The sequence below is a fragment of the Ruegeria sp. AH7 genome (genome assembly GCF_056541325.1).
The window spans coordinates 562,012-619,682 of the sequence record NZ_JBQFYF010000002.1 but is presented as its reverse complement, the minus strand read 5'-3'; the positions used below and the strand labels follow the sequence as shown (position 1 = coordinate 619,682).

Below are 57,671 nucleotides of genomic sequence, written 5' to 3'. Positions count from 1 at the left end.
GTGGTCTGGCCGTGGCCGTGTCGAATGTGGACGAGGTTGTCGCCACCATCCGGTCCTCGGCAGACGCCGCCGAGGCGCGCGAGAAACTGATGACCCGCCGTTGGCCCGCATCCGAGATCGAAGGCTATCTGCGCCTGATCGACGATCCGCTGTCCAAGATGAACGACGATGGCACCTATAACCTAACCGAAGTTCAGGCCCGCGCGATCCTCGAGTTGCGCCTGCAGCGCCTGACCCAGCTTGGCGTCAAAGAAGTCACGGACGAGCTGGAAGAACTAGCTGCCAAGATCAAGGAATACCTGGATATTCTGTCCTCGCGCGAACGGATCATGTCGATCATCGGCGACGAGCTGCGCAGCGTTCGCGAACAGTTCGCCGTGCCGCGCCGCACCGAGATTGTCGACTGGTCCGGCGACATGGAAGACGAAGACCTGATCGAGCGCGAAGACATGGTGGTGACCGTCACTTCCGGCGGCTACATCAAGCGCACACCACTGGCCGATTTCCGCGCGCAGAAGCGTGGTGGCAAGGGTCTGTCGGGGATGCAGACCAAGGAAGAGGATGTAGTCACCAACCTCTTCGTGGCCAACACCCATACACAGCTGTTGTTCTTCACCACCGACGGGATGGTCTACAAGCTCAAGACCTGGCGCTTGCCGCAATCCAGCCGGACCGGCAAAGGCAAGGCGATCGTCAACATTCTGCCGATCCCAACCGGGGTGTCCATTGCGGCGATCATGCCGGTGGATGTCCCGGATGAGGAATGGGAAAACCTTCAGATCGTCTTCGCCACCAGCGCCGGTGACGTGCGCCGCAACGCGCTGAGCGATTTCACCAATGTCAAACGCAACGGCAAGATCGCCATGGATCTGCCCGAAGATGTCGAACTGGTGAATGCGCGCATCTGCTCCGAAGATGATGACGTCATGCTGGTCACCAATTCGGGCCGTGCGATCCGGTTCCAAACCACCGATGTGCGCGTCTTCAAGGGCCGTAAATCGACCGGTGTGCGCGGCATTAGGCTATCCAATGGCGACCGGGTTGTTTCGATGTCGGTGATCCGTCACTTCGAGGCCACGTCGGACGAACGCGCCGCGTATCTCAAGATGCGACGCCTGATGGCCGGTGTGACTGATGAGACCGAAAGCGATGAAGACGAAGGCAACGCCGACAGCGTTCTGCCCCAGGAACGTTATGCCGAGATGTCGGCCGCTGAAAACCTGATCCTGACCATTACTACTGGCGGCGCGGGCAAGCTGAGCTCCAGCCACGACTACCCGGTACGTGGACGTGGCGGTATGGGTGTCGCCGCGATGGACAAGGCGATGCGAGGCGGTGAACTTGTCGCCTCCTTCCCAGTTGAGATCGACGATCAGATCATGCTGGCCACTTCGAAGGGCCAATCAATCCGGGTGCCGGTTGATGGAATATCGTTCCGCTCCCGCAGCGCAGGTGGTGTGCGGGTGTTCAACACCGGCAAGGGTGAAGAAGTTGTTTCCGTTGCCTGGATCGCCGATCAGGGGGATGAAGAGGCCGAAGAATAGCCCTCACATTCCACAACAAAACTGAAACAAAACGTCCGCAATGCGGGCGTTTTATCGTTTCGGATCACGTTATTGGTATCGAAACGGCCCGTTAACTTGCCCGAAACCCTGCTGCTGCTTAACTTTTTAACATGTGGTCCTTCGCACATATCCGCCCCGCCTATAGCCGAGCCGAGCGCTTGAGTGACGGGGTGGTTCATGTTCTGGGCATATGCGCCGCAGCCATCGGCGTGCCGCTGTTGATCACCATGACCGTGCTTTATCGGTATGATCCGGCGGCGGTTGTTGGCGTTTCGATCTATGGCGTAACGCTTGTCCTGATGCTCAGCTTGTCCGCCTTGTACAACATGATTGAAAGCGATGATTGGACAGAGCTTCTGCGCCGCCTTGATCATTCGGGGATTTATGTAAAAATTGCAGGCACCTATACGCCGTTCCTATTACTATCTGGCACACAGGCAACCGGGCTTTTGCTGGGCTTGTGGTCTTCTGCCACATTGGGGTCGGCTCTCAAGATGCTCGACCCAAACCGATTTCGCTGGTTCGGCCTGGCACTGTATCTGATGATGGGATGGGCCGCTGTTTGGGCCGGACAATCCATGTTGGCAGAGCTTGCGCCCACCGTTTTGATACTAATGATCGCCGGAGGGTTAGTGTATACCGCAGGCGTGGCGTTCTACCTGTCCGACTGGATGGCCTATCACAACACGATCTGGCATGTGTTTGTTCTGGTGGGCAGCGTTTTGTTCTTTGCCGCCGTTGCCGCGCGGATTGCGTTGATGCCTACCGTCTAGCGCCTGCGGTGTGCCATAAGCAGATCCTCGACCGCCCAAAAACGATCCTGCCCCCACAGGCTTTGCCCATCGACGCAAAAGCTGGGAACGCCCCACAGGCCAACCTCTTGCAGGCGGTGCTGATTTGCCTCCACCCGACCGCGCCATTCCTGCGTGTTTAGCAAGGGCCGCGCGACGCTCCATTCCAGACCTGCGCTGGTCACGATCCACTCCATGCCTCTATCGGTCGCGGCATCCACGCCTTGCGACCAGACGGACCGCATGAAGGCCGCGCAATATGGTGCCAATTTGCCTTGATCTTCGGCATAGTCGAACAGCGCATAGCCGCGTTCGACCCCAGCCCCCAACGGATCACAAATTCGGCCAAACGGGATACCCAGGCGCCGTGCCTCGCGCGTGCAATCCCTTAGAATGTAACGCGATTTGGCCTTGGGAACCGGCAATCCACGCATAAGCATTGGCAGCACCGGCTTAAGTATCAGCCGGGCGTTGTGCCGCTTGCCAAGATTAACGACTCGATCGAAGGCCAGATAGGAATAGGGACTGCGGAACGAGAAAAAGAAATCCAGCTCTTGTGCTTCACCTGTAAGGGGCTGATCCGTTGGATCAGAAATCGGAACGATCAGGGGGTCCCCGCCCAAACCTGCCTGCTGTAGCCGTTGTTCCAGATAATGCAGACGGTCGATCCCCCAATACCATTCGCCGCAATAGAAGAATGTGCCGCCCAGATAATGCCCCTTTGACGCCAAGGCTCGATCCCCCGCAGCCATCGCGTGGGTCGGGTCCACGCCCGGTTCGTCCGGAAGCGCGTGACCGGTCCAGAGGGCAGCTGAAACATCGCTCAATCGATCAGCCCAATCCTGGGTGTCAATCACGGCTGCGAACAGACGATTGGCCTTCTGTATCCTTTCGATGGAGGGCTTCACAGGCGCGTTCAACCCATGTTTCAACGCCAATCGGGTCGCGTCAACCATAGCGTTTTTCTGATAGGCATCGGGTTCGGGCACAGCCTCGGATGGTGGGCCCGAGATGAGGTGCGGACACAACATAACCCCATACTTTGCCTGAAATGCGGGCAAGATTTGCGCGGTCAGCGCACCATAAGGATCAGCGGTATCATGGAAGTAGTGCACCACATGACCCGCGCCACGCAGGCGGCGGCGAAGATCATGCACCCGCCTGCGGGCATTCAGCAATTGATCACTTGTGATGGCCGCTGCCAGATAGGATTTCAGATTTGTTTTCAGGGGCAAGCGGCTCTCCGTCGGGTATGGTGCCGCCTACTCTACCGATCCAGACTTCAAACGCCACGTTGCCGCACGACAACGTGACGACAACCTGTCAAAGACCGTAGAGCGCCCCGAATTTCTGCTCCAGATAGTCCAACAACGGACCCGGACCCGGTTCAATCCCGCTGGCCTGCCGAATGATCTCGCGCGGCGCATAGAGACCGCCGTGGCGCTGAACCGTTTCGCGCAGCCATCCGGTTGCCTGCGATGTGTCACCTTCGGCCAGCTGGGCCTCCAGTTCCGGCACCGCCATCTGCAGGGCTTGATAGAGGCACCCAGCATAGACATTGCCCAACGAATAGGTCGGGAAATAACCAAACAAACCCACTGACCAATGCACATCCTGCAAACACCCGTTCGAAGGCTTGTCGACCGCATAGCCGAAATCAGCCTTGAACCGGTCATTCCATGCAGCCTCAAGATCGCTGACCTGCAGATCACCCGCCATCAGCGCGCGTTCCAGGTCAAAGCGCAGCATGATGTGCAGGTTGTACTGCACCTCATCCGCCTCGGTGCGGATATAGCCGTTATGGACGCGGTTGACGGTGGCATAGAACGCGTCTGCATCGGCAATGCCAAAATCACCAAACGCATCTTTCATCTGCTCGAATAGCCAACCGGTGAAGGCCCTCGACCGGCCCAGCTGGTTTTCGTAGATTCGGCTTTGACTTTCGTGCACGCCCATCGACACGCCCTGACCCAACGGTGTCAGCAGATAGTCGCGATCAATCCCTTGTTCATAGGCGGCATGGCCGACCTCATGAATGGTCGAATAGAAGCAGTTGAACGGGTCGGTTTCGCTGGTGCGGGTGGTGATCCGCACATCCAGCCCGCTGCCCGAGCTGAACGGATGCACGGCCTTGTCCACGCGGCCATTGTTCAGGTCATACCCGAAGGCGACGGCCAGCTTTTCAGACAGTTGCATCTGGGCGCGCGCGTCGAAGTGGCCGGTCAGCTCGGCGGGCTGTCGGCGCTCGAGAACAGCCGCTCGCAGCGCCACCAGGCGTGGGCGCATTTCATCAAAGATCGCAGCGATCTGAGCGCCGGTTGTGTAGGGCTCATAATCCTCGACCATGGCGTCATATACATCACCGCCCTGCGCCAGCGCCTCGCCTTCTTGTCGCTTCAGCGCGACGACCTCTTCCAGCACCGGAAGAAAGGCCGAGACATCTTCGTCTGCCCGTGCGTGCGCCCATTTCCCCTGTGCCCCTGACGTCACGCGGGCAATTGCGGTGGCCAGATCGGCCGGTACTTTGACTGCACGCTCATAAGCCCGACGGATCTCGCGCAGCTGGGCCTTGCCTGCCTCATCCTGAGGGGCGGCCTGATCCAGCCAATCCGCCACGCGCGGGTCAGACCGGCGCGCATGCAGAACAGCCTCGATCGCGGCCATCTCCTCGGCCCGTTGCGCGGCAGCCCCACGCGGCATCATCGTTTCCTGATCCCAGCCCAATCGCCCTGCGATCTGAGCTAAGGCCGAAGTTTCACGCTGAAAGGCCATCAGGTCATTGAATGCGGTCATGGTATCAAACTCCGCGCACTGAAGTTGCAATTGGGTAGGCCGCCAGGAAGCGCGCGCGCAGGATCAGGGTCCAGACGACAACGGCCATAAACTGGTGGAAAATGGCGATCTGCCACGGGGCTGCATATACGACCGTGACGATCCCGACCACCACCTGCAGAGACAGGGCCGCAAAGGCTGCGTTGAAGGCGAAACGGGTCTGCGGATGGGCGCTGGTCTGCCCCCGACGCCAGACGATGATGGCGAAGATGAACAGCAGATATCCCGCGCAACGATGGATGAACTGCACCAGACCGGGGCTTTCGAAGAAGTTGCGCCACATCGGTTCCAGCATGGTCGCATCTGGCGGCAAGAGCTGTCCACCGATCAGAGGCCAGTCGGTGTAGGACCGCCCGGCGTCAATCCCGGCGACCAGCGCACCAATGAGTATTTGTAAAAAGGTGAAATGCAGGAGGCCGGTCGAGAGCGAGAACAGTTTCGCCTCTTTCGCGCGGCGCGCCTGCATCAGGTCGCGCTCGTCCCGGCCCAGCTCAAAGATATACCACGCGAGGAACCCAAGGATCACGAAGGCCAAGCCGAGATGTGTCGCCAGACGATAGCTGGCAACGGCTGTCATCCCCTCGCCCTGTGTCACGCCCGAGGCGACCATCCACCAGCCGACCGCACCCTGAACGCCACCCAAGGCACCGGGGATCAGCAGTTTGCCGGTCCAACCCGTGGGGATTTTGCGCGCGATCAGGAAGCCAAAGAAACCAAGCGCCCAAACCAAGCCGATCACGCGGCCCAATTGGCGGTGGCCCCATTCCCACCAGTAGATGAATTTGAAATCATCCAGCTCCATCCACTGGTTCTGAATGCGCCACTGGTCGATTTCCTTGTACTTGTCGAATTCGGATTGCCAGTCCGCCTCGGTCATCGGCGGAATGGCCCCGGTGATCGGACGCCATTCGGTGATCGAAAGCCCGCTATCGGTCAGCCGGGTCAGGCCACCTACGGCGATCATCACAACGACCAGAGCGAACAGGACCATCAGCCACGCCCGGATCGCCTTGCGTGCCCCGCCACGGCCCTTGTCGATCATACCGGGTTGAACGGCTTGTTGTTTTTCGGTGTCTGAGACGTCTTCGAAGATGCTGCGCTTGGCGCTCATGCTGTCCTCATATGTCCTGGATTTCGTCGCAAGCTAGGGCCAGTGAGGGGCAAGGTCCAGCCTTACCCTTTGTCTTTCCAACGGACCATCTGACGCATGACACCGTGCAACATCTGCACATCCGCCCGCGTCATTCGCATCCGCGACCACAGGTTGCGCAGATTGGTTTTCATGCCCTCGGCTTTTTCCGGCGGGTAGAAGAAACCCGCCTCTTCCAACCGATCTTCATAGTGTTCAACCAGCTTCTCGACCTCAATCCCGGTCGCCCAGTCGCCCTTGCCCAGATCGGTGGCCTCATGCACCACATCACCGGTCTGGCGCATCCATTCATAAGCAGTTAGCAAGACGCATTGGCCCAGGTTCAGCGAGGCATATTCCGGATTCACAGGAACCGAGATGATCGCGTTGGCTTTGGCGATGTCTTCATTTTCCAGCCCAGCGCGCTCGGGCCCAAACAAAACGGCGACCTTTTCGCCTGCCGCCACCTTCTCCGCCGCGATCTGCATGGCGCGTTCCGGGCTGTAGACCGGCTTGGTTAGCCCGCGTTGCCGCGCCGTCGTCGCAAAGACAAATGTGGTGTCGGACAGTGACCCCACCAGATCGTCAAACAATTGCGCCTCATCCAGCAGTCGCCCCGCCCCACTCGACATTGCCACCGCCTTCGGGTTCGGCCACCCGTCGCGCGGCGCCACGATCCGCATCCGGTCCAACCCGAAATTCCACATCGCCCGCGCGGCGGCACCGATGTTTTCCCCCATCTGCGGGCGCACAAGCACGAAAGAAGGCTGAGAGGTATCGCTGGGCATGGCTGTCTCCGAAAAACTCCGCTTGCTCTAGTCGCCGCATAGACGAAGGGCAAGCCGCCCCATGCTTCTTCTGTTTCCAAATACCCGCTCGGCAGGCAAAAAAGTTTGCTTCCCTACGGCAATCCGCTAAACCGCGCGAGGAACTGAATACCGAAGGACGCGCACATGGACACTCCAGAGCAGCCGCAGATTTACCTGATCACGCCCCCGACCATCACGCTCAGTACCTTTCCGGACCAACTGGCGCGGGTGCTCGACGGGTTCGAGATCGCGTGCATTCGCCTCGCTCTGGCCGGGAATGATGAAGATACCATTGCCCGTGCCGCTGATGCCTGCCGCGAGGTGGCCCATGCGCGCGATGTGGCGATTGTGATTTCCAACCATGTTCTGATGGTGCAGCGGCTGGGGCTGGATGGCGTGCATCTGGATGACGCGGCGCGATCCGTGCGCGCCGCGCGTAAGGAACTGGGCGCAGATACCATTGTTGGCAGTTTCTGCGGGGCCTCGAGCCATGACGGCATGACCGCAGGTGAGGCAGGCGTCGACTATGTCGCCTTCGGCCCAGTGGGTGCGTCGTCTCTGGGTGACGGTACCTTGGCGGAAAAAGACTTGTTCCAATGGTGGTCCGAAATGATCGAAGTTCCGGTGGTGGCCGAGGGTGGCCTGACCCCCGACCTTATCCGCACCCTGTCTCCCTGCACAGATTTCTTTGGCATCGGCAACGAAATCTGGTCTGCCGAGGATCCGTTGGCGGCGCTGAACACTCTACTTGAGAGCATAGCTAGCTAAACAACCAAGGCTCGATCATCCAATAGACGCCCAGACCAGCAATCAGGATCGAGCCCAAAACCGAGATGCGACTGCGCAGGCGATGGGATCCGCCCGCAATCACGGTGACAACACCCAACGCGGTCGCAGCAGCCGCTAACAGGACCGCCAGATAGCCAATCGCATATCCCAAAAGCGCCGGTGGCAGGTGATCCGGCGGCGCACCGATCGCACTCAACGACTGGCTTAGAGCGTTGCCCAACAACAAGCCAATGGCAAACACCGCCAACAGGCGAAACACATGAATACCGCGCAGGATCAGATTCCAAAGCGCCAGCACCACAACCGCTGCCGTCGACGACATCGTCGTAACAACGGACGACAGCACCAATGCTCCGTATGCTGACAACGCCAGCCCAAAAACCGCGCCGAGGGACAAAAAGACCAATTGCAGGACCAGTGATCTTGGGGACAGCGACAGAAAGACCAAAGCCAGGGCCAACGCAAATACACGCATACCGTCCGTTACGATCTGCTCTGCACCTTTGACCAGAAACACCTGTATCGTTTGTTGTCCGCTCAGCGCCGCGCCGCCTTGCAGCGGGATCAGCGGGCTGGTCTCTCCGGCCATCAGGTAGCCGGTATAGGGTGCCTCGACACGCTGCTGTTTGATCACAACGGGGCCGTGACCGGAAGGCCATGTCAGCCGCAGCGCCGATGCCCCCTCGGGCAAGGGTGCCGTCAGCAAAAGCTTTGAGAGACGGGGCTTGTCCGGATCCCCAACCACCGGGATGCGCACGCCTTCATAGGAAAGACCAACCGGTCCTTCGATCTCAACCTGCAAAGAGGCCGCCCAGCCATCAACAAAGCCCCGCACCTCGACCTCCAACTCGGATGAGACCAGCCGGCGGAGTTCTCGATAGCGCGCATTGCCCGCAACATCCGGTTGCGTGTAGGGGTCGAGCCCGGCCAGAAACATTTCGGCATTCAGGCTGATCTCAATCAGAAGGCTCTCTGCTTTGGTCCAGAACTCGACAATGCTCGGCGGATGCGTTTGCGCCCTAGTTGGCGCAGCTAACAAGGTCAAAACGACCGGCAATATCAGGATAAGGCGGACCAACCCGCTCATGCGTGACACTCTGCGAATAAAATCAAATCAGAAACCATATGCGGCAAGTTTCCCGCCGAATGCTTCGGATCGCAAGCCCGAACAGTTGAGCGCGCGGCTTTATCTGCGAGCACCCTCTTGCACGCCCCCCGGTGCTGCGGCATGACAACAGCATGACTCAGAACAGCGAAATCCTGTGTATCGGTTCTGTCCTGTGGGACGTGATCGGACGATCCGCCAGCGCCATGCGACAGGGATCGGACGTGCCAGGCCGGATCACCCGATTGCCCGGTGGCGTTGCGATGAACATCGCCATGACGCTGGTGCGCTTTGGCATGACGCCGACCCTGCTGACCGCGATTGGACGCGACCCCGAAGGTGACGAACTGGCAAACGCCTGCGCACGGCTCGGTATGGTGACCGAGCATATCTACCGCTCGCAAGACCTGCCCACTGATCGCTATATGGCGGTCGAAGGGGCGAATGGCTTAATTGCCGCCATCGCCGATGCGCATTCGCTTGAGGCAGCCGGGGCCAAAATCCTGCGCCCGTTGATGCAGGGTCCTCTGGGATACGAAAACGCGCCCTTTGAAGGCCCGATTGCGCTGGATGGGAACCTGACACTGAACCTGCTGGAAGAAATCGCGCAGAGCCCGGCCTTTGCCAAGGCAGACCTGCGCGTTGCGCCGGCTTCGCCCGGCAAGGCCGAACGCCTGCTGCCCTTCCTGAAACACGCCCGTGCGACGCTATACGTGAATTTGGAAGAAGCTGGCCTGCTCTGTCAGCGCGAGTTCACCGATTCAGAATCCGCCGCCAAAGGCCTGCTGGATCGCGGTGCCTTGCGGGTCCTGGTCACCGATGGCGGCAACTCCGCGACGGTGGGATCAGCAACAGGCGTTCTGACCCAGACGCCCCCATCTGTACTGGTGACCCGCGTTACCGGCGCGGGCGACACTTTCATGGCGGCGCATATCGCCTCAGAATCAAACGGGGCCGATGAGCAGTCGGCCCTGACCCGTGCTCTGAACGCCGCCGCAACCTATGTTTCCGGAGAAACTCCCCTGTGATCAACATCCAATATTCCACCGAGGTCCGCGCCGCCAAGGACGCAGGTCAGCCCATCGTGGCGCTGGAAAGCACCATCATCACCCATGGTATGCCCTACCCCCAGAACATTGAGGTCGCGGCCCAGGTTGAACAAGATATTCGTGATGCGGGCGCCGTTCCGGCCACGATGGCGGTGATCGAGGGCGCGCTACACGTAGGTCTTGAACCCGATCAATTGCAGTCGTTGGGCCAAGCTCAGGGCGTCGCCAAGCTGTCACGCGCGGACATGGCGGCCTGCATTGCAACCGGTGGTACCGGTGCCACCACCGTCGCCGCGACGATGATCGCCGCGCATTATGCAGGGATCGAGGTTTTTGCGACCGGCGGTATTGGCGGTGTACACCAAGGGGCCGAAACCTCGTTCGATATCTCTGCTGATCTACACGAGCTTGGCCAAACCCCGGTCACTGTTGTGGCTGCTGGAGCCAAAGCCATCCTCGACCTGGCCAAAACACTTGAAGTGCTAGAAACTCTGGGTGTGCCCGTCATCGCGCATGGCCAAGACGAGTTCCCGGCTTTCTGGTCGGCCAAATCCCCTTATGCTGCGCCCCTGCGGATGGACAGCGCCGAGGCCATCGCCAAGGCCCACGCCACCCGCCGCGCGCTGGGTCTGCCCGGCGGTCAGTTGGTCGCCAATCCGATCCCCGCCGCCGATCAAATCCCAGCCGAGGAACTGGCGCCGATCATCGCCGAGGCGCAGGCCGACGCGGATGCGCACCGCATCACCGGAAAAGCCGTCACGCCCTATCTGCTGCAACGGATATTTGAAAAGACCCAAGGCCGGTCGCTGACCGCAAATATCGCATTGGTCCGCAACAACGCACGACTGGCCGCGAATATCGCTAAAGCACTGGCAAACAGCACGTAATTCTGCCCTATTGCACCGGCCCGCCGGACTGCTTAACTAGTCCGGCAAGCCACTCGGATCCGCAATGAATACACCGTTTGACGAAAAACCCCATCGCCGCCCTGGTCTGTTCGCGCGCCTGCGTGCGTCATTCCTAACGGGAATCGTTGTGATTGCGCCGGTCTGGCTGACCGTATGGCTGATCTGGTCCGTCGTTGGCTGGATCGACAGTGCGGTGTTGCCTTTGGTGCCGCATCAATTCCAGCCCGAGCAATATGTGGGCATCAACCTGCGCGGCGTTGGCGTCATTATCTTCCTGATCTTCACCATTCTGGTCGGCTGGGTCGCCAAAGGTATCCTTGGCCGATCCTTTATCTCGTTCACTGAAAGCCTGGTGAACCGAATGCCCATCGTGCGGTCGATCTATTCCGGGATCAAACAAATCTCGGAAACCGTATTCGCCCAGACCGAGCGATCCTTTGAAAAAGCCTGTCTTGTTCAATACCCGCGCCGCGGCATCTGGGCGATCGGGTTCGTGTCGACTACAGCCAAAGGCGAAGTCAATGTCAGGGCCGAAACCGGTGGCGACCTGCTGAGCGTCTTCATACCGACCACACCCAACCCGACCTCAGGCTTCTTGCTGTTCTTCCCAGAAGAAGACGTCATCTTGCTGGATATGAGCATCGAAGATGCGGCCAAACTGGTGATTTCGGCTGGGCTGGTCTATCCGAACGAAAAAGATCCGACCCAGCCGCCCGAGTGATCAGCCGAACATCGCAGGCAGATCGACGGTACTGTTCTGCCCAAGATCACCCTTATGCCGCGACAGGAACCCATCCGCTGCATCCCTCCCCGCCTGTTTCAGCTTATGCAGGATCACCGGGTTGGGCACGGTTTTTGTGGCAACAGACAGGCTGTTCATCAGCTCGTTATCCGCGATCATGTGCACCAATACACGGCTCATCTCACCCGCTTTCAGTTTACCTTCTTTCAGCAGGCGCTGCACAAAACTGATCGCCCGCAACTCGCGAAACAGCGAAGAATTAAAACTAATCTCGTTGATCCGGTTCTGAATCTGCTGCGGCGTGATGGGCAATTCGTCCCTTTCCAGTGGGTTGATGTTCACAATCACCACATCATCCGGCAGGTCATCACGGAACAAAGGATACAAGGCCGGGTTACCCGTATACCCGCCATCCCAATAGGCTTCGGTCCGGTCGGTATCTGGGTCATAAATCTCAACCGCCTTAAATAAGGTCGGCAAACAGGCCGAGGCCAGAATAGCATCCGTCGATATCTCGTCCCCCGTGAACACACGGATCTTGCCGCTGCGCACGCAGGTTGCACAGACAAATAGGCCTGGCCCCTGATCGGCGCAGACTTCTTCAAAGTTGAACCGGTCAACAACGGGCTCAAGCGGGTTGGTATAGAACGGCCCATAGGCATAAGGCGACACCATCCGCGACCAGGCCTCGCCCACCGAATAGGGCAGCGAATATTCCATAGCCTGCGCGATGCTGGACGGCTCCAACCCGCGAAACCAGTTGGTCAGGCGCATGTCACCCACGGCGCCCATCTGTTTCCACAACTCATCCAATCGCGCCCGCGCGCCTTCGCGGCCTGCATGCACCATCCCAGATTTGAACGCCGCCCCGTTCAACGCCCCGGCCGAGGTTCCGGTGATCGCCGCAACCTCGATATCCTCTTCATCCAGAATTCGGTCAAGAACGCCCCAGGTGAAGGCCCCATGCGCCCCACCACCCTGCAATGCCAGATTGATCCGTTTCATGGTTCCGCCTCTTCATCTGGCCAAAAATATCCCGGGGGTATGGGGGCAGAGCCCCCATAATAGCTCACAAAGCCGTCCAGCCCCCATCCACCGAGATTGTCGTACCTGTGATCTGCGCCGCCGCGTCGGAACACAGGAACTGCACGGTGCCCCCCAGTTGCTCGACTGTCGCAAACTCTTTGGATGGTTGCCGCTCCAACATGACATTCTTGATCACATCCTCGCGGCTCATGTTGTATTCCTTCATCGTGTCGGGGATTTGCGCCTCAACCAGCGGCGTCAGCACATAGCCCGGACAAACCGCATTGCAGGTGATCGGCTCCTGCGCTGTCTCCAGAGCAACCGATTTGGTCATCCCGACAACCCCGTGCTTAGCCGCGACATAGGCCGTCTTGTAGGGCGAAGCCGTCAGACCATGGGCCGACGCGATATTGACGACCCGTCCCCATCCTGCGGCACGCATCAATGGCAGGGCCGCCGCTGTGGTGTGAAAGGCCGAGTTCATGTTGATCGCAATAATCGCATCCCATTTCTCGACCGGGAACTGATCAATGGGCGAGACGTGCTGAATGCCCGCGTTGTTCACCAGGATATCGCAAGCCCCGGCCGTCGCAATCAGAGCGCGGCATTCATCGCCCTTGGACATGTCGGCCTTGATGTAGCGCGCCTTGGTTCCCGTTTCTTTTGTGATCTCGGCAGCGAGCGCATGATCCTCATCCCGATCCGTGAATGAGTTTAAGACCACGTCTGCCCCGGCCTTGGCCAGTTCGCGTGCAATGCCCAAACCGATCCCCGAATTCGATCCTGTGATGATAGCTGTTTTTCCCGACAGGCTCATAACCATTCTCCGCTGACCTCTGTTCAAACGCAGCATGCCATGCTGCACTTGCAAAGAAAACGGGGAAAGACGCCGATAAAGTCTCGCGCTGATACGGCTTGCCGCAGCCAAAAAAAACGCCCGCACGAAGCGGGCGTTAAGTTATTGAGGCAGGTTTCATACAGGCAAGAAACCTATCGAGCAGTGAGACCTTTATAAGCAATTCCATGCCTTCATCCAAGCTAAAAGTTTGAAAATAAGAAAAATCATCGGTACGATGATACCCAACAAAATAAGGCCAGAGCAGGATTGTTTCCAAAATGAGCCCGGATTTTCTACGCCCACTTCGTTCACTCGCAGCGGGAATCGCCTGCATTTTGGCCGCCCCTTTGGCCCAAGCAGATTCGTCACATGGCATAGCTATGTATGGCGATCCGGCTCTACCACCGGATTTTGTGTCTCTGCCCTATGCAAATCCGGATGCGCCCAAAGGTGGCAAGGTCGTTTTTGGGAATACGGGCGGCTATAACAGTTTGAACCCGTTTGTGCAAAAAGGCACCTCTCCCTGGCAATTGCGATTTTGGACCCATGAAAGCCTGATGGGCCGGTCCTGGGACGAACCTTTCACTCTTTACGGGCTGTTAGCCGAATCGGTTGAGACGGCGCCGGACCGGTCCTGGGTCGAATTCACGCTGCGGGAAGAGGCTGCGTTTTCCGACGGAACACCGGTAACGGTCGAGGATGTGATCTGGTCGTTCCAGACATTGGGTACCGAAGGTCATCTGCGCTACCGCGGGCTGTGGTCCAAGATCGATAGTATCGAAGCAACCGGCCCGCGCACAGTCCGGATTTCGTTCAATGAACCCGATCGCGAATTGGCCCTGATCGCCGGGCTGCGGCCGATCCTCAAAAAAGCTCAGTGGGAGGGCAAGAGCTTTGCCGACGCCCCGCTGCAAGACATCCCGATCGGCACCGGCCCCTATGTGATCGATGACTTTGAGGCGGGCAGATACGTCAACCTGCGCCGAAACCCTGACTACTGGGGCGCGGACATCCCGTTTCGCCGCGGCACGATGAACCTGGATGAAATGCGGATCGAGTTCTACGGCGATGCCACGGTTTTGTTTGAGGCTTTCAAGGCCGGAGAGCTATCCGCTGTGCGGGAATTCAACGCGGACAAATGGGACAACCAGTATGCCTTCCCCGCCATCCAGCGCGGCGATGTGATCAAAACCGAAATCCCACACGGTAAGCCCTCGGGCATGACCGGGCTTGTCATGAACACCCGCAAAGCCCCGTTCGATGACTGGCGCGTGCGCGAGGCGCTGACGCTGGCCTTCAACTTCGAATTTATCAACGACACGATTACGGGCGGCGCGCAGCCCAGAATTACCTCATATTTCTCGGGCTCCGATCTGGCGATGCAGCCCGGACCCGCCACCGGCAAAGTACAATCGCTGTTGGAACCGTTTCAGGAGGACCTGACCCCTGGCACTCTGGAGGGCTATGTATTGCCCGAAGGGGACGGCTCAGCCCGCAATCGCAGCAATATCCGCGAAGCAACCAAGCTGCTGGCTGAGGCCGGATGGACCATTCAGGGCGGTGTTTTACAGAACCAGAATGGTGAGCCTTTCCGGATAGGCGTTTTGTTGCAACAGGGCGATACCGAGATGCAAACAGCGGTCGAGATCTATGCCCGCGCGCTGGAGCGGTTGGGCATTCAGGTCCTCACCGAACAGGTGGATAATGCGCAATATACGGGCCGCATCGCCGAGTTGGATTTTGACATGACCCCGTTCCGCCGTGCGCTGTCCCTGTCTCCGGGTAATGAACAGCGCTTGTACTGGGGCAGCGAAAACGCCGATACTCCAGGAACTCGAAACCTGATGGGCGTTGTCTCACCGGCTGTGGACGGGATGATCAATGCCATGCTGGCCTCGGAGTCTCGCGAGGATTTTGTCGCAGCGACCCGCGCACTGGACCGGGTTTTGACAGCAGGTCGGTATGTCATTCCGATCTGGAATTTCGATGTTGGCCGTATCGCGCATATCCAGGAACTGAAATTCCCTGAAACGCTGCCGATCTACGGCGACGGGCCGCAATACATGCCGGAGATCTGGTGGTACGAAGGTTAAACCCCTTTGCGTCGCACCAAAAGCCTCACAAAGCGAATGGCCTGTTGAACCGAACACTGGATGCGAGGCTCCGATCGCGCCCCGACCCTTTTGCTATCCTGCTTCGGCAATAATCAGCACAGGGTGACATGCGCCCCATGTTTAGTGTGGTGGCGAAGAAAGATCGGCAACATACGTGTCAGACAGCTAAATTTGGTAGGTTTCCGATCATAGTCATCAATTCACTTTACTCATCATATTCTAGTGATATAGCCTGAGTGTAGGGAAACACACGATCAGCAGAAAATTAGCTCTTTCATATCAGACACCTAAACAGGCAGGACATTGACACTGACCTCGTTACATCGGACTGGCTACCACTCACTCACAAACTCAGGTCCAAAGGCCCGTTGCGGACGACCCGCAGCGGGTTTTTCTTTGGCAAACAACCCGCACACCACCTGCGACATTTTGTCATGTCTGAGGTTACTGTAACTGCTTCGTACCCTATCGGTGGGGGAGAGCAGTCCAGGTCGGATCAAGGGAGGCTCGCACATGTTGAACTGGGCAGAACTTACAAAAGAGCTGGGCGCCACTTATGCCCGCGCAAAACGGCGTTTTCCAAACCTGAGAGATCAGGACATGGACAGCGTCTGGAACAATCGTGAACGGTTCGAGGCCTATCTGGCCGAACGTCATCATCTGACGGTGAATGAAGCCCATGAAGAGGTCGAGGATTTCCTGTTCACCGAACGCCTGAACCACGAACTGGCGCATGCAGCCTTAGCCAAGTGACGTCACCCACAGGATCGTGGCATCTTCGTCGCTGACCGACACGACATTGTGCCCCATGCTGCCATCATAATAGGCACTGTCCCCCCGGCGCATTTCAACAGGCTCGTAGAACTCGGTGTACAGGCGCACAACACCCGTCAGCACATATAAGAATTCTTCACCATCATGGCGCACCCATCCGTCAAACTCGTCCATTGACCGGGCACGCACCCGTGCGCGGTATGGCAGCATCTGCTTTTTCGTCAGCGTCTCGGCCAGCAACTCATGCTCGTAGGTTGCGGTGGCATGGGCCGTCCCATCGCCCACCCGGGTCACCGCCATGCGCCCGATCACCTGATCGCGCTGTGGTGGGGTGAACAGCTGCGGCACCGAAATCTCCAACCCGATGGCCAGCTTTTTCAGCGCATCATAGGTGGGTGACATCTGCCCGTTTTCGATCTTGCTGAGGGTCGAGCGCGCCAACCCGGCCTGCGTCGCGGCCTGTTCCAGCGTCCAGTTTCGTGCCTTGCGCAGTTCGCGGACACGCACGCCAAGGTCCAGAGGTTCAACCTCTGCCTCAACACCGGATTCGCGGGCAATGCGGATTAGGGATTTGGGATCTTGCGTGCTCATGGCCTTTCTATAGGACCAGCCAGCCCTGCTTGCAACGCAGCAGACGCCGCGTTAGCCAGACTGCATGTTGTCGATCTTTAATCAGGGGCCACCCGTGCCCTGCCCCACTCCGTTCAATCTGGCCGCCCATGTGCTGCGCCGTGCGGATCGCCTGCCAGACAAAACGGCGCTGTCCGTTCTGGGCGCAAACAACACGGATGATTGGAGTTACAGCCGGTTGAAACGCGCCGTTCTGGGAACGGGCGCCGGCCTGTTGCAGGCTGGTCTGACCCCCGGAGACATCGCGCTGATGCGGTTGGGAAACACCGTCGATTTCCCCATCGCTTACCTTGGTGCGATCGCGGTGGGAATCGTGCCGGTACCGACCTCGTCGCAACTGACCGAACCGGAAACGGCCCGCATCTTTTCCGATCTTTCCCCGTCTGCCATCCTGCGTGATCCATCAGTAGCTTGCGCTGCACATCCGCATCAGATCGACCTGTCAGCGCTGAAAGCGATGCGCGACCTGCCCGCCGCCGAATTTGAATTGGGTGATCCCGAGCGGCTGGCCTATGTGGTTTACACCTCGGGCACCTCGGGCAAACCGCGCGCTGTGGCGCACGCCCACCGCGCCATATGGGCGCGGCAGATGATGGTGGATGGCTGGTATGGGCTGACGCAGAAGGATCGCCTCTGCCACGCCGGGGCGTTTAACTGGACCTACACGCTGGGCACGGGGTTGATGGATCCGTGGACCATCGGCGCGACGGCTCTGATTCCGGAACCCGGCACCGATCTCGCCGCGCTGCCCGGATTGCTAGGGCGCAACCGCGCCACGATTTTTGCCGCCGCACCCGGCGTGTTCCGCAAGATGCTGCAAGGCCCGGAACAGATCGATCTGCCAGATCTGCGTCATGGGCTTTGCGCCGGAGAAAAGCTGTCTCCGCAGTTACATACGCGCTGGCAGTCCGCCACCGGCACTGACCTGTTTGAGGCCTATGGAATGTCGGAATGCTCGACCTTCATCTCCTCCAGCCCGGCGCATCCCGCACGTGGTGAAGCGCTGGGGCAGCCACAACCCGGTCGCCGCGTTGCGATCCTTGGGCCCGACGGTCCCGTTCCACAAGGACAGGACGGAACCATTGCTATCCATCGATCTGACCCAGGCCTGATGCTGACCTATCTCAACGCACCGGATGAGGTCGCGCAGCGTATGCAGGGCGATTGGTTCCTGACCGGCGATCATGGGGCCATGGCCGTGGATGGGCAGATCACCTATCTGGGGCGGGGCGATGATATGATGAATGCAGGCGGCTATCGCGTCTCACCGGTAGAGGTCGAATCCGTCTTGTCCAACTATCCTGGCATCACACAGGTCGGCGCCGCAGCGGTTGAAGTCAAACCGGACACATTTGTGATAGCAGCCTTCTATACTGGGCCCCAAAGGCTGGACGAGGACGCTTTGCGCGCCTATGTCCAAGCCAATCTGGCACGCTACAAACAACCGCGTGCCTTCGTTCACCTTCCTGAGTTGCCGACCGGCGGCAACGGCAAACTCCTGCGCCGCGCATTGCCGGCCTATTTCAAGGCGACCACCGAATGACCCAGACCGTCAAGCTTGATATCCTGTCCGATCCGATCTGCCCGTGGTGCTACATCGGCAAAACCCATCTGGACAAAGCCTTGGCAAAGGTGCCGGACCATCCGTTTGTGATCGAATGGCACCCGTTCCAACTGAACCCCGATATGCCCGACGCAGGCATGGATCGGCGCGAGTATCTGGAACGGAAATTCGGCGGCAAGGACGGTGCGGTGCGCGCCTATGCACCCGTGGTTGAACATGCCGAGAATGCGGGCCTCAAAATCGACTTTGAGGGAATGAAGCGCACGCCAAACACGCTGGACGCACATCGCCTGATCCACTGGGCCGGGATCGAGGGCAAGCAGAATGCCGTTGTCGATGCTCTGTTCGACGCCTATTTCGTTCAAGCACGCGATATCGGCGACCCGGAGGTTCTGTCTGACATTGCCGACAGCGCGGGTATGGATGCAGCGGTGGTGCTGAAACTGCTGAAATCTGACGCCGACCGCGAAGATATCCGCAACCGCGATACCCATTCACGCGAAATGGGTGTGGGTTCTGTTCCGACCTTCATTGTTGCCAATCAACATGCCGTTCCGGGCGCGCAACCTCCTGAAATGTGGGAGAAAGTGATTGGCGAGATCATGTCTCAACTTGAGGCTTCCTCTGCATAGAAGCACAGAGCTCTGTGCAAAATTCCGGTCTGGCGCAACCTGATCTGCCGTGATAGCGCGAACAGGTAAGGAGCGCCCATGGCCAATCGTATGTCCCGAGGGGAATTCATTGCGCTGATCGCAATGATGTTCTCGACCATCGCCTTTTCCATCGACTCGATGCTGCCCGCACTGCCCGAGATCGGCGCGCAGCTCAGCCCGGATGATATCAACCGCGCGCAGTTGATCCTGACATCCTTTGTGTTGGGTATGGGGATTGGGACCTTTTTCACCGGCCCTCTGTCAGATGCGTTCGGGCGCAAGCCGGTGATTTATGGCGGCGTCGCGCTGTATATCGCAGCTTCTGCCGTGGCTTGGGCCAGTTCGTCGCTCGAGCTGGTTCTGGCCGCCCGCGTGGCGCAGGGCCTTGGCGCCGCAGGTCCGCGCGTAGTGGCGATGGCGATCATTCGCGATCTCTATTCCGGTCGGATCATGGCTCGGATCATCTCGATCGCAATGATGATCTTCACGCTGGTGCCTGCCGTCGCCCCCATGCTGGGCGCAGGCGTTATCGCCCTGTTCGGCTGGCGCAGCATCTTTGCCCTGTTCATTCTGTTCGCCGTGATCGTGTGCATCTGGATGGGCAGCCGCCTGCCCGAGTCGCTGGCGAAAGAAAACCGCCGCCCGTTCCGCCTGCCGCTGATGGTTACTGCCACGAAAGAGATGTTTGCCCACCCCACTGTGCGCCTCTCGATCCTGGTGCAGACCCTCTGCATGGGCATCTTGTTCACTATGTTGACCATGGTGCAGCCTGTTTATGACGTGATCCATGATCGCGCGGACAGCTTTCCGTTCTGGTTTGGGTTTGTGGCATTGATCTCAGGTTCTGCCAGTCTGCTGAACGCCGCGTTGGTGGTGCGTATTGGAATGCGCCGCATGGTGACATGGGCACTTGGGGGGCAAATCCTGATCACGGCGCTTGTGATCGTACTTAGCGCAATCCCCATGTCACCCAATGCGTCCTTCGCGTTATTTGTGGCATGGCAAACAACTGTTTTCTTCATGGCCGGTGTGACCATGGGCAATCTCAACGCCATCGCGATGGAGCCGATGGGCCATATCGCGGGCATGGCCGCTTCGGTGATTGGATCGGTCGCCACCGTGTTGGCCGCCGCCATTGCCGCCCCGATCGGGTTGCTGTTCGATGGCTCGATCACGCCTTTGACAATTGGCATTCTGACCATGTGTATCACGGCATTTGGCCTGATGGTTCACATGGGTCGGATCGAAAACAGATTTCCGCCTGACCCTGTGCAGACAGGTTAAATCGCGGTACCCTGCTGCCAAATTCGGGGGAGCTTCTGCAATGAGCTATGATTATGATCTAGGCAGCCATACCTGTCCTGTGACCACGTCCTCAACCGAAGCGCAACAATGGTTCGACCATGGTCTGGTCTGGACTTATGGCTACAATCACACTGAAGCGGTGGCATGTTTCGAAAAGGCTGTCACGCATGATCCCAATTGCGCCATGGCCCATTGGGGCGTCGCTTATGCTGCCGGGCCGAACTATAACCTGCCTTGGGATTTGCAGGACGACCGAGGGCGGCAAGAAGCGCTGGCTAAGGCTTACGATGCCACACGGCAAGCCTTAGCGCTCATAGATGGATGCAACGAAGTTGAAAAGGCGCTGATCCAGGCTCTGCCCGCTCGTTACCCGCAACGGGACCCGGTCGAGGATATGCATCGATGGGATTTCGACTTCGCCGACGCCATGCGCGCAGCCTTCGCCACCCAGCCAGAACATCTGGACCTACGCACGATCTACGTCGAATCCCTGCTGAACCTGACCCCCTGGAAAATGTGGGATCTGAGCACCGGCAAACCCGCCGAGGGGGCCGCCACACTAGAGGCGAAAGAGGCGCTGGAATGGGCGATGGAAAATGATCCCGCCGCGATGTCTCATCCCGGCCTTCTGCATCTATACGTTCATCTGATGGAGATGTCGCCAACCCCGGAAAAAGCGCTGAAAGCAGGCGACGTGCTGCGCACGCTGGTCCCCGATGCCGGGCATCTGGTGCATATGCCCACCCATATCGATGTGCTTTGCGGGCACTATCAGAATGTGGTGCACTGGAACGAAAAAGCCTCGGTCGCTGATCTTAAGTATTATGAGCGCGAGGGCGCGTTCAACATCTATACCGGCTATCGCCAGCACAACTATCACTTCACCATCTATGGCGCGCTGTTTCTGGGCCAGATGGAGCCCGCACTGCACGCCAATCAGGGGCTTTGGGACACCACGCCCGAAGAAATGCTGCGCGTCGAAAGCCCGCCCATGGCGGATTTCTTCGAAAGCTACATGTCGATGGGCCCTCATATCCTGATCCGCTTTGGCCGCTGGGAAGAGGCCAAGGCGCTGGAGTTGCCCGAAGACCCCGACCTGTTCCGCACGCTGACGGCAACCACGCATTACGCCCGCGCGATTGCCCATGCCGCAACCGGCGATGTGGCGCAGGCCGAGGCCGAGGAACAGCTGTTCCTCAGCGCCAAAGCCTGCGTGCCCGAGGCGCGGCGGCTGCACAACAACCGCGTGATCGACCTGCTGGACGTGGCAACCGAAATGCTGCGCGGTGAGATCGAATATCGCAAAGGCAATTTCGAGATGGCATTTGCCCATCTACACCGTTCGGTCGAGCTGGACGACACCCTGCCCTATGATGAGCCGTGGGGCTGGATGCAGCCCACGCGCCATGCCCTTGGGGCCTTGCTGTTCGAACAGGGCCATGTGGCCGAGGCAGAAGCGGTTTATCGCGAGGATTTGGGTCTGGGCGGCAACCTCAGCCGCGCCTCGATCCACCCCGACAATGTCTGGAGCCTGAAGGGCCTGCATGACTGCCTGAAAGCACGCGGCGAGACGGTTGAGATCAAACAGATCAAACAACGGCTTGACCTCGCACTAGCAAGGGCTGACGGTGCTGTCGGCGCATCTTGTTTCTGCGCCCAAGCCGCGATGAGAGCTGCTGAATGAAATCACTGATATTTGCGCTGGCCGTCCTGATCTGCGGGCCAGCCTGGGCCGACCGCCAAAGCTTCCCCCCCGTGGATCAGGCTGGCAATGACCCGTCGCTCGCCGCGTTCCGAGAAGACCTTCTGACCAAAGTCGCCGCCCGCGATACCGAGGCCGTGATCGCCGTCGCCTGCCCGGATATCTATATCAGCCACGGCACAGAAAGCGGCCCCGAAGCATTTCGCGAAAGCCTGACGGTGCCACCCGAAACTTTGGATGAGGAATACCGGGATCAGGCCGATGATATGCGTGCGGAATACTGGTCCGCACTAGAGAACACTTTGTCCCAACCCGGTTACTTCGACGATCAGGGCGAGTTCTGGATGCCGCATCAATGGCGGATCAGTCTGCCTGCTACGCTGGACCCGTTTCTAGCCTATTTTGTGACCGGAGACCGAGTCACTCTGCGTCGTTCATCGGCGCGGAGCGGGGCCATCGTGGATTTCATCAGCCACGAGGTCGTCCTGATCCCCGACTATCAGGAAGGGGCTGAATACCAGCTGGTGCGACTGACCGATGGCACATTCGGCTATATGCACAGCGATTTTCTGTGGTCCATGGTCGGCTACCGGGCCGCTTTTGTGAAATCCGACGCAGGCGACTGGCAACTTTGCACCTTTGTAACCGGCGACTAGGCTTTTGCCTTTTTCTTCTGGGCCATCAGTTTTTCCGCCAAATCACGGGCAATGGCGAAGGCTCCTTTGATTTTGTCGCTGTCTTTCTTCCAGTCGCGCCGGACCACAATCTTGTTGTCTTTGACCTTGGCCAGACCGCGCTGGTTCTGAATAAATTCAACCAACCCCTCGGGCGAGGCGTATTTGTCATTGTGGAATTGGATGGTCGCACCTTTTGGCCCGCCGTCCAGCTTGGCAATCCCGGCCCGTTTGCACATCGCCTTGATCCGCACGACCAACATCAACGTGTTGACCTCTTTCGGCAATGAACCGAACCGGTCGATCAGTTCAGCTGCAAAGCCTTCCAGCTCGACCTTGGTCGACAGCGAGGACAGGCGGCGATAAAGGCCCAACCGCACATCCAGATCGGGCACGTAGTGCTCCGGGATCAGGACCGGGACACCCAGATTGATCTGCGGGGCCCATTGGTCGTCGGCATCCGACAGCCCCTCCATCTCACCCGCTTTGATCTTGGCGATCGCTTCTTCCAGCATAGACTGGTAGAGTTCATAGCCCACGTCGCGCATCTGGCCGGATTGTTCTTCGCCCAACAGGTTGCCAGCCCCGCGAATGTCGAGGTCCTGAGAGGCCAGAGTGAAACCAGCCCCTAGCGTATCCAGAGAGCCCAGAACCCGCAGGCGTTTTTCGGCGGTAGCAGTCAGTTTCTGGCGCGGCTTGGTGGTCAGATAGGCATAGGCGCGGGATTTCGACCGCCCCACCCGGCCGCGAATTTGATAAAGCTGCGCAAGGCCGAACATATCGGCTCGGTGCACGACCATCGTGTTGGCCGTCGGAATGTCGAGCCCGCTTTCCACAATCGTCGTGGCCAGCAGCACGTCATATTTCCCGTCGTAGAAGGCGTTCATCCGGTCGTCGAGTTCACCCGCAGCCATCTGGCCGTGCGCAACCACATAGGTCAGTTCCGGCAGTTGTTCTTTCAGGAACTCCTCGATCTCGGGCAGGTCCGAGATGCGCGGCACCACGTAGAAGCTTTGCCCGCCGCGATAGTGCTCACGCAGCAACGCCTCGCGGATGGTAACTGCATCGAACTCACTGACATAGGTGCGGATGGCCAGCCGGTCGATCGGAGGTGTTCCGATGATCGAAAGTTCCCGCACACCAGTCAGGGACAATTGCAGCGTTCGTGGGATCGGCGTGGCGGTCAGGGTCAGGACGTGGATGTCTGAGCGCAGTTGTTTCAGGCGTTCCTTGTGGCCGACACCGAAATGCTGTTCTTCGTCGATGATCAACAAGCCGAGATTCTGGAACCGCACCCCCTTGGCCAGCAAGGCATGGGTGCCGATCACGATATCCACCGTGCCGCGCGCCAACCCGTCGCGGGTCTGTTGCGCCTCTTTCGCCGAGACAAAGCGGCTGAGCTGGCGCACTTCCAGCGGGAAGCCTCGGAACCGTTCCCTGAACGACGCCGCGTGCTGGCGCGCCAGCAATGTGGTTGGCGCAACAACCGCCACCTGCACGCCTGACATGGCTGCGACAAAGGCGGCGCGCATGGCGACCTCGGTCTTGCCGAAACCCACATCACCACAGATCAGGCGATCCATCGGCGCGCCGGAATTCATGTCCTCCATGACTTCCGAGATGGCCCGCAACTGATCATCGGTTTCTTGGTATGGGAACCGAGCACTAAACTCGTCCCATGCATGGGGTGGTGGGTCCATGACGGGCGCTTTGCGCAAGGCACGCTCAGCCGCGATGCGGATCAGCTTGTCCGCCATCTCGCGGATGCGCTCTTTCAGTTTGGCCTTTTTCGCCTGCCATGCGCCGCCGCCCAGACGGTCCAGCAGGCCTTCGTCATGGCCGTATTTCGACAGCAGTTCGATGTTTTCAACCGGCAGATACAGCTTGGACTGTTCGGCATATTCCAGCAGCAGGCATTCATGGGCCGCACCGGCCGCCGTGACGACCTCCATCCCCATATAACGCCCGATGCCATGGTCCACATGCACGACCAGATCACCAGGGGACAGCGATTGGGTTTCGGTCAGGAAGTTCTCGGCCTTGCGCCGTTTCTTGGGTTGCCGGATCAAGCGGTCGCCCAGCACATCCTGCTCGGCGATCACCGTCAGGTCAGGGGTTTCAAACCCGTGTTCCAGCGCCCAGACCGCCAGATGCAGCCCACGCTTGCCGACGCGAGCGCCGACGGTGACCGGGATGGCCTCGGCCAAACCTTCATCCTCGATCAGGCCTGTCAGACGTTCACGCGCACCCTCGGAGTATGACGCGATCAGGACCGGGCCTTTGGTAAGCTTGTTGGTGATATGGCTAGCCAGAGCGCCAAATAGGCTAATGCTTTCCTGCTGGCGTTCCGGGGCAAAGTTGCGCCCAATCCGACCGCCTGCATCTATGACGCCCGGCCCGCTGGCCTGCGGCAGCGGGCTGAACTGCATCACCCGACGGTCGCCTACGACTTGCTCCCATTCCGCGTCGTCCAGATAGAGCAGTCCGGGCGGCGTCGGCTTGTAAACCGTATCCATGCGCGAGCGATTTTCCAGCGCCAGACGCCGGGTTTCATATTGGTCCTCAATCGAGTCCCAACGCGCCAACCGCGCCGGTGTGACCTGATCGTCCAGCGAGATGGTTGCGCCGGGCAGATAGTCGAACAAGGTCTCAAGCTTCTCGTGAAAGAACGGCAGCCAATGTTCGATGCCCTGATGTTTGCGACCCGCGCTGACGGCTTCATAGAGCGGATCATCTGTGCCCGCCGCGCCGAATTCGATGCGATAGTTCTGACGGAACCGTGTGATGGCTGCCTCGTCCAGAATGACTTCGGATACGGGGGCAAGCTCGACCACTTCAAGCTTTTCGGTAGTACGTTGCGAGACCGGATCAAACCGACGCGCGCCGTCCAGTACATCGCCGAACAGGTCCAGCCGGACGGGGCCGGATTCACCCGGCGGGAAGATGTCGATGATACCGCCACGTATGGCGTAGTCACCGGGCTCCATGACCGTTGGGCTTTGAGTGAACCCCATGCGCACAAGAAACTGCCGTAGTGCATCCTCATCTACCCGGTGGTTCACACGCGCCGTAAACGCAGCCTCGCGCAGCACATCCCGCGCAGGCACCCGCTGAGTCGCGGCATTCAACGTAGTCAACAGAACGAACCGATCCGGCATCTGGTGAACCAAAGCCGCCAACGTCGCCACCCGCGCCGCCGCGATATCGGCATTGGGCGACACCCGGTCATAAGGCAGACAATCCCATCCGGGAAACACAAAGACGGGCAGATCGGGCGCAAAGAAGGCCAATGCGGCGCGCATCGCCTCCATCCGTTTGTCGTCCCGCGCGACGTGGCACACCGGAGCCCCAGAACGCGCGATCTCGTTCAGGACAAGCTGCGCATCATACCCTTCCGGGGCGCCGCCGACTGTCACGTGGTTCGGAGCCTTCATCGCCTTGCCTTTCAGATTTCGCTATCCCAGAACGCCAATCGAGAGGTTCTGATACATGCCCCAGAGCGAAGTGACCAGTATCGAGATCATGCCGATGATTTGGGTGTACAAGCGACAGCGCGACAGGGATTTGGCGACCCTGTCCATTGTCAGTTCATGCTGCCGTAAGCGGCGAGCGTGAAAGATGTTAATCAGCGTGACGATGACCATTGGAAACATCAAAAGGAATAGGGCCTGCGCAAACTCGACCCCATAGTAAAAGCCCATCGTCGCCATGCCGGTAAATACAAAGCAAACCAACGCCAGCATAATAACCCCGGACATTTCAAGGAAATAGAGTAAACGATTGGTGTTGATCCGCACGATATCCAGCAAGTCAACTTCGACCTGGCCACCAACCCGACGCGCGCGAACGACCAGATCATAGGGCACCCCCATCACCCAATGGCTGGCCGTCGACCATATCACTGCAAGGACGATCCAGAACCACAGATTCGAAAAGCTGCGCATGTCGATGAGTTCGAAGATCGAGGTGTACCAGTCCAAACCCAGCCCTTTATTCAAATCCTCAGGGGGTTCTATCGCAGCGGCGCGTTCATTGGTACCCTTGAGCCCTTGGCGAATTCATGCCACCCAATGCGGCAATGTTCAAGGAGCACGCGCCATGAAACCAACCATCGCCCCCTACCCTCTGACCCGCTTTCGTCGGGCGCGGCAATCTGGTGCAATCCGGGCTTTGGTGCGCGAAAGCACGCTGACCACAGATGATCTGATCTGGCCCGTCTTCGTGCGCGATGGTGAAGGGATCGAAGAACCTGTCCCGTCAATGCCTGGCGTCATGCGCCGTTCGGTCGATCTGATTGCGAAGGCAGCAGTTGAAGCGCAAGCGCTTGGTATCCCTGCGCTTTGCATTTTTCCCTATACCGACGCGACGCTGAAAACCGAAGACTGCGCCGAGGCCTGGAACCCTGACAACCTGTCGAACCGCGCCATCCGCGCGATCAAGGCTGCGGCGCCGGACATCGCAGTCATGACCGATGTGGCGCTGGATCCGTACAACATCAACGGCCATGACGGCTATGTGGTGGATGGCGAGATCGTGAATGATCAGACCATTGAGGCACTGGTCAAGATGACCCTCGCTCAGGCAGAGGCTGGGGCCGATATCATCGGGCCGTCAGACATGATGGATGGCCGGATCAGAGCGATGCGTACAGCGCTGGAGGACGCAGGCCACCACAACGTGATGATCCTCAGCTACGCCGCAAAATATGCCAGCGCCTTTTACGGGCCCTTCCGCGATGCGGTGGGCGCATCTGGTGCGCTGACGGGTGACAAGAAAACCTACCAAATGGACCCGGCCAATTCGAACGAAGCGATGCGCCTGATCGAACGCGATCTGACCGAAGGGGCCGATATGGTGATGATCAAGCCCGGCATGCCCTATCTGGATATCTGTCGGCGCGTGAAAGACACGTTTGGCGCACCGACCTATGCCTATCAGGTCTCGGGTGAATACGCGATGATCCAGGCGGCAGCGCAAAACGGGTGGATCGATGGAGACAAGGTGATGCTGGAAAGCTTGCTGGCGTTCAAACGTGCCGGATGTGATGGCATCCTGACTTATTTTGCCCCACAAGTCGCGCGCATCATGCAGGGCTAAAACCCCAGTTTGTCGCGGCATTTCGCCGATCTTCGCTGGACAGACTAAAGCTTTCCCGTGACATGACGCGGCAATCGGCGTATTCTTGCACATAAGATCGGGATCACCCGACATATCAGGCACATAATACAAGAGACAGGAAACATGAGCAGTTCCCAATCCCCCCGACTGAGCCGTCGCGGCTTTGCCTTTGGCATGGCCGGTCTTACCGTGACCGCCGCTTGCGGCAACGGAGTAGGCAACTCGAACGCTGCGACGATTGATGCGCGCGTCGATGCAACCTTGACCGAAATGTATAGCCGTTACCCCAATACGGTTGAAATTGCCAACAAAGCCAATGGCTTGCTGGTCATGCCTTTGATCACCGAAGCCGGGTTTGTCTTTGGCGGTGGATATGGCCGCGGCGCACTGCGCATCAATGATGCAACGGTTGATTACTACTCGGCCGTCAAGGGCACTGCGGGTCTGCAAATCGGGGCCCAGCAATACGCCCATGTGCTGTTCTTCATGACCGAAGACGCGCTGAATGATTTCCGCCGCTCCAGCGGTTGGACCGCCGGGGCCGATGTGGGCTACGTGGTCAGCGATCAGGGTGAATCCCTGTCGACCGACACCACAACGCTGCGTTCACCGGTTTTGGCCGCTGTCTTCGGGCAAGCCGGTCTGCAAATCGGTGCCACGGTCGAGGGCACCAAATACACCCGCATCATTCCCTGAACCAGTTACACCACCCCCCCTTGGCCAACCCCGTCGCGATATTTGCGGCGGGGTTTGTCTTTGTCCGGGTTTGACGCAAGTTCCCGCCGCGTTTCTCTTTCGGTTAAGGGCCCCATCCTTTAGTCTTGACGCAAACAGAAACTGAACGGGTAAGTGGGGCAACTATGGGTCTTGTTTTTCGCTGGCTGGTGCGTATCACCTCAGGCCTGATCCTGCTGGTGCTTGCAGCGATTGGTTTGATCTATTATCTGGCCAGCCAGTCCCTGCCCGATTATGATCAAACCCTTGAAGTACAAGGGGTATCCGCCCCTGTTGAGATCATACGGGACACCGCAAACGTCCCCCATATTCTGGGGGAAACGGACCCGGATGTTTTCTTTGGCCTAGGCTTTGCCCATGCGCAGGACCGTCTGTGGCAAATGACGGTCATGCGCCGCACCGCGCAGGGCCGTTTGTCCGAGATCTTCGGGGCCCGTACCGTGCCCATCGACAAGCTGCTGCGCCGCCTTGATCTGTATGGCTTGGCCCATCGTTCGTTGGATGCCCAGGATGACTATACCAAAGCCGCGTTGCGCGCTTATGCGGCAGGCGTCAACGCCCGTCTGAGCCAAATCAACGAAGACGCGCTGGGGCGCGGCGCGCCCGAGATGTTCCTATTCAACGCGCCGGTGTCGCCCTGGCAACCGGGCGACAGCATCGCTGTGATCAAGCTGATGGGACTACAGCTTTCCGGCCACTTGCAAGACGAAGTTCTACGCGCCCGCACGTCGTTGATGTTGAACGACCCAGCACGCCTGGCCGACATATTGCCAGACGTTCCGGGTGCCGGGATTGCAGCCTTGCCGGAATATGCCGATCTGTTCCCAGGTCTGCCCCGATACGCGGCCGGCACCGAGATGCCCGATACGCCCCTGTCGCCCTTCCCGAAACGCGGGCTAGCGGGAGCCTCAAACGCCTGGGCCGCAGCGCTCGCACGTTCAGCCAGCGGCGGCACCCTATTGGCAAACGACCCGCATCTGGGGTTCACCGCGCCCGGCATCTGGTATCTGGCCCATTTGGGGCTGGAAAACGGTGGCGTGATCGGAGCGACGATCCCCGGCATTCCCGCCGTCATGAGCGGACGCAGCGATCAACTCGGTTGGGGCCTTACTTCGTCCTATCTGGACGATCAGGACCTGCATATCGAGCAATTGAACCCAGACAACCCGGAAGAATACCTGACACCCGACGGACACAAGGAATTCCGCACTCGCCCCTCGATCATTGAGATCAAAGACGAGGCGCCAATCACCCTGACCTTGCGCTGGACCGAGAATGGTCCTGTGCTGCCCGGCAGCCATTACGATCTTGAAACCGTGACACCACCAGGTCATGTCGTCTCCTTGTCGTGGACGGCGCTAAGCCCCAACGACACTTCAATGACCGCATCGATGGGTCTGATGAACGCGAACTCGGTATCAGAGGCCATCGAAACCGCCGAACTGTTTATCTCACCCTCGCAAAACCTGTCACTGGTCGACACGGACACCATTGGCATGAAGCTTATCGGTGCAATGCCCCAGCGCGCCCTGCGCAATCAAAGCAAGGGTCGCATCCCTACACCTGGCTGGATCGAGGCCAACCGATGGCAAGGCCGCCTGCCTTACGCCAATAACCCGGAATTTGTGTCTCCGGTCGGCGGGCTGTTGGGCAACACCAACAACAAGATCATCGACCGGCCCTTCCCCAACCATGTCTCATACGAATGGGGCGACACCCAGCGCGTCCATCGTTGGGAACGCCTGATGCAATCGCGCGAGGTTCACACCCGCGACAGCTTTATCGAAGCGCAACTGGACACGGTCAGCTTTACGGCGCGGTCACTGCTGCCCCTGATCGGGGCTGACCTGTGGTTTACCGGCGAATCCGCCCCCGAGGGGACGCCGGAACGTCAGCGCCAAATCGCTCTGTCCCTGTTGGCCGACTGGAATGGTGAGATGAATGAACATCTGCCCGAACCGCTGATTTACGCCGCCTGGCTGCGCGCGCTGCAGATCCGTTTGATCGCCGATGAGCTTGGCCCACTAGCCAGCGAATACAAACATGTCGAACCTTTGTTCATTGAACGTGTCTACCGCGATATCGACGGCGCCTCTGTCTGGTGTGATGTGCGCCAAAGTGCGCCGGTTGAAACCTGTACAGACATGGCGCGACTGGCGCTGGATGATGCCCTGATCTGGATCGCCGAGAACTATGGCCGCGCGCTGGAAACTCTGCGCTGGGGCGATGCCCATCAGGCAACCCACGACCACCCCGTTTTGGGAGAGGTGCCGGTGTTGCGCTATTTTGTGAACATCCGCCAATCGACCAGCGGAGGGGACAATACATTGCTGCGCGGTCGCACCTCGGGCGAAGGGCCCGACCCGTTCCAGAACGTGCACGGCGCAGGCTATCGCGGTGTCTATGACTTCGCCGATCCCGACAGTTCGGTCTTCATCACTTCGACCGGGCAATCCGGGCATTTCCTGTCACGCTACTACGATGATCAGGCACAGCTTTGGCGGCGCGGTGAATACATCCCGATGTCGCTGGATATCGATCTGGCCCGCGCCGCCGCCGTTGGTGTGACAAATCTGATCCCGCAATAATCCGCCCATTCGGCGACTCCCCGCCCTGTTTGGCGGGGCGTCATGGAACGATTGACGAATTTCCCCTACCATCCCGACACCGATCTTCTGGGACCAAGGGGGCAATCATGGCCAGCATTCGGGACGTCCTGAACAACCTTGCGCGCGACTATGCCATCGCCTGGAGCTCTGGCGACGCTGCTGCCGTTGCAGCTTATTTCGCGGCGGATTGCCAGATGGTGATCAACGGCGGCGAACCTTTGGAAGGCCGCGATGCGATTGCTGCTATGGCGCAAGACCTGTTTGCCGAGATCCCCGATCTTGACCTCAGATGCGACATGCTGCGATGGGCCGGGCCCCGGGCTCTATTCGTCTGGACGCTGGAAGGCAAACATACAGAAACAGGCAATGCGGTCGTGACCCGCGGGTGGGAGGAATGGGAACTGGACCCAAGCCACAAGATACGGTCCTCAAACTGGTGGTTTGATCTGGCAGAGTATCAAAGGCAAGTTGGCCGCGACGGAACTTAGAGCCCTGCGTATTGCGCGGCCTGCTTATCGGTCCATAAGACGGTGATTTCAAACCCGTCTTCAGTTTGTTCTTCAGATCGAACCACATCCTGACGGAACAGCCAGGCGCGCTTGTCGCCCTCGGAAAAGCCGAGAGACAGCGTGGCCTGATGGCGCACGCCTTGCAGTTTCCGCGCAATCTCTGCCAGCAACGGCTCGACCCCTTCGCCGGTCACAGCGGAGATTGCGAAGATCGCCGGATCACGCTCGGCCCGCGCCAGCGTCGCTTCTTTCTCGTCAGTCTCCAGCAGATCGGTCTTATTCCAGACCTCAAGCATCGGGCGTTCGTCATCTACACCCAGCGCGGTTAGAATCGCTTGTACATCTTCGGCCTGCGCTTGCGAGTCTTCATGGCTGATATCACGCACATGGACAATCAGATCGGCACCCAGAACTTCTTCCAGCGTGGCCCGGAAGGCCGCAACCAGTTCGGTCGGCAGGTTCGAGATGAACCCCACCGTATCCGACAGGATCACTTCGGGTCCGTCAGGCAGAACGACCCGTCGCATGGTCGGGTCCAGCGTGGCGAACAGCATGTCCTTGGCCATCACCTCGGCCCCGGTCAGGCGGTTGAACAGCGTCGATTTACCCGCGTTGGTGTAGCCCACCAGCGCCACAATCGGATACGGCACCTTGGCCCGCGCCGCGCGGTGCAAGGTCCGCGTTTTAACCACTTTCTGCAATTGGCGGCGCAGCCGGACCAGTTGTTCATCAATGGCGCGCCGGTCGGCCTCGATCTGCGTCTCACCCGGACCACCGACAAAGCCCAATCCGCCGCGCTGACGTTCAAGGTGGGTCCAGGCCCGCACAAGTCGCGTCCGCTGATAGCTGAGCGCCGCCATTTCGACCTGCAACACCCCTTCGCGGGTGCGGGCGCGATCGCTGAAGATTTCCAGGATCAAACCGGTCCGGTCGAGTATTTTAACCTTCCACGCCTTTTCCAGATTGCGTTGCTGCACCGGAGTCACCGGTCCGTCGATCAAAACCAGCTCGACCTCGGCGTCATGCAGCCGTTCGGCCAGTTCCTCGATCTTTCCACTGCCGAACAGCAGCCCGGGTTGGGCGCGTTGCAGGCGCACGACCTCGGACCCGATCACATCCAGATCGGGCAATGCGGCAGCCAGTGCCACCGCCTCTTCCAGCGCCGGTTCGGGAACGCGGCGCTGTTCATCTGATTTGATTTCAGGATGCAGCACCCAGGCCCGGGTGTGCGCCCTTTCATGTTCCATCAAGAGGCGTCTTCGCCCTCATACAGGCTGATCGGCTGCGATGGCATGATCGTCGAAATCGCGTGTTTGTATACCAACTGCGACTGTCCGTCGCGGCGCAACAATACGCAGAAATTGTCGAACCAGGTGATCACACCCTGCAATTTTACACCATTGATCAGGAAAATCGTGACCGGGACCTTTGCTTTCCGTACATTGTTCAGGAACGCGTCCTGAAGATTCTGTCTGTCCGAAGCCATATTTTATTAACTCGCCGTTGTTCTTGCTACGCGCTGCGGACCAACGCGCTCCCTCCGGGGGAGTATGGAGTGCTGCGCTCAGATATTCCAGATTAAAAATCAGGCAGTAACGCCGCAACCGCGCATTGGCTTAATCCCGCCAGAGCGACGGGGTGATCAACGCGATGATGGCCAAAGCCTCCAACCGGCCAATTACCATTGCGGCGCACAGGGTCAGTTTCGCCCCCGCCGACAGATCGATCAGGCGGATCGGCACTTCGGTCGCCAGTTCGATCAACGGCCCGGTTGTACTCAGCGCGGCAACGCTGAGAACCATGGCCTGTTCAAATTCCGCCCCCATTGCGGCAAGCAACAGGTTGAAAACCGCCAGCGTCAGGGCAAACAGCATCAGGAAGATCCACGCGATAAAGGCGCCGTCACTCTGGATCCGCCGATTGCCACCATCGGCGCCGCTGACCGATGAGGGATGTATCAGGCGGTCAATCTCGCGGGCGCCATTCAGGTACAGCGCAAAAACCCGCAACAGTTTGACCCCACCGGCCGTTGTAGCCACGCCGCCGCCAACCAGCGCCAAACCCATTAGGATCAAGCCTGGTGTCCCCAGCCCTGAAATTTGCTGTGCATCATTCCAATTGGCACTTTCAAACCCGGCGGTTGTCAGAAAAGACAAAGCAGTAAACAACATACCCCATATAACGTGAAGGGCTTGCAAGGGCTCCATCTGGCCCCCGATTTCACTCACACCAGCCCAGACGCGAACAAAAAGCAAAACGGCAACCCCAAGCACGATCATCAGGCCAATCCTGAATTCCGGGTCTTTGTCCAAGCGCGAAAAGCCGCTTGTCGCTGTGTCTGTCGAGAAAGTCAGCCGGGACAAGGCGAAGAACAGGAACAGAAACAGGATCGCCTCACCCGTGAAACCGGCCTGTGCGCCTTCAAGACCACCCACAGGAGAGATACCAGAAGTCGCCATAATCGACATTGCGTGGCAAATGGCGGTCAGTTCCCGCTCTCCGGCGATCAACAACAGCACGCAGATTACGGCGGTCAGCCCGGCATAGATCGGCGTCAGGGTCATGGTCACTCGGATCAAACGACCGCGCGGATCAATCTTCTCACTTTGCGCCACGCCCGAGACCGGGCGGCCGGGTTGGCCCTGCGCGGTAACTTCGAACCCGCCCAACGACAAGGGTGCCAGGATCGCAGCAGCAGAAACCCACATCAGCAAACCGCCCATCCACCCCACAAGCGCGCGCCAAAGGTGCAGCGGCGCACTCAGGCGGTCTGGGTTTGGAAACAAATCGGCTCCGGTCGTCGTCAGCGCGCTGACCATATCGAAATAGGCGTTCAGAAAGGTTGTGTTGCCAAGCGCGTCGTGAAACGGGATCGCCAGAAAGATCGGCAGGATCGTGAAACATCCCAAAAGCACCGCCAACTGGCCCAATGTACCACGCCGAGGTACTCGGTTGGACGCCGCCAGTGCAATAGTTGCCACCAGAAACAGGCCCAATAAACCGGAATACAAAAAAGACCGGGAGGTGTCGTGGTCGTCCAGCACCAATGCAAAGATCGCGGGTATCCACATCGAAACCGAAACGCACCCCCAGATCAGCAGAAACAGCGGCAACCGCCGCAATACCCCGACCCGTTGTGGTTTAACACGCGCCATCAGAAGAAATCGATCGAGACCTGCATCAGCCGTTCCACCTCCGGCACATCCTTGGCCATGGCAAAGATGGCAACCACATCCTTTTCGTCGATCCGCAGGCTGCCGGTGGGTCGCAACAGTTCATCGCCTTTGCGAACTGCCCCAACAAGAACGCCTTCGGGGAAATCGATATCACGCAGTTTCTGCCCGGCCATGGGCGAGGTCGATAGAACCTCGGCCTCGATCACCTCGGCCTCGGCATCGCCGATGGAATAGACCTGCCGCACCCGGCCATGGCGAATATGGCGCAGGATCGAGCTGACGGTTGTCGCACGCGGATTAATATAGGCATCAATACCAAGCGGGCCCATCAACGCCACCATCGACGGATCGTTGATCAACGCAATCGCCAAGGCACAGCCTTCAGCCTTGGCACGAACAGCCGCCAGCATGTTGGTGCGATCGTCATCCGTGACGGCCAGCATCGCATCTGCACGGTCAATCCCGGCCTCTCTCAGCAGGTTCGAATCCAGCCCGTCACCATTCAGAACAATCGTACGCTCCAGCGCCTCGGCAGCTTTTTCGGCACAGTGGCGATCACGTTCGATGATCTTCGCGCGAACACGGCTTTCACGCTCTTCTAAGGTATGAGCGACTTCCAGACCAACATTACCCCCGCCAACGATCACCACCCGGTCCTGGCGTTTTTGCGACTTGCCGAAAACCTCCATTGTGCGGTCCACGTCTTTTACGCTGGCAAAGACATAGCACTCGTCGTCGACAAACAGCTGATCCTCGGATTCCGGAGCGAACAATGTACCCTCGCGCCGAACACCCACAACAATCGAACTCAGCGTCGAGAACAAATCTGTCAGTTGGCGCAAGGGTGTGTTGACAATCGGGCAATCCTCTTCGATGCGGATGCCCAACAACTGTGCCTTGCCATCTATGAACATCTCGGTGTCAAAGGCCGACGGGGCAGACAGGCGACGCATGGCGGCGGCAGCCACCTCGCGTTCTGGGCTGATCACAACATCAATGGGTAGGTGATCGCGGCGGTAGAGGTCGGAATGGATCGCTTCGAGATAAGATTTCGACCGCAACCGCGCGATCTTGCGCTGGATGGCGAAAACCGAATGAGCCATCTGACAGGTGACCATATTCACCTCGTCCGAGTGGGTCGCGGCGATGATCATATCGGCATCACGAGCCCCTGCCCGCTCCAGCACGTCAGGATAGCTGGCGAAACCTGCGATACCCTGAACATCCAGTGTCTCGGTCGCGCGGCGCACCAGATCAGGATTGTTATCCACCACGGTCACGTCGTTCAATTCGCCGGAAAGATGCCGTGCGATCTGCCAACCCACCTGACCCGCACCGCAAATGATGACCTTCATGTTTCTGGCCCTTCTGCCTGAAATCTTTGAATGACAGATGCCCCCGATACGGTCAATTGAATTGTCATCCCCACCGGTGTGGGGCAAGATAAGCACATGAAAACGCTTGGTCCCCTTATGATTTCACTGATGGCGCTGTCCGCCTGTGGACCGCTGTCACTGTATTATCAAGAGGGCGAAAGCGTCTCGCGCATGCAGACCGAGACTACGCAATGTCAGGTTCAGGCGCTCAAGGATGCGCCGGTTGCAAATCAAGTCCGGCAAGGGCCGCCAACCTATTGGCCGGGCAGAACATATTGCGATGGGCGTGGGTCCTGCTATCGCTCGCCCGGCTGGTGGGAGCCCGGTCAGATCTACACGGTCGACGTGAACAAGAACCTGCGCAACAAGGTCGAGGCACAATGCATGGCCCAAAAGGGCTATCGCCCTGTGAGCCTACCACCCTGCAAACGCGCTGTGAAATCAGGTGTTCCCGTGCAGCGCACGACGACATTGCCACCGCTGACCACACAATCCTGTTTCGTCAAATTCGATGACGGCTCGTTCCAGATCATTTCGCCCGGTCAATCAGGCTGACCCCCTGTTAGCGGCACGTCTTCGGGCCAGCGCCCAATGCGCCAAGATGGCAAGGGCGTAAATAGCGATGACGCTGATCAGCATCCCAGCCTCATCAACCCGCCACAGAACTGCCAGCAAAACCGGGGTGCCCAGCAAATTGCCCGCATTGCCCATCTGCGCCATCGCCCCGTAGCCGAGTGCCTGAGTTTCAGCAGTTTGGTTCAGAATTGGCACAGCTGCAAAGCTACCGCCTTGCACAAGGCCCAACACCGCAAACAACGCAATACAGGTCAACTCTAACGGTAGACCGGCAAAATCGCCCAAGATAGACAGGATCGCAAGCGCGAACCCCAGATTAACCACCGCAACGCTGGACATCACGTTGAGCAAAACCGGCACCGCAACCAGGCTCAGCGCAATCCCGGCCAGCGGCATCAAACCCGCAACAGTCGCGCTGATGTCATCCGGCAAGCGCCCCGGCAGGATCGCCAGCAGTGAAACGAACGTCAGGGTGTAGAAAAACCAGCCTATGGCCGGGGCCGATACGAATGGCGAGCGATAGGTGCGCAGATGTACTGCCCAAAGCTCTCGCCAAAGCCACGGCGCGGGCTCGGCTGTCTGTATGACTTTTAGCCTAAGGATCGGGATCAATGCCGCGATTGCGATCATCAGGATGCCATGCAACGCAAAGTAGACGGACAGGCCATAGTTTTCGACCAAGGGCAGCCCAAGCCAGGCATTCAGCGCAAAGGCCACGCCGAAGAAGGTGCTCCACAAAACCATGGCCATGTTGCGCGCTTTGCCGGTTGTGATCTGCGCAATCAAGGTTGGTGCCGCCACAACAATTGCCAAATGGGACAGGCCCTCGACAAACCGGCTGGCGAGCATGATCTGAAACCCCGGCCCCGTCGCCTGAAAGATCGAAAGTGCACCACCAAGTACAAGGCCGAATATCAACAGTTTGATCGGCCCCACACGGCCCACGATTGACCCGGATACGGCGCCAAGAACAGCTCCAAGCAGGCTGATGATCGACAGCAGCCAACCCATGGTTTCGGCGTGATCGGGGTAGAGTTGCAGAACCTCTGGGAATGGCACAGCAATCTTGGCAAACTGCGTGGCCGCACCCAACCCGGCCAGCCAAAGTAAGAGAACCAGAAACAGCTGAATCATAAGGCGCTTCTACAGCGCCTCGTCACGCCCGGGAACGCATAAATTATGCGGCCTGGCGCCGCGACCCGCTGACCAGCCGCACGGGCGTTCCATCCGACAGATACAGCCTTTCCCAAATGATCTCTCCGGCGCTGATGCGAATGCGATCATGCACAGCCTCGGAGGTCAGAAAGGACTTTGGGGTTGGTGTGTGGGCCTCCCACCACCCTTCCTGGTCCAGCTCAGCCTCGGCTTGCTGGATTTCCTCGGTTGCAAACTGCCAAAGTGACACGCCTAACAACGCGTTCTGGCTGGTTTTCCAGTCCCTTGCCCGGCTGGCGGAATAGGCAAGGCATCTATGGCTGGCTTCCTCGACCAGATGAAGGCAATCCGATGAGGTCTCAACCAGTCGTCGCAGGGCGCTGTCATCTACGCGCGTCGGTCCGAACGAAGCAAAGACCGCCTGCTGCGTTTCCGGTGGCGGGGTTTGTCCGCCTCGCTCCCATCGGGAAATGGTCGCCTGATCGACCTGCAACAACTCGGCCAGATGCGCTTGCTTATAGCCAATGGATTGGCGCAGGCGCTTCAGGCGTTTGCCGAAACCCGGATAGGCATGGGACCTAAGCTTGAAATTGCCCGATCTTGGCGAAGCTGTGTGCATCGGTCCCTACCCTATGAGAGCCGCGGATTACTCTGCCGGTTCCGGCTCATCTATTTGCGCCACACGCGCCCCGGACTTGTTCGAGGTCACGACACCCAGCGACTTCAGCTTGCGATGCAGCGCGCTGCGCTCCATCCCGACAAAACTGGCGGTGCGGCTGATATTGCCACCGAAGCGATTGATCTGGGTCAGCAGGTATTCCCGCTCGAACGCCTCACGCGCTTCGCGCAGCGGCAGGGTCGCCAGAGCACCCGACAGGACAACACGGCCCGAATCCTCGGTTTTGTCTTCGTCGCTTGGCAGCTCGCGCGCCTCAATCGGACCGGTGCCATCACCAAGGATCAGAACACGTTCGATCAGGTTCTTCAACTGACGCACATTGCCGGGCCAGGTCATGGTTTGCAGCAGAGCCACGGCCTCTTCCGACAGCTCACGCATTGGCAGGCCTTGGGTTTCGTTGCACATTTCGATGAAATGCTGGGCCAGAACCGGAATATCCTCGCGCCGGTCTTCCAGCGAGGGAACATCCACCGGAACAACGTTCAAACGGTGATACAGCTCTTCCCGGAACCGTTCGGCTGCGATCTCTTCGTCCAGATCCTTATTGGTGGATGATATGACGCGCAGGTCGACCCGAACCTTGTCGCTACCGCCCACGCGCTGGAACTGCTGATCGACCAGCACACGCAAGATCTTGGATTGCGTGCCCAACGGCATATCGGCGACCTCATCGAAGTAGACGACGCCACCATGGGCCTCTTCCAGCAAGCCCGATTCCACCCCGCGTTCAGAGCTTTCGCGCCCGAACAACACCTCTTCGACCCGCTCGGGCTCAATCCCGGCACAGTTGACCGTCACAAAAGGCGCATTGGCGCGGTTGGAATGTGCGTGGATATAGCGCGCGGCGATTTCCTTGCCCGACCCGGCTGGGCCGCTCAGCATCACGCGACCATTCGATTTTGTGACCTTGTCCAACTGGCTCTGCATCGCCCGGAACGAGGCGGATTTGCCGATCATGTCCGAGCTGCTGACTTCTTTGCGCTTGAGCGAAGCATTTTCGCGGCGCAGGCGAGAGGTCTCCATCGCGCGGCGGATCACCACCATCAGTTGGTCGATGTTGAAGGGCTTTTCGATGAAATCATAAGCCCCTTGCTTGATCGCAGCGACGGCGATTTCGATATTGCCGTGACCGGAAATGATCACCACCGGCACATCCGGGTTGTCACGCTTTACAGCTTTCAGGATATCGATACCGTCCATCCGACTGTCTTTCAGCCAGATATCCAGGATCAACAGCCCCGGCGGCTCAGCATTAATCGACGACATGCACTCATCCGAGTTCGCCGCCAGCCGCGTTGAATAGCCTTCGTCCTCCAGAATGTCGGACACCAGTTCGCGAATATCGCGTTCGTCATCTACGATCAGTATGTCGCTCATCTTTGGCCTGCTTTCAGTTTGTTGGTTTTAATCGCCTGTTTTTGTGGCGCTGAATTTGGTTGGAGGTTTGCTCCCGGCAAACGGATCACGGCCATTGCGCCGAAATGGTCCTGTCCGTTGAATACGGGCGCGTCTTCCAAAGTCAGCGCTCCGCCATGTTCTTCGATGATCTTCTTGACGATGGGCAGGCCCAGCCCGGTCCCTTCGTCGCGCGTGGTCACATAAGGCTCAAACAACCGCGCACGATCCTCAGGAAGGCCGATGCCATTGTCGGCAATCGTGACAATCGTTCCCGCATCATCCGTGGAAACAGCCACTTTGATCTGTGGCTTCAGATTCTCGGGTGCGCCTTTTTCTTTCAAGGTTCCAATGGCTTCGCCTGCGTTCTTGATCAAGTTTGTCAAAGCCTGATTCAACATGGTTGCATCCAGATCAGCCGTGATCGGCTGTTCCGGCAGATCTGCATCAATTTGCACATCCGGCTGTCCCGCCTGCTGCAGCAAAACAGCCTCGCGTACCAGAGCAACCACATCCTCCTGTCGCCGCTCTGGTTCCGGCATACGTGCAAATTTTGAAAACTCGTCAACAATGCGCCGCAGGTCATTGGTCTGCCGCACAATCACATCGGTCATCGACTCGAGCGTGTCGCAATCCGCCTCATCCAGTTTGGACGAGAACTTGCGCTTGATCCGTTCCGCGCTCAATTGAATCGGCGTCAGCGGGTTCTTGATCTCATGCGCGATGCGCCGGGCCACATCGCCCCAGGCGGCCATACGCTGGGCGCTGACCAGATCGGTGACATCGTCAAAGGCCACCACGTAGCCCTCAAGCGTACCATCCTCGCCCCGCCGCGTGGACATGCGCACAAGCAGGTTCTCCAACTGCCCTTTGCGGGTTACCTTGATCTCACCCTGTACGGCCTCTTGCCCGCCCTCTTTCAGGCTTTCAAACAGCGGCAGGAATTCGGGCACTGCGATACCGATCGACAGATGCTGTTCGCCACGCGACCAGTCCAGCAGACGCTCGGCTGAGCGGTTTACGAAGGTTACATCGCCTTCGGGGTCAACACCCACAACGCCCGATGTGACCGAACTCAGCACCGAATCGAACAATCGGCGGCGGCTTTCGATCTGGCGTGTGTTTTCCAGCAGCGTATCGCGCTGGCCTTTAAGCTGCCGGGTCATCTGGTTAAAATACCTGCCCAGCATCGCAATTTCGTCGTCGCTGGCCTCTTCAATGACCTGTACGCTCAGGTCGCCGGCGCCGACGCGTTGCGCGGCTGTAGTCAGACGGCCGACAGGTCGCGACAGGCGTTCGGCAAACCACATGCCCAAAGACATCGCGGCAAGGATAAGGATCAGAGCAAACCCCAAATATAGAAGGCCAAAGTTGAAAAGCACCCTGCCGCGTTCGCTTTCAAGCTGCTGGTAGAACTGCGCCGTTTCCTTGGTATCGTCCAGCAGGGTCAGTAGCTGACCATCGACCTCACGGCTGACATAGAGGTATCGGTCCAGATAGGCCTGCAGCGGCACAAGCGCGCGGAATTCGTTGTTCTCCCAATCGGCGATGATCAACAAACCGGTGTCTGCCGCTTCGACCATCTGTTCGGGCGTGGGCTTTTCGTAACTGAACAGGTAGGATCGATCCCCGCGCGACCGGATTTCGCCGCTGCCATCGATCACGTAAGCCTCGCGCAGCCCCCGTTGGATTTGCGCCTGCCCCTGCGCCAGAACCTCACGCAATTCCGCGTCCGAGATATAGAAATCGCGGGCCCGCGCATTGTCCAGAAACAGCGCCAGAACAGCGGCATCCTGGGTCAGACCCTGCCGGTGTTCCAGCTCATACGCCTCAGCCGCAGTCAGCGATGACCCGACAACCTGACGCACACGGTCCGAAAACCAGCCCTCAAGGCCGATATTCACAGTCAGACCTGCGAAGATGGCAACCGTGACCGTCGGCACCAGCGCCAAGAGCGTAAACGCCCCGATCAGACGCAAATGCAGGCGAGACCCCGCCGATTTTGCGCGTCTGGCTGCGATTAGCGAACCAAGCTGGCTGAGCACCAGGGCCGCCACGACAAGGACGTAAACAAGGTCGGCAAGCAGAATCAGGCGCAGGGTCGGAGCGGTCGCGCCCAGGTCAAAGGGACCAATGACCAGATAGGTAGCAAGCGCCAGCACTGGCCCTAGAAGAACTAGCCCCAAGGTGCCGAAATTGCGCAGTTTTCGGGATTTTCGCCATCGACTAATCGATGGGATAATCCCGCTCTGTGCTCGGGTTGCCACCGTCTGCCCTCATCCTGATGTGTCGCTTGTGCGACTGACCGCCATATGTCGTGGTCGTTTCCCCGGAGATACCCGGATGCCACGGTTTGTGTGGCGATATTACATCAGTTTGCGACGGCGTGTCACCTGAATATCGAGGTCTGTGATCTTTTTCCGCAGCGTATTTCGGTTAATCCCAAGCAAATCAGCGCATTTTGCCTGATTGCCACCGGTTGCCTCCAATGCGATTTCGATCAGCGGGGCCTCAACCTCACGCAATATGCGCTGATACAGGCCCGGAGGCGGCAGCATGTTGCCGTGCAGATCAAAGTAGCGCCGCAGATGCCGTTCCACCGAGGTGGACAATTTCTCGCGCTCGCCCCCGCCCAGCACAGGTTCAGCCTCGGGCTGGCTGCCCAGTACCATCTCAACCTCGGCTTTTGAGATTTCATCGGCCCGGCTGGTCAGGCTGAGACGGCGGACCGCGTTCTCTAACTGCCGCACATTGCCGGGCCATGAGTAGCGACGGATCAGTTCAACCGCATCCGGGCTGAGCCAGCGCTTAGTGCCGCTATCACGCTCTTCGCGGGCCAGAAAATGCTCGGCCAGCAAGGTGATATCATCCACGCGCTCGCGTAGGGCCGGTACGTGGATCGTCGCGCCGCATAGGCGGTAGTAAAGATCCTGCCGGATGCGACCACCTTCCATACCTTCGGCCAGATCCGACTGGCTCGTGGCCATGAAACGCGGCACGTGATCGCCAGGGGTGTCCATCATGCGTACGATGCGCGCCTGAAGCTCATCATCCAGATCCGCGATCTCATCAATCAACAGCGTACCTCCACGCACGCGCGCCATGACACGGGCGGGCCCCTCCAAATCACGCAAGTCTGCGGCTGTGGCGGTTACAAAGGGCAATGTACGACGATCTGAGAAGTCGTGAATTGCCCGCGCGATCAGGGACTTACCGGTTCCACTTTCACCTGAAATCAAGACGGACAGATCGGTGTTCATCACCCGCGCGACCAATCGATACAGAGACTGCATGACGGATGTGCGCCCGACCAGAGGCAACTCATCCGGGCGTTCATTTGCTTCTGCCTCGGGTTCCGATTGCAGCCGCTGCTTTTGTTCCAGTGCGCGCGCGGTGCGTTTCATCAAATCGGGCAAATCGAAGGGTTTGGGCAGGTAGTCATAGGCATCCGCCTCAGCCGCCTGGATCGCAGTCATGATGGTATTCTGGGCCGAAATCACAATCACCGGCAAACCGGGGCGGTCTAGCGCGATTTTCGGCAGCATTTCCAAACCGTTCCCATCCGGCATGACGACATCCGAAATCACCACGTCCCCCTTGCCTTCACCTACCCATCGCATCAGCGTAGTCAGCGAAGAGGTGGCATGCACCTTGCATCCGGCCCGTGTCAGGGCCTGAGTCAGTACTGTTCGGATCGTGCGATCGTCATCTGCAACCAGAACGGTGCCATCCATCAGGTGCTCTCCTTCGTTATGCTCTCTGCCGGCGCGCGGCGCAGCGACAGTTTAAAAACAGTGCGTCCCGGAACGGAATCGGCCGAGATCCAACCGCGATGGTCCGAGATGATCTTGCTGACCAGAGCCAGCCCTAAACCCGTTCCATTTTCCTTGCCCGAGACAAACGGGTCGAAAATGTCGCTGCGAATGTCCTCAGGCAGTCCGGGGCCATCATCGATGATCTCAATCTGCAACGGCAGCGAATGACCCGAGCCGTCACTACGACGCAGACGGAACGAATGCTCGAAATAGGTGCGCAGGCGAATCGTGCCGCCATTCGGGCCAGCGGCCTCGGACGCGTTTTTCAGAAGGTTCAGAACCACTTGCAGGATTTGATCCGGGTCACCATAGGCCAGCGGCAGCGATGGATCGTAGTCCTCGATAATGGTCATGTCCGCACCGAACCCCAGCAAGGCCGAACGGCGCGCGCGGTCCAGAACGTCGTGGATGTTCACCGGTTTGAAGTCGGGTTGCTGCAGGTTTCCGAATTGCTCAACCTGCTCCAACAGCTTCACGATGCGGCGGCTTTCGGCTACGATAAGGTCTGTGAGTTCAAGGTCTTGCGCTGAGATATTCATGCTAAGAAGCTGCGCTGCACCGGTGATACCAGCCAGCGGGTTCTTGATTTCATGCGCCAACATCTCTGCCATACCGATGGCGGATTGCGCTGCTGACTTAACCGTGTTGCCACGTGTCATGCGCCCCGCCAATTCGCGTGGCGAGATGATCATGATCATTGATCCCGGATGCCCGACCAGCGGCGCGATCTGTAGTGCGCATTGCAGCGGTGCGCGGTTACCCGACCCGACATCGACATCATTGACGAACAGGGGCGTACCTTGATGACGCGCGCGCAGGAACGCCTCTTCCAGTGGGGCATCCACGGCGATCTGGTCCCAGACCGGATGACCAATCACCGACTTGCGCGACGCGTTCAGGAACCCCTCGCCCGAGGAGTTCACATCGGAAATCCGATCCTCCTGGTCGATGATGAAGGCCGGAACAGGTAGCGAGTTCCAGATGCTTTGATCCGAATTCATGCCGCCACCTCGGTTGTGCAATCGAGCGCATCGCCAAGCAGGCGCAGCACCTCTTGCGTATCACGTGAGGTCAAAACAGCCCGGCGCAGGGGCGCGGGTGTACCGGCTTCATCCATGTACCAGCCCAGATGCTTCCGCGCGACGCGCAGGCCCAGGTCGGTGCCGTAGAATTCGAGCATGGCTTGATAATGCGCGCGCACCATCGCGACCAATTCAGCGCCTTTGGGGATTTCAGGTGCGTCGGTGCCGTAGATGTCATGGCATATCTGCGCCAGAAGCCAGGGTTTTCCCTGCGCACCTCGCCCGACCATCACGCCATCTGCGCCAGACTGATCCAGCGCCGTGCGGGCCGCTTTGGTATCAACAATATCGCCATTGGCGATGACGGGAATCGACACCGCCTGTTTCACCGCTCGGATCGCCTGCCAATCGGCGTGGCCTTTGTAGAACTGGCAGCGCGTGCGCCCATGTATCGTGACCATCTTGATACCCGCCCCTTCGGCCCGGCGCGCCACATCAGGCGCGTTCAGTAGCGCATCATCCCAGCCCAGCCGCGTTTTCAGGGTGACGGGTACATCGACCGCCTCAACCACCGCTTCGATCAGGGTCAGGGCATGATCTGGCGTTTTCAGAAGGGCCGAGCCGGAATAACCATTGGTCACCTTCTTGGCCGGGCAGCCCATGTTGATGTCGATCACCCGCGCGCCCCGATCGGCAACCTGACGGGCGGCCTCGGCCATCCAATGCGCCTCGCGCCCGGCAAGCTGTACGGCGGTGTTCTCGACATCCGCCGACAGTTCCGCCCGTTCGCGCACGCCAGGCTTGGCTTGCACCATCTCCTGGCTGGCGACCATTTCGCTGACGACCATGCCTGCGCCGAACCGCATCACCAGATCGCGGAACGGGCGATCCGTGATTCCAGCCATTGGTGCCAGCAGCACAGGCGGGTTCAGAGTTTTGTCAGCAAAATGCAGGGTCAACGTGCTTAATCCTTGAGCAGTTGGGGTTTTGATATCGAATCCGGGGCATATGAACAACAAAACGACCACCCACAAGCCTGCAAAATCATCACTCGCTTAATTTTTAGGCAGATTGACGCGGGTGATTGCCTCCGCATTCACCGCCCCCTAAACATTGGCCAAAATCAACGGAGCAAACGTCAGTATGACAACCGCCGCCATCATCGTTGCCGCCGGTCGCGGAACCCGCGCCGGAGGAGGCACGCCCAAGCAATGGCGCATGCTGGGCGGGCGCGTGGTAGCCGACTGGACGATCGACAGGTTTCGCACACAAGTCGAACAGATTGTACTCGTGCTATCACCCGACGATTCGGGGGCTTGGGAGGCTTATCGGGACAGTGATCTGATCCTCGCCCCGGGTGGCGCGGATCGAGCGACATCTGTCCGCAACGGGTTGGATGCGCTGGCGGATGAGGACGTTGAACGCGTTTTGATTCACGATGTTGCTCGCCCCTGTGTGAGCGCGGATGTCATTCAGAACGTGCTAAGCGCGTTGAGCACAAGCCAAGCTGCCGCACCCGGATTGGCCGTTACAGACGCGCTTTGGACCGGGGATGACAACTCGGTCACCGGAACGCAGGATCGAACCGGCCTGTTCGCGGCCCAAACGCCGCAGGGCTTTCACTATGATGCGATTGCGGGCGCTCATGCGGCCCATTCAGGCAGCGCGGCGGATGATGTCGAGGTCGCGCGTGCCGCCGGGCTGGACGTGACCATCGTGCCGAGCGATCCGGACAATATCAAAATCACACGACTCGAGGATTTTGCCCGGGCAGAACGGATATTGGGGCTGAATATGGATGTAAGACTGGGCAACGGCTATGACGTGCACCGGTTTGGTGACGGAGATCATGTGATCCTGTGCGGTGTGAAAGTACCGCATGACCGGGGGTTGCAAGGTCATTCCGATGCAGATGTCGGCATGCACGCTGTGACGGATGCGATCTATGGCGCTTTGGCGCAGGGCGATATCGGCCAGCACTTCCCCCCTTCAGATCCGCAGTGGAAAGGGGCCGCCAGCGAGATTTTCCTGCGCCACGCTGTCGAGCTTGCCCAAACCATAGGTTACCGCATCTCGAACGTTGATTGTACTCTGGTCTGTGAATACCCAAAGATCGGTCCTCATGCCGAAGAGATGCGGGAAGAAATGTCCAGAATCATGGGATTGCGCGCCGATCAGATTTCGGTCAAGGCAACCACATCCGAGCGTCTGGGCTTTACCGGCCGTAGCGAGGGTATCGCGTCGCTCGCCACCGCATGTCTGGTGAAAGCATGAGCATCGCGCGTCTGATCGGAACCGTCTGTGGCGTTGGCTATCTGCGCCCTGCCCCCGGCACATGGGGATCGCTTGCGGCCCTGCCTCTGGTCTGGGTCCTACACGTTTTGGGCGGCTTCCCCCTGCTCGTGCTTGCGACGCTCGTCGTTTTCATCGCAGGGCTTTGGGCTACAAAGGTGATGACCGCCGGGCAAGAGAATCACGACCCGTCCGAGATCGTGGTCGATGAGGTTGCGGGCCAGTTCATAGCGCTCTGGGCCATTTCCTATCCAAGCTGGGCACATGGGATCGAGATCACCGCGCTCTGGCCCGGTTGGGTCGCGGGCTTCCTGCTGTTCCGACTGTTCGACATCACCAAGCCCGGCCCGGTCGGCTGGGCCGATCGCAAAGGAGACGCGATGGGCGTGATGCTTGACGATGTAATCGCCGGGGTCTTTGCCGCCATCGGTGTAATGGTTCTGGCCGGGATCGCACACGGAGTGTTGGGGCTATGACCGTCGCTGCTCTGCTCGATTTGGCCAAGGCGCGTGGCGTGATGATCGCCACTGCCGAAAGCTGCACGGGCGGTATGGTCGCCGCCGCGCTAACCGACATTCCCGGCAGCTCTGCGGTGGTCGAGCGTGGATTCGTCACCTACACCAACCGCGCCAAGCAGGACATGCTGGGTGTCCGGGCCAAAACGTTGGAAACCCATGGTGCAGTCTCAGAACAGGTCGCGCGCGAAATGGCCGAAGGCGCAGTTCGAAACTCTCAGGCGCAATTGGCCGTCTCAATCACCGGCATCGCGGGTCCCGGGGGGTCCGAATTCAAACCCGAGGGGCGTGTGTGTTTCGGGTTGGCTGGTGAGGGGTTGACCACCCACACCGAAACGGTGGAGTTCGGCGCACCAGGGCGCGACGCTGTGCGGCGGGCAGCGCGCAATCATGCGCTTAACCTGTTGCATAACGCGCTTTCAAAATTCACCTAAATGGCATGGATGCCTTGGCGTCAATTGCGCCCCTTGCACCGATCAAACCGGTTGCACGGTTCGCCCTAGGTCGCATACACGCGGTGACCGGAACACGGGCTCGATCAGTCAGCAGACCGTAACCGGCCCGAAGACCCAAGCGGCCAAGCCCACCTTGGTCGCACTGCCCGGAAGGGCAAAAAGCGGACCCCGCAAGGGTCCGCTTTTCTTTTGCCGCCCTCTCGACTCCGGCCCAAGGGACAGGCTATCAGCCCGCAACACTCTTTCAGCCCAGAGGTTTGCGCCATGATCCCCAGTTCTTTTCCTGACAGCACCGAAATCGCCCGCCTGACCGCGCGGATGCTGCTGGAGATCAAGGCTGTGCATTTCAATGCGCGCGAGCCGTTCACGCTGGCCTCTGGCCTGCCCAGCCCCACCTATATCGACTGCCGCAAGCTGATCTCATACCCGCGCATCCGCTCGACCCTGATGGATTTCCTGACGGTTACTGTTATGCGCGAGGCCGGGTTCGAGGCGTTCGACAATATCGCAGGTGGTGAAACGGCCGGCATCCCCTTTGCCGCCATGGTCGCCGAGCGGATGGGCCTGCCCATGACCTATGTGCGGAAGAAACCCAAAGGCTACGGCCGCAACGCCCGGATCGAAGGCGCGATGAGCGAAGGGGAACGCGTGCTTCTGGTCGAGGATCTGACCACCGATGGCGGATCAAAGCTGTCCTTTGTCGATGCGATCCGCGAAACGGGCGCTACCTGTGGCCATACCGCGGTGATCTTCTACTACGGAATTTTCCCCGAGACCGAAAAGACCCTGGGCGATCACGGTGTAAAGCTGCATTCGCTGTGCACCTGGTGGGATGTTCTGGCCGAAGCCAAGGCGCAAAAGGCCTTTGACGAAGAGACCCTTAGCGGCGTCGAGGCCTTCCTGAATGACCCGCGCGGTTGGCAGGACGCGCGCAAAAGCTGACGTCGCGAAATCTGTTTTCTGAGCGGGAACAGTGGCAGGTCCGCGGACTTAATCCGCACAATATGTTGACGTCCAGCCCCCTCATGCTTCAAGATGATGGGGCCCGGAGATATTCACAGCATATCCCCAGAAAACATACAATTTGCCCCGACTCGCAGGGCTAAGCTATGGACCTTGTCCCAAGGGACGGTGAGAGCAGCAATGAACGAGATCAGCAGTATCGAACAGGCAGCGGCACAGATTCAAAACGCCGAAACAATGCCGCATTCCATTGAGGCCGAACAGCAGCTACTGGGTGCGATTCTGACCAATAATGATCTCTATGATCGCGTCGCTTCGATCATCGGGGCCGAGCATTTCTATGATCCGGTCCATGCGCGCATCTATGAGGTCGCCGCGACGCGCATCGCCAAGAACGCACTCGCCTCGCCCGTCACGCTGAAATCCTTCATGGCCGAAGATGAGGGCCTGAAAGAGCTTGGTGGCCCGGCCTATCTGGTCAAACTGGCCGGGGCCTCGATCAGTGCTTTTGCCGTCCATGACTATGCCCAAATGATCTATGACCTGGCCATCCGGCGCGAGCTGATCCGGTTGGGTCGAGATATCTCGGACAAGGCGGCGCGGGTCGAGGTGTCCAGCGAACCGAAGGAACAAATCGTCGAGGCCGAGCAGCAGCTGTATCAGCTGTCCGAGCAAGGCCAGACAGAACAGGGCTTTCAATCCTTCCTCAAGGCGGTCACCGAAGCCGTCAACGTCACCAACGAAGCATACCAGCGTGGGGGCGGGATGGCCGGCATCTCGACCGGTCTGGCCGATCTGGATAAGCAGCTGGGTGGCTTGCATCCATCGGACCTGATCATTCTTGCCGGCCGTCCCTCTATGGGTAAAACCTCGCTTGCGACCAACGTGGCGTTCAACGTGGCGAAGGCCTATAAACGCGGCACCAAGCCTGATGGCAGCGAAGGCGCGATTGACGGCGGCGTCGTGGGGTTCTTTTCGCTTGAAATGAGTGCCGAACAGTTGGCAGGCCGAGTTCTGGCCGAAGCTTCGGAGATTTCCAGCCACAAGATCCGTCAGGGCGACATGACCGAGGCCGAGTTCCGGCGCTTCGTGGATGCCGCCAAGGAACTGGAAGCCTGCCCGCTGTTCATCGACGACACCCCGGCCCTGCCTATCGCGCAGCTTGCTGCCCGCGCACGTCGGCTGAAACGGACCCATGGGCTGGACCTGTTGGTGATCGACTATCTGCAGCTGTGCCGGGGCATGTCGGACAACCGTGTCAACGAAATCGCTGAGATTTCGATGGGCATGAAGGCGATTGCCAAGGAGCTGAACATCCCGGTGATCGCCCTGTCCCAGCTGTCGCGTCAGGTTGAAAACCGTGATGATAAACGCCCGCAACTGTCCGACCTGCGGGAATCGGGCTCGATCGAACAGGATGCGGATGTGGTGATGTTCGTGTTCCGAGAGGAATACTACAAGGAACGCGAAAAGCCCGGCGATCATGAGCTGGACAAGATGGAAGAGTGGAAGCAAGCCATGGAACGCCTGCATGGCAAGGCCGAAGTGATCGTCGGCAAGCAACGCCACGGCCCCATTGGCACGGTCGAGCTGTCGTTCGAGGCCCAGTTCACCCGTTTTGGCAATCTGATCAAACCCTGGCAACAGGGCGGCGAGATCGAGGGCTACTGACCCCTACCACAAGGCAGGATTGTTCAGCGCCGCAACGCAATGCGATGGCCCCTTTAGCGGGGTCAGTTCGCGCCCGTCCAGAGATTGCCCCAGCCAACCATGCGGATAGCTGAGCCTCAGAGGCGGCTGCGCGATCTCTTCTGAAATGGCTAGAAACCCGGTTTTGCAATAGTAGTTCGGATCGCCATAGGTCAGCACCACATCGACACCGAAGTTTCGCAGCTGGTCCAGCCCGTATGTGATCAAAGCCTGCCCGATCCCCGATTTCTGCCGGTCCGTTCGCACCGCCATCGGTGACAGGATAAAGACATCTCGGCTGTCTTGCGGATAGGTGATCCTGGAAAACGCAACAGCGCCCACCAGTTCCATGTCTTGATACGCGGTGGAAAGCATCACATCTGCCTCAGGCGTCCTGCTCAGCAAATCTTGCACAAACGCGCCGATCAGCGCACCTTCATCAGCGCCCTCCGAGGCTGAAAAGACGTCCTGAAACAGATCGACCACAGCCTGAACATCTGATCCTTTACCGTTCGAAAACTCCATGATCCCCTCCGGGCATTGCATCTGCTTTGCCGCTAAAAACTGGAAGGCCGCACCTGAACAAAGCAGCGCGCCTTCGCGATCTCACATACCATGATCACAGCAACAAACTGCCAGAATTCACAAGAACTTGGCAAATTTCGCCGGTTGCCGCGCATACAACGCTGAAACGGCGTCGCAAAAGCGTCATTCCCTCTTGACCTTATACGGCGCAATGTCATGAACAACGCCATGAGTACCGCACGACTGACAATCAATCTTCAAGCCCTTGCCAGCAACTGGCGGGCACTGGATGCACAGACCGATGTTGAAACCGCCGCCGTGGTCAAGGCCGATGGCTATGGGCTGGGCGCTGGGCCGGTCAGCAGTGCATTGGCCGAAGAAGGCGTGCGCAAGTTCTTCGTCGCGGTGGCCGAAGAAGGCGCAGCCGTGCGTCAGGCCATTGGGCCGGGGCCGCTGATCTGTGTGTTTTCCGGCCATATGGAGGGGGATGCGGACCTGCTGCGTGCCCATGACCTGACGCCCCTGATCAACTCACCCCAGCAGTTCCAGCGCCATATGCAGGCGCTACCAGATCATCCCTTTGGCATTCAGCTGGACAGCGGCATGAACCGCTTGGGTCTTGAACCGGCCGATTGGGCCGATCTGCGCCCAAAGGTCGAGGTGCTGAACCCGGTTGTCGTGATGTCTCATCTGGCGTGTTCGGACGAACCCGATCATCCGATGAACCAGCAACAGCTGAAGACCTTCCGGGAAATGACTGATGGCATAACCGCGCCGCGCTCGCTGGCGGCCACCGGTGGCACGCTTCTGGGGCCAGAGTTTCACTTTGACTTCTGCCGTCCAGGGATCGGCCTATACGGCGGGATGCCCTTTGCCGGGGCCAAACCGGTTGTCACGGTCGATCTGCCGGTGATCCAGGTGCGCGCGCTTGAGGTTGGCGAAACCGTTGGCTACGGCAACAGCTGGACCGCCCGACGCCCGTCGCGCATCGCAACGGTTGCAGCGGGCTATGCGGATGGCCTGCACCGCGCCATCGGTGGCGGGATCGACACATTTGCGGGCGATCAGCCCTGTCCCGTCGTGGGACGCATCTCAATGGACCTGATCACGGTCGATGTCACCGACCTGCCTGAGGGCCCGGAACGCTTGCGCATTCTGAACGGGCATCAAACGGTGGATGATCTGGCCGAGGCAGCGGGCACAATTGGCTATGAAATCCTGACCTCGATGGGTCGCCGGTATTCGCGGGGTTATGTGGAATGAACCCTGTCTTACTGCTCAGCGGATTGGGTCGCGCTGTCCTGACCGTGCTGGCCGCGTTTGGACGCGTGGCACTGTTTGCGCTGGACGCAATCTCTCATATCTTCCGCCCTCCGTTCTACCCGCGTGAATTCGCCATGGCGCTGTTGAATATAGGTTGGCTGTCCCTGCCCGTGGTCGGCCTGACCGCGATCTTCACCGGCGGCGCGCTGGCCTTGCAAATCTACGCCGGCGGCGCGCGTTTCAATGCCGAAGCTGTAGTGCCCCAGATCGTTGCCATCGGCATGGTGCGAGAGCTTGGGCCCGTGCTGGTCGGCCTGATGATCGCCGCCCGTGTAACCTCCTCCATCGCGGCTGAGATCGCGACGATGAAAGTGACAGAACAGATTGACGCGCTGGTCACCCTGTCCACCCACCCGATGAAATACCTGACCGCCCCGCGCGTGCTGGCGGCGCTGATAACCGTGCCTGCCTTGGTCGCGGTTGGGGATATCATCGGCATCATGGGCGGCTACACCGTTGCCACGCAAAATCTGGGCTTCAACCCGGCGGCCTATCTCAAAAACACCGTGGATTTTCTTGAGGCCCGCGACATCGTCTCGTCCCTGGTCAAAGGGGCCGCCTTTGGCATGATCGCCGCCATCATGGGCTGCTATTACGGCATGTCCTCGGGTCGTGGCGCGCAGGGCGTGGGCCGCGCCACCAAAGGCTCGGTCGAGGCCGCAGCCGTGCTGATCCTGGCCGCCAATTTCGTACTCACAGGGGTGTTCTTCTCGCTATGATCCGGATGGAGAACGTACATAAAGCCTTTGGCGACAACCGCGTCTTGCAAGGCATGGACCTTGAGATCCCCAAAGGCACCTCGATGGTCATCATCGGCGGCTCGGGCACCGGCAAGTCGGTGGCGCTGAAATGCATTCTGGGCCTGATCCAGCCCGACAGCGGCATGATCTATGTGGACGACAAAGACGCCACCAAGGGCGACCGAGATGCGTTTCTGGCACGGTTCGGCATGCTGTTTCAGGGCGCGGCGCTCTTTGACTCCCTGCCCGTCTGGCAAAACGTCGCCTTCCGCTTGCTGCGCGGTTCACTAAAACGCCCGGTGGATGAGGCGCGAGAGATTGCCATCGAGAAACTGCGCCGCGTGGGCCTGAAACCCGACGTGGCCGACCGTCTGCCCGCCGAACTGTCAGGCGGCATGCAAAAACGCGTCGGCCTCGCCCGTGCCATCGCCGCCGAGCCCGAGATCATCTTTTTTGACGAGCCCACCACCGGCTTGGACCCGATCATGTCCGGCGTCATCAACGACCTGATCCGCGAAATCGTGACCGAGATGGGGGCAACCGCCATGACCATCACCCACGACATGAGCTCTGTCCGCGCGATTGCCGACAATGTGGCGATGCTGCATGGCGGTGTGATCCAGTGGACCGGTCCGGTGGGTCAGATGGATACCTCGGGCGATCCGTATATGGAGCAATTCATCAGCGGCAGCGCGGAAGGGCCGATTGAGGCGGTTCGGTGAAACTTGGCCCGGTGATCATCGATTTCTCAATAATTCCAGCTCTCTACTGCATTTCTGTTTTGTTAACTTGGATCGTGGCGGACAGATTCCGTGAAGGATTTTTATTCCAAAAGTCACTCTATCGAACCGCAGCAATCTGCCTACTCGGTGCACTTTTAGCTTACGTTGCGGATCTCGCAGTTCCCGGGATCGAGTGGCTATCGAAAGCCATAGCATCGGTCGCTTTTTTTGCAGGATTTGCATCGTTGCACCGGAGTCTTCTTTCCAAAGTCTCAAACAAATTGCGTTGCAATATCGCTATTTTTGCCGTTGCGCTTTCTCTAATCATGTTGCTTCTCTTGGTTCATAAACTACCCATATTCCAGGCTTAGAATGACCCTCCGCCTCGCCACCCTCTCTCTCCTGATCCTCTACCCCATCGCTTGGTTCGCCCCGCTGATGCGCGCCGGCTTGCTTCCAATTTTCGGCCTCAGCGAGATCAGCGTCATCACCGGCCTTCAGTCCTTGTGGAAATCCGACGTCTTCCTCGCACTGATTGTCACCATCTTCGCCCTCTTCGCCCCGTATATCAAAACCATCGGCACCGCGCTGATTCAGTGGAACCTGCTCGACGCCCGCGTCCAACCTGCGCTCAACGTCCTCGGTAAGCTGGCGATGGCCGATATCTTCCTGATCGCGCTCTATATCACGCTGGCCAAAGGCATCTCTTACGCCACGATTGAGACCGCCTGGGGCCTCTACCTCTTCACGCTCTGCATCCTCGCCTCGCTCGTCTTGGGCCTGCTGACCGAACGTCAGGCAAAGACCCAAACCTCTCCTTAAGGCCCGGCGCGCATGCGCCCGCTGTGGGTGACGGCCCGCGGGGCCCGAACCCGCAGCGCGCCACCGGCGGAGATGAAAGCCCGCAAGGGCTTGAAGAACCGCCCATCCTCGGGCACCAAAGCGGAATGGCAAAACCAACCTTCTCTTGCTCGGCCTGCGGTGCGAGCTTCACCAAATGGTCCGGGCGTTGCGATGGCTGTGGGGAATGGAATACCATCACCCAGGACGTGCCGCTTTCATCTGGCCCGGCCAAGAAATCCCTCGGCGGCAAGCGGGGACAGTCTGTCACGCTCACGGACCTGTCGACCGAGGAGACACCGCCACCCCGAACACTCAGCGGGGTGGATGAGTTGGACCGCGTCTTGGGCGGCGGTCTGGTTCCTGCCTCGGCCCTGTTGGTGGGCGGCGATCCCGGTATCGGAAAATCCACCCTGTTGTTGCAGGCCGCTGCGCGCTTTGCCCGTGCAGGCGTCAAAACGATCTATGTCTCGGGCGAGGAAGCCAGCGCGCAGGTCCGCATGCGCGCACGGCGATTGGGGCTGGAAGATGCGCCTGTTCAACTGGCCGCGGAAACCAACTTGCGCGATATCCTGACAACGTTGGAAACCGAAAAGCCCGGCCTCGCCATCATCGACTCGATTCAGACCATGTGGGCCGACAACGTGGACAGCGCACCGGGTTCGGTGTCACAAGTCCGGGCCGCAGCGCATGAATTGACCACGTTTGCGAAACGACACGGGGTTTCGATCGTTATGGTCGGCCATGTCACCAAAGAAGGTCAGATCGCAGGGCCGCGCGTTGTCGAACACATGGTCGACACCGTGCTCTATTTCGAAGGCGAGCGCGGCCACCAGTTCCGCATCCTGCGCGCGGTCAAAAACCGCTTTGGCCCAGCTGATGAGATCGGCGTATTTGAAATGACCGGCAAAGGTCTGGCGCAAGTCACCAACCCCTCGGCCCTGTTCCTGTCGGAACGCGGCGAACCCAGCCCTGGATCGGCTGTTTTTGCCGGGATCGAAGGCACACGGCCCGTATTGGTTGAGCTTCAGGCGCTCGTGGCACCCTCCCCTCACTCCCAACCCCGCCGCACGGTTGTGGGCTGGGACAGCGGGCGCCTTGCCATGATCCTCGCCGTGCTCGAAGCGCGCTGTGGCATCCCCTTTGCCGGGCTCGACGTCTATCTGAACGTCGCCGGAGGGCTCAAGGTCAGTGAACCCGCCGCCGATCTGGCGGTAGCCGCAGCCCTGCTGAGTGCGCGAGAAGATACAGCCCTGCCCGCTGACACCGTTGTTTTCGGAGAAATCTCGTTATCCGGGGCACTTAGACCGGCCCCGCAGACCGAAAATAGGTTGAAAGAAGCCCAAAAACTTGGTTTCACATCGGCGATTGCTCCGGCAGGTGGCAAAACCGGCACTGTGGCAGGTCTGACACTCACCCGACCCTCTGATTTGGTTGGGTTTGTTGGCGAAACCTTCGGAGCAGGTTAAAGTCGCGCCGCGAGGGGCAGAAAAAGAACAGGCGAGGGCCATGGAAGGTTTTACAATAATTGACGGGGTTGTGGCCCTGATCATCGTGCTGTCAGGTCTGCTGGCCTATTCGCGCGGGTTCATGCGCGAGGTTCTGGCCATCGCGGGCTGGGTCGCAGCGGCGGTCCTGGCTTTCATCTTTGCGCCGCAGGCTGTGCCACTGGTCAAAGAAATCCCGGTTGTCGGAGATTTCCTGCGTGACAGCTGTGAATTGTCGGTGATCACGGGTTTTGCCGCTGTGTTCGCCATCGCGCTGATCGTGGTCAGCATCTTCACACCCCTGTTTTCGTCGCTGGTTCAGCGTTCGGCTCTGGGTGGTCTGGATCAAGCGCTTGGTTTCTTCTTCGGCATCGCACGTGGCATTCTGTTGGTCGCCATCGCCTTCTTTGTCTACGACACGGTCATGACCGGCCAGTCTTACACCATCGTGGACGAAAGCCGCTCGGCCAAAGTGTTCGAACAGTTCAGCACGCAGATCGAAGAGCAGAACCCCGAAGCAGCCTTGGGCTGGGTGACCGCACAGTATGAAGAGCTTGTCGGTAGCTGCACCTCGAATGCAGCCGCGCCTGCTGCGGAAAGCACTGGCAACTGATTACGAATAGACCCGCATCTAAGGAAGCCCGGCATCGTCCGGGCTTTTTTCATGGACTAGATAAATCCTTCCCCACCACACACGGTGCATCGGATCGTTTTTAGTCCGAAACACCCTTCACACCGGCCGAAAATCGGTTTGCCATGAATATCGCGGCCTTTGACGACCTGTCCGGCGCCATTGCAAATCTGGCAAGGTGCACGCCCCATACCGCGACACCGGTGGCACCGCCGCTTGGGTATTTCTTCTTTCTTAGGCGGCGGCCTGTTCTGCCACATCACGCCCCCTTTTCCGCTCAACATGCGTGTTTTAATCCGGTTTCCATCATGTCATCATAATTGCA

General features: G+C 59.1%; 52 protein-coding genes (1 of these 52 running past the window's edge). 30 read left to right on the top strand and 22 right to left on the bottom strand.

What is annotated here, in order from left to right:
* Both gyrA and trhA read left to right on the top strand, forming a co-directional pair.
* On the top strand, positions 1 to 1,544 hold the 3' portion of the coding sequence (gene gyrA / locus ACR0JX_RS07645) for a DNA gyrase subunit A (protein ID WP_480542797.1). It extends 1,183 nt beyond the left edge of the window; 1,544 of the gene's 2,727 nt are visible here — the last part of the coding sequence; its start codon lies off the left edge, out of view; it ends in the stop codon at positions 1,542 to 1,544.
* Between the two features lie 131 nt (positions 1,545 to 1,675).
* Positions 1,676 to 2,338 (top strand): PAQR family membrane homeostasis protein TrhA, encoded by a 663-nt coding sequence (gene trhA, locus ACR0JX_RS07640; RefSeq protein WP_480542795.1) that lies wholly within the window; start codon positions 1,676 to 1,678, stop codon positions 2,336 to 2,338.
* On the opposite strand, the gene ACR0JX_RS07635 is transcribed toward trhA, so the two are convergent.
* From ACR0JX_RS07635 to ACR0JX_RS07620, 4 genes are all read right to left on the bottom strand, one after another.
* On the bottom strand, positions 2,335 to 3,591 hold the full coding sequence (locus ACR0JX_RS07635) for a DsbA family protein (RefSeq protein WP_480542793.1): 1,257 nt from the start codon (positions 3,589 to 3,591) through the stop codon (positions 2,335 to 2,337). The two genes, trhA and ACR0JX_RS07635, sit on opposite strands and share 4 nt — an antisense overlap.
* A gap of 88 nt (positions 3,592 to 3,679) precedes the next feature.
* The gene (locus ACR0JX_RS07630) at positions 3,680 to 5,149 is read right to left on the bottom strand and encodes a carboxypeptidase M32 (RefSeq protein WP_480542791.1); all 1,470 of its coding nucleotides are present in this window, start codon (positions 5,147 to 5,149) and stop codon (positions 3,680 to 3,682) included.
* A 4-nt stretch (positions 5,150 to 5,153) separates the two neighbouring features.
* On the bottom strand, positions 5,154 to 6,299 hold the full coding sequence (gene ctaA / locus ACR0JX_RS07625; protein WP_480542789.1) for a heme A synthase: 1,146 nt from the start codon (positions 6,297 to 6,299) through the stop codon (positions 5,154 to 5,156).
* A gap of 62 nt (positions 6,300 to 6,361) precedes the next feature.
* Positions 6,362 to 7,105, bottom strand: coding sequence for an RNA methyltransferase (locus ACR0JX_RS07620; protein WP_480542787.1), 744 nt, complete (start codon positions 7,103 to 7,105; stop codon positions 6,362 to 6,364).
* 165 nt (positions 7,106 to 7,270) lie between these two features.
* Between ACR0JX_RS07620 and ACR0JX_RS07615 the strand changes: the two genes are divergently transcribed.
* Positions 7,271 to 7,894: a thiamine phosphate synthase gene (locus tag ACR0JX_RS07615; RefSeq protein WP_480542785.1), complete on the top strand. Its 624-nt coding sequence runs from the start codon at positions 7,271 to 7,273 to the stop codon at positions 7,892 to 7,894.
* Here the strand turns inward: ACR0JX_RS07615 and ACR0JX_RS07610 are convergent.
* Positions 7,887 to 9,002 carry a hypothetical protein gene (locus tag ACR0JX_RS07610; protein WP_480542783.1) on the bottom strand — a complete coding sequence of 372 codons (1,116 nt, stop codon included), beginning with the start codon at positions 9,000 to 9,002 and terminating at the stop codon, positions 7,887 to 7,889. The two genes, ACR0JX_RS07615 and ACR0JX_RS07610, sit on opposite strands and share 8 nt — an antisense overlap.
* 152 nt (positions 9,003 to 9,154) lie before the next feature.
* Here ACR0JX_RS07610 and ACR0JX_RS07605 point away from each other — a divergent pair, with 152 nt between their 5' ends.
* The 3 genes from ACR0JX_RS07605 (at position 9,155) to ACR0JX_RS07595 (ending at position 11,698) form a co-directional block, all read left to right on the top strand.
* Positions 9,155 to 10,048 carry a PfkB family carbohydrate kinase gene (locus ACR0JX_RS07605; protein WP_480542781.1) on the top strand — a complete coding sequence of 298 codons (894 nt, stop codon included), beginning with the start codon at positions 9,155 to 9,157 and terminating at the stop codon, positions 10,046 to 10,048.
* Complete coding sequence (locus tag ACR0JX_RS07600) at positions 10,045 to 10,956, top strand: pseudouridine-5'-phosphate glycosidase (protein ID WP_480542779.1); 912 nt, start codon at positions 10,045 to 10,047, stop codon at positions 10,954 to 10,956. Before ACR0JX_RS07605 ends, ACR0JX_RS07600 begins: the two co-directional genes overlap by 4 nt.
* Before the next feature lie 64 nt (positions 10,957 to 11,020).
* Complete coding sequence (locus ACR0JX_RS07595) at positions 11,021 to 11,698, top strand: DUF502 domain-containing protein (protein ID WP_480542777.1); 678 nt, start codon at positions 11,021 to 11,023, stop codon at positions 11,696 to 11,698.
* On the opposite strand, the gene ACR0JX_RS07590 is transcribed toward ACR0JX_RS07595, so the two are convergent.
* A complete protein-coding gene (locus ACR0JX_RS07590) occupies positions 11,699 to 12,724 on the bottom strand; it encodes a patatin-like phospholipase family protein (protein ID WP_480542775.1) in 1,026 nt (341 codons plus the stop codon).
* Between the two features lie 64 nt (positions 12,725 to 12,788).
* Complete coding sequence (locus tag ACR0JX_RS07585; protein WP_480542773.1) at positions 12,789 to 13,562, bottom strand: 3-hydroxybutyrate dehydrogenase; 774 nt, start codon at positions 13,560 to 13,562, stop codon at positions 12,789 to 12,791.
* 299 nt (positions 13,563 to 13,861) lie between these two features.
* On the opposite strand from ACR0JX_RS07585, the gene ACR0JX_RS07580 reads away from it, so the two are divergent.
* Both ACR0JX_RS07580 and ACR0JX_RS07575 read left to right on the top strand, forming a co-directional pair.
* A complete protein-coding gene (locus tag ACR0JX_RS07580) occupies positions 13,862 to 15,676 on the top strand; it encodes an extracellular solute-binding protein (protein ID WP_480542771.1) in 1,815 nt (604 codons plus the stop codon).
* A gap of 534 nt (positions 15,677 to 16,210) precedes the next feature.
* Positions 16,211 to 16,450: an SPASM domain-containing protein gene (locus ACR0JX_RS07575; RefSeq protein ID WP_353006984.1), complete on the top strand. Its 240-nt coding sequence runs from the start codon at positions 16,211 to 16,213 to the stop codon at positions 16,448 to 16,450.
* On the opposite strand, the gene ACR0JX_RS07570 is transcribed toward ACR0JX_RS07575, so the two are convergent.
* Positions 16,439 to 17,062 (bottom strand): helix-turn-helix domain-containing protein, encoded by a 624-nt coding sequence (locus ACR0JX_RS07570; RefSeq protein WP_353006982.1) that lies wholly within the window; start codon positions 17,060 to 17,062, stop codon positions 16,439 to 16,441. The two genes, ACR0JX_RS07575 and ACR0JX_RS07570, sit on opposite strands and share 12 nt — an antisense overlap.
* A gap of 64 nt (positions 17,063 to 17,126) precedes the next feature.
* Between ACR0JX_RS07570 and ACR0JX_RS07565 the strand changes: the two genes are divergently transcribed.
* The 5 genes from ACR0JX_RS07565 (at position 17,127) to ACR0JX_RS07545 (ending at position 22,981) form a co-directional block, all read left to right on the top strand.
* The gene (locus ACR0JX_RS07565; RefSeq protein WP_480542769.1) at positions 17,127 to 18,644 is read left to right on the top strand and encodes a class I adenylate-forming enzyme family protein; all 1,518 of its coding nucleotides are present in this window, start codon (positions 17,127 to 17,129) and stop codon (positions 18,642 to 18,644) included.
* Complete coding sequence (locus tag ACR0JX_RS07560; protein WP_480542768.1) at positions 18,641 to 19,297, top strand: DsbA family oxidoreductase; 657 nt, start codon at positions 18,641 to 18,643, stop codon at positions 19,295 to 19,297. The genes ACR0JX_RS07565 and ACR0JX_RS07560 overlap by 4 nt, the downstream gene beginning before the upstream one ends.
* A 78-nt stretch (positions 19,298 to 19,375) precedes the next feature.
* Complete coding sequence (locus ACR0JX_RS07555) at positions 19,376 to 20,602, top strand: multidrug effflux MFS transporter (protein ID WP_480542766.1); 1,227 nt, start codon at positions 19,376 to 19,378, stop codon at positions 20,600 to 20,602.
* Between the two features lie 40 nt (positions 20,603 to 20,642).
* The gene (locus tag ACR0JX_RS07550; protein WP_480542764.1) at positions 20,643 to 22,307 is read left to right on the top strand and encodes a tetratricopeptide repeat protein; all 1,665 of its coding nucleotides are present in this window, start codon (positions 20,643 to 20,645) and stop codon (positions 22,305 to 22,307) included.
* Positions 22,304 to 22,981 (top strand): SH3 domain-containing protein, encoded by a 678-nt coding sequence (locus ACR0JX_RS07545; RefSeq protein WP_480542762.1) that lies wholly within the window; start codon positions 22,304 to 22,306, stop codon positions 22,979 to 22,981. Before ACR0JX_RS07550 ends, ACR0JX_RS07545 begins: the two co-directional genes overlap by 4 nt.
* Here the strand turns inward: ACR0JX_RS07545 and mfd are convergent.
* Both mfd and ACR0JX_RS07535 read right to left on the bottom strand, forming a co-directional pair.
* Entirely contained in the window at positions 22,978 to 26,433 is a 3,456-nt protein-coding gene (mfd, locus tag ACR0JX_RS07540; RefSeq protein ID WP_480542760.1) for a transcription-repair coupling factor, read from the bottom strand. The genes ACR0JX_RS07545 and mfd overlap by 4 nt on opposite strands.
* 21 nt (positions 26,434 to 26,454) lie before the next feature.
* Positions 26,455 to 26,979 (bottom strand): component of SufBCD complex, encoded by a 525-nt coding sequence (locus tag ACR0JX_RS07535; RefSeq protein WP_480542758.1) that lies wholly within the window; start codon positions 26,977 to 26,979, stop codon positions 26,455 to 26,457.
* A gap of 118 nt (positions 26,980 to 27,097) precedes the next feature.
* On the opposite strand from ACR0JX_RS07535, the gene hemB reads away from it, so the two are divergent.
* From hemB to ACR0JX_RS07515, 4 genes are all read left to right on the top strand, one after another.
* Positions 27,098 to 28,096, top strand: a complete 999-nt coding sequence (gene hemB, locus ACR0JX_RS07530) for a porphobilinogen synthase (protein ID WP_480542756.1) — start codon at positions 27,098 to 27,100, stop codon at positions 28,094 to 28,096.
* Positions 28,097 to 28,240: 144 nt separating this feature from the next.
* Entirely contained in the window at positions 28,241 to 28,813 is a 573-nt protein-coding gene (locus tag ACR0JX_RS07525; protein WP_480542754.1) for a lipid-binding SYLF domain-containing protein, read from the top strand.
* 164 nt (positions 28,814 to 28,977) lie between these two features.
* Complete coding sequence (locus ACR0JX_RS07520; RefSeq protein ID WP_480542752.1) at positions 28,978 to 31,440, top strand: penicillin acylase family protein; 2,463 nt, start codon at positions 28,978 to 28,980, stop codon at positions 31,438 to 31,440.
* Between the two features lie 107 nt (positions 31,441 to 31,547).
* Positions 31,548 to 31,949, top strand: a complete 402-nt coding sequence (locus tag ACR0JX_RS07515) for an SgcJ/EcaC family oxidoreductase (RefSeq protein WP_480542750.1) — start codon at positions 31,548 to 31,550, stop codon at positions 31,947 to 31,949.
* Here the strand turns inward: ACR0JX_RS07515 and hflX are convergent.
* The 4 genes from hflX to trkA form a co-directional block, all read right to left on the bottom strand.
* Entirely contained in the window at positions 31,946 to 33,217 is a 1,272-nt protein-coding gene (hflX, locus tag ACR0JX_RS07510) for a GTPase HflX (RefSeq protein ID WP_480542747.1), read from the bottom strand. The two genes, ACR0JX_RS07515 and hflX, sit on opposite strands and share 4 nt — an antisense overlap.
* On the bottom strand, positions 33,217 to 33,456 hold the full coding sequence (hfq, locus tag ACR0JX_RS07505; RefSeq protein ID WP_010440340.1) for an RNA chaperone Hfq: 240 nt from the start codon (positions 33,454 to 33,456) through the stop codon (positions 33,217 to 33,219). Before hfq ends, hflX begins: the two co-directional genes overlap by 1 nt.
* Before the next feature lie 130 nt (positions 33,457 to 33,586).
* Positions 33,587 to 35,125 (bottom strand): TrkH family potassium uptake protein, encoded by a 1,539-nt coding sequence (locus ACR0JX_RS07500; protein WP_480542745.1) that lies wholly within the window; start codon positions 35,123 to 35,125, stop codon positions 33,587 to 33,589.
* Positions 35,125 to 36,501, bottom strand: a complete 1,377-nt coding sequence (gene trkA / locus ACR0JX_RS07495; RefSeq protein WP_480542744.1) for a Trk system potassium transporter TrkA — start codon at positions 36,499 to 36,501, stop codon at positions 35,125 to 35,127. The genes ACR0JX_RS07500 and trkA overlap by 1 nt, the downstream gene beginning before the upstream one ends.
* A gap of 96 nt (positions 36,502 to 36,597) precedes the next feature.
* On the opposite strand from trkA, the gene ACR0JX_RS07490 reads away from it, so the two are divergent.
* The gene (locus ACR0JX_RS07490) at positions 36,598 to 37,077 is read left to right on the top strand and encodes a hypothetical protein (protein WP_480542742.1); all 480 of its coding nucleotides are present in this window, start codon (positions 36,598 to 36,600) and stop codon (positions 37,075 to 37,077) included.
* Here the strand turns inward: ACR0JX_RS07490 and ACR0JX_RS07485 are convergent.
* From ACR0JX_RS07485 to dusB, 7 genes are all read right to left on the bottom strand, one after another.
* Positions 37,069 to 38,232: an MFS transporter gene (locus tag ACR0JX_RS07485; protein ID WP_480542740.1), complete on the bottom strand. Its 1,164-nt coding sequence runs from the start codon at positions 38,230 to 38,232 to the stop codon at positions 37,069 to 37,071. The two genes, ACR0JX_RS07490 and ACR0JX_RS07485, sit on opposite strands and share 9 nt — an antisense overlap.
* A 43-nt stretch (positions 38,233 to 38,275) precedes the next feature.
* Positions 38,276 to 38,872: a helix-turn-helix transcriptional regulator gene (locus ACR0JX_RS07480; RefSeq protein ID WP_480542739.1), complete on the bottom strand. Its 597-nt coding sequence runs from the start codon at positions 38,870 to 38,872 to the stop codon at positions 38,276 to 38,278.
* Between the two features lie 27 nt (positions 38,873 to 38,899).
* On the bottom strand, positions 38,900 to 40,309 hold the full coding sequence (gene ntrX, locus ACR0JX_RS07475) for a nitrogen assimilation response regulator NtrX (protein ID WP_480542737.1): 1,410 nt from the start codon (positions 40,307 to 40,309) through the stop codon (positions 38,900 to 38,902).
* The gene (locus ACR0JX_RS07470; protein ID WP_480542735.1) at positions 40,306 to 42,594 is read right to left on the bottom strand and encodes a sensor histidine kinase NtrY-like; all 2,289 of its coding nucleotides are present in this window, start codon (positions 42,592 to 42,594) and stop codon (positions 40,306 to 40,308) included. The genes ntrX and ACR0JX_RS07470 overlap by 4 nt, the downstream gene beginning before the upstream one ends.
* A 99-nt stretch (positions 42,595 to 42,693) precedes the next feature.
* Positions 42,694 to 44,061, bottom strand: a complete 1,368-nt coding sequence (locus ACR0JX_RS07465) for a response regulator (protein WP_480542733.1) — start codon at positions 44,059 to 44,061, stop codon at positions 42,694 to 42,696.
* A complete protein-coding gene (locus ACR0JX_RS07460; protein WP_170530341.1) occupies positions 44,061 to 45,143 on the bottom strand; it encodes an ATP-binding protein in 1,083 nt (360 codons plus the stop codon). Before ACR0JX_RS07460 ends, ACR0JX_RS07465 begins: the two co-directional genes overlap by 1 nt.
* Positions 45,140 to 46,123: a tRNA dihydrouridine synthase DusB gene (gene dusB / locus ACR0JX_RS07455; protein ID WP_480542731.1), complete on the bottom strand. Its 984-nt coding sequence runs from the start codon at positions 46,121 to 46,123 to the stop codon at positions 45,140 to 45,142. Before dusB ends, ACR0JX_RS07460 begins: the two co-directional genes overlap by 4 nt.
* 184 nt (positions 46,124 to 46,307) lie before the next feature.
* On the opposite strand from dusB, the gene ACR0JX_RS07450 reads away from it, so the two are divergent.
* From ACR0JX_RS07450 to ACR0JX_RS07430, 5 genes are all read left to right on the top strand, one after another.
* On the top strand, positions 46,308 to 47,438 hold the full coding sequence (locus ACR0JX_RS07450; RefSeq protein ID WP_480542729.1) for a bifunctional 2-C-methyl-D-erythritol 4-phosphate cytidylyltransferase/2-C-methyl-D-erythritol 2,4-cyclodiphosphate synthase: 1,131 nt from the start codon (positions 46,308 to 46,310) through the stop codon (positions 47,436 to 47,438).
* Positions 47,435 to 47,932 (top strand): phosphatidylglycerophosphatase A family protein, encoded by a 498-nt coding sequence (locus ACR0JX_RS07445; protein WP_480542727.1) that lies wholly within the window; start codon positions 47,435 to 47,437, stop codon positions 47,930 to 47,932. Before ACR0JX_RS07450 ends, ACR0JX_RS07445 begins: the two co-directional genes overlap by 4 nt.
* Entirely contained in the window at positions 47,929 to 48,405 is a 477-nt protein-coding gene (locus ACR0JX_RS07440; RefSeq protein WP_480542725.1) for a CinA family protein, read from the top strand. The genes ACR0JX_RS07445 and ACR0JX_RS07440 overlap by 4 nt, the downstream gene beginning before the upstream one ends.
* 285 nt (positions 48,406 to 48,690) lie before the next feature.
* Positions 48,691 to 49,368 (top strand): orotate phosphoribosyltransferase, encoded by a 678-nt coding sequence (locus ACR0JX_RS07435; protein WP_480542724.1) that lies wholly within the window; start codon positions 48,691 to 48,693, stop codon positions 49,366 to 49,368.
* Positions 49,369 to 49,569: 201 nt separating this feature from the next.
* Entirely contained in the window at positions 49,570 to 51,060 is a 1,491-nt protein-coding gene (locus ACR0JX_RS07430) for a replicative DNA helicase (RefSeq protein WP_480542722.1), read from the top strand.
* A gap of 3 nt (positions 51,061 to 51,063) precedes the next feature.
* Here ACR0JX_RS07430 and ACR0JX_RS07425 read toward each other — a convergent pair whose 3' ends face one another.
* On the bottom strand, positions 51,064 to 51,603 hold the full coding sequence (locus ACR0JX_RS07425; RefSeq protein ID WP_480542720.1) for a GNAT family N-acetyltransferase: 540 nt from the start codon (positions 51,601 to 51,603) through the stop codon (positions 51,064 to 51,066).
* Between the two features lie 228 nt (positions 51,604 to 51,831).
* Here ACR0JX_RS07425 and alr point away from each other — a divergent pair, with 228 nt between their 5' ends.
* From alr to ACR0JX_RS07390, 7 genes are all read left to right on the top strand, one after another.
* Positions 51,832 to 52,866 (top strand): alanine racemase, encoded by a 1,035-nt coding sequence (alr, locus tag ACR0JX_RS07420; RefSeq protein WP_480542718.1) that lies wholly within the window; start codon positions 51,832 to 51,834, stop codon positions 52,864 to 52,866.
* Complete coding sequence (locus tag ACR0JX_RS07415) at positions 52,863 to 53,645, top strand: MlaE family ABC transporter permease (protein ID WP_480497809.1); 783 nt, start codon at positions 52,863 to 52,865, stop codon at positions 53,643 to 53,645. Before alr ends, ACR0JX_RS07415 begins: the two co-directional genes overlap by 4 nt.
* The gene (locus tag ACR0JX_RS07410; RefSeq protein WP_480542716.1) at positions 53,642 to 54,388 is read left to right on the top strand and encodes an ABC transporter ATP-binding protein; all 747 of its coding nucleotides are present in this window, start codon (positions 53,642 to 53,644) and stop codon (positions 54,386 to 54,388) included. Before ACR0JX_RS07415 ends, ACR0JX_RS07410 begins: the two co-directional genes overlap by 4 nt.
* Positions 54,385 to 54,759, top strand: coding sequence for a hypothetical protein (locus ACR0JX_RS07405; protein ID WP_480542714.1), 375 nt, complete (start codon positions 54,385 to 54,387; stop codon positions 54,757 to 54,759). Before ACR0JX_RS07410 ends, ACR0JX_RS07405 begins: the two co-directional genes overlap by 4 nt.
* 1 nt (position 54,760) lies before the next feature.
* A complete protein-coding gene (locus ACR0JX_RS07400; RefSeq protein ID WP_480542712.1) occupies positions 54,761 to 55,210 on the top strand; it encodes a paraquat-inducible protein A in 450 nt (149 codons plus the stop codon).
* Between the two features lie 125 nt (positions 55,211 to 55,335).
* Positions 55,336 to 56,697 (top strand): DNA repair protein RadA, encoded by a 1,362-nt coding sequence (gene radA / locus ACR0JX_RS07395; RefSeq protein WP_480543009.1) that lies wholly within the window; start codon positions 55,336 to 55,338, stop codon positions 56,695 to 56,697.
* Positions 56,698 to 56,737: 40 nt separating this feature from the next.
* Positions 56,738 to 57,328 (top strand): CvpA family protein, encoded by a 591-nt coding sequence (locus ACR0JX_RS07390; protein ID WP_480542710.1) that lies wholly within the window; start codon positions 56,738 to 56,740, stop codon positions 57,326 to 57,328.
* Positions 57,329 to 57,671 lie beyond the last annotated feature (343 nt).

Coding starts and splice junctions, on each gene's coding strand:
- ACR0JX_RS07410 (WP_480542716.1), top strand. CDS start 53,642: ATGATCCGGATGGAGAACGTACATAAAGCCTTTGGCGACAACCGCGTC.
- ACR0JX_RS07555 (WP_480542766.1), top strand. CDS start 19,376: ATGGCCAATCGTATGTCCCGAGGGGAATTCATTGCGCTGATCGCAATG.
- ACR0JX_RS07610 (WP_480542783.1), bottom strand. CDS start 9,002: ATGAGCGGGTTGGTCCGCCTTATCCTGATATTGCCGGTCGTTTTGACC.
- ACR0JX_RS07550 (WP_480542764.1), top strand. CDS start 20,643: ATGAGCTATGATTATGATCTAGGCAGCCATACCTGTCCTGTGACCACG.
- ACR0JX_RS07605 (WP_480542781.1), top strand. CDS start 9,155: ATGACTCAGAACAGCGAAATCCTGTGTATCGGTTCTGTCCTGTGGGAC.
- ACR0JX_RS07390 (WP_480542710.1), top strand. CDS start 56,738: ATGGAAGGTTTTACAATAATTGACGGGGTTGTGGCCCTGATCATCGTG.
- trhA (WP_480542795.1), top strand. CDS start 1,676: ATGTGGTCCTTCGCACATATCCGCCCCGCCTATAGCCGAGCCGAGCGC.
- hfq (WP_010440340.1), bottom strand. CDS start 33,456: ATGGCTTCGGACAGACAGAATCTTCAGGACGCGTTCCTGAACAATGTA.
- ACR0JX_RS07575 (WP_353006984.1), top strand. CDS start 16,211: ATGTTGAACTGGGCAGAACTTACAAAAGAGCTGGGCGCCACTTATGCC.
- ACR0JX_RS07560 (WP_480542768.1), top strand. CDS start 18,641: ATGACCCAGACCGTCAAGCTTGATATCCTGTCCGATCCGATCTGCCCG.
- ACR0JX_RS07570 (WP_353006982.1), bottom strand. CDS start 17,062: ATGAGCACGCAAGATCCCAAATCCCTAATCCGCATTGCCCGCGAATCC.
- ACR0JX_RS07525 (WP_480542754.1), top strand. CDS start 28,241: ATGAGCAGTTCCCAATCCCCCCGACTGAGCCGTCGCGGCTTTGCCTTT.
- ACR0JX_RS07580 (WP_480542771.1), top strand. CDS start 13,862: ATGAGCCCGGATTTTCTACGCCCACTTCGTTCACTCGCAGCGGGAATC.
- ACR0JX_RS07630 (WP_480542791.1), bottom strand. CDS start 5,149: ATGACCGCATTCAATGACCTGATGGCCTTTCAGCGTGAAACTTCGGCC.
- ACR0JX_RS07450 (WP_480542729.1), top strand. CDS start 46,308: ATGACAACCGCCGCCATCATCGTTGCCGCCGGTCGCGGAACCCGCGCC.
- ACR0JX_RS07480 (WP_480542739.1), bottom strand. CDS start 38,872: ATGCACACAGCTTCGCCAAGATCGGGCAATTTCAAGCTTAGGTCCCAT.
- ACR0JX_RS07465 (WP_480542733.1), bottom strand. CDS start 44,061: ATGGATGGCACCGTTCTGGTTGCAGATGACGATCGCACGATCCGAACA.
- ACR0JX_RS07425 (WP_480542720.1), bottom strand. CDS start 51,603: ATGGAGTTTTCGAACGGTAAAGGATCAGATGTTCAGGCTGTGGTCGAT.
- ACR0JX_RS07545 (WP_480542762.1), top strand. CDS start 22,304: ATGAAATCACTGATATTTGCGCTGGCCGTCCTGATCTGCGGGCCAGCC.
- ACR0JX_RS07615 (WP_480542785.1), top strand. CDS start 7,271: ATGGACACTCCAGAGCAGCCGCAGATTTACCTGATCACGCCCCCGACC.
- mfd (WP_480542760.1), bottom strand. CDS start 26,433: ATGAAGGCTCCGAACCACGTGACAGTCGGCGGCGCCCCGGAAGGGTAT.
- ntrX (WP_480542737.1), bottom strand. CDS start 40,309: ATGAGCGACATACTGATCGTAGATGACGAACGCGATATTCGCGAACTG.
- hflX (WP_480542747.1), bottom strand. CDS start 33,217: ATGGAACATGAAAGGGCGCACACCCGGGCCTGGGTGCTGCATCCTGAA.
- ACR0JX_RS07595 (WP_480542777.1), top strand. CDS start 11,021: ATGAATACACCGTTTGACGAAAAACCCCATCGCCGCCCTGGTCTGTTC.
- ACR0JX_RS07490 (WP_480542742.1), top strand. CDS start 36,598: ATGAAAACGCTTGGTCCCCTTATGATTTCACTGATGGCGCTGTCCGCC.
- ACR0JX_RS07430 (WP_480542722.1), top strand. CDS start 49,570: ATGAACGAGATCAGCAGTATCGAACAGGCAGCGGCACAGATTCAAAAC.
- ACR0JX_RS07620 (WP_480542787.1), bottom strand. CDS start 7,105: ATGCCCAGCGATACCTCTCAGCCTTCTTTCGTGCTTGTGCGCCCGCAG.
- ACR0JX_RS07415 (WP_480497809.1), top strand. CDS start 52,863: ATGAACCCTGTCTTACTGCTCAGCGGATTGGGTCGCGCTGTCCTGACC.
- ACR0JX_RS07445 (WP_480542727.1), top strand. CDS start 47,435: ATGAGCATCGCGCGTCTGATCGGAACCGTCTGTGGCGTTGGCTATCTG.
- ctaA (WP_480542789.1), bottom strand. CDS start 6,299: ATGAGCGCCAAGCGCAGCATCTTCGAAGACGTCTCAGACACCGAAAAA.
- ACR0JX_RS07515 (WP_480542750.1), top strand. CDS start 31,548: ATGGCCAGCATTCGGGACGTCCTGAACAACCTTGCGCGCGACTATGCC.
- ACR0JX_RS07520 (WP_480542752.1), top strand. CDS start 28,978: ATGGGTCTTGTTTTTCGCTGGCTGGTGCGTATCACCTCAGGCCTGATC.
- ACR0JX_RS07585 (WP_480542773.1), bottom strand. CDS start 13,562: ATGAGCCTGTCGGGAAAAACAGCTATCATCACAGGATCGAATTCGGGG.
- ACR0JX_RS07485 (WP_480542740.1), bottom strand. CDS start 38,232: ATGATTCAGCTGTTTCTGGTTCTCTTACTTTGGCTGGCCGGGTTGGGT.
- ACR0JX_RS07460 (WP_170530341.1), bottom strand. CDS start 45,143: ATGAATTCGGATCAAAGCATCTGGAACTCGCTACCTGTTCCGGCCTTC.
- ACR0JX_RS07400 (WP_480542712.1), top strand. CDS start 54,761: ATGACCCTCCGCCTCGCCACCCTCTCTCTCCTGATCCTCTACCCCATC.
- radA (WP_480543009.1), top strand. CDS start 55,336: ATGGCAAAACCAACCTTCTCTTGCTCGGCCTGCGGTGCGAGCTTCACC.
- ACR0JX_RS07590 (WP_480542775.1), bottom strand. CDS start 12,724: ATGAAACGGATCAATCTGGCATTGCAGGGTGGTGGGGCGCATGGGGCC.
- ACR0JX_RS07500 (WP_480542745.1), bottom strand. CDS start 35,125: ATGGCGCGTGTTAAACCACAACGGGTCGGGGTATTGCGGCGGTTGCCG.
- ACR0JX_RS07565 (WP_480542769.1), top strand. CDS start 17,127: ATGTTGTCGATCTTTAATCAGGGGCCACCCGTGCCCTGCCCCACTCCG.
- ACR0JX_RS07440 (WP_480542725.1), top strand. CDS start 47,929: ATGACCGTCGCTGCTCTGCTCGATTTGGCCAAGGCGCGTGGCGTGATG.
- ACR0JX_RS07435 (WP_480542724.1), top strand. CDS start 48,691: ATGATCCCCAGTTCTTTTCCTGACAGCACCGAAATCGCCCGCCTGACC.
- trkA (WP_480542744.1), bottom strand. CDS start 36,501: ATGAAGGTCATCATTTGCGGTGCGGGTCAGGTGGGTTGGCAGATCGCA.
- hemB (WP_480542756.1), top strand. CDS start 27,098: ATGAAACCAACCATCGCCCCCTACCCTCTGACCCGCTTTCGTCGGGCG.
- alr (WP_480542718.1), top strand. CDS start 51,832: ATGAGTACCGCACGACTGACAATCAATCTTCAAGCCCTTGCCAGCAAC.